Genomic DNA, 57,671 nt, shown 5'->3' with positions numbered 1-57,671 from the left:
CTTCTTGGCCTTCTCATGTCACTTTGTTCGTGGTAAAGTGAAAGAGAAAAGACACACAGTAAGCAGCAGGCAACCGCTGAACGTACAATCGGTGCAAAATCCATCGTGAACTTCACTCCACTAATCCGCTCGTAAAGCATAGTTGCAAGCTCTCTCCCATTCCGTACATGCAAAACCTCAAATGCCCTTTGCAGTTGGTTATTTACCGTACTGACAGCTCTACATTTGAGATTGGCAATCTCTTTCTTCTCATACCCTTGTGCGTACATTCGTGCTGTAATCTCGCATTCGGGGGTGAGTTCTGTAAATACTCTATTCATAATCGTGTGGTTTAAAAGCCTACTTCTCCATGTTGTTGATGATGTACATGGAGTTCGTGTACTTGTTTTTGGAGATAGTATAAGCCGGCTTGCCATTGGGAATAAGCACTCCCTTATCTTTCAGTTCCTTGCTTATCACGTGAGCCTGCTGCCGATAGCCAGTCACATCTACCTCTGATAGCGGGATAATCTTCTGCTTACCCGGCTTTACTTTCAAAATTGTTTCTCTGATTGTTGCCATAAGATTTAAAATTTAATTAATGATTTGTGGAGAAGCCCGGACTCGAACCGGGATCTGTTGCAATCAGTCTTTTCGTTTCAGCTTCCGATTGTACGTGTGTCGGGCGTTAATAGCATGATTACCCAACTCGTGATGCTATCCGTGCATTTTTACTACTGAAACTAAGCGTCTACCAATTCCGCCACTTCTCCAAATAAGAAAGGTGCACTATTCTCACGAACGGTACACCCGGTATAAACACAAAATAAAACACGACAAAACAGTTTCTAAGTTACTATTACTTGCTACTCATTTCTTATCATTCTTAAACTTATGCTCTTGACACCAATTGGATTTACCAACCTTAAAACCACCAATTCCACAACGGAGATTCTTTTCACACTCCCAATAACTTCCTGGCATGAAAGATTGTTCCTTAACTATTTCACTGGTAAAGTGAAGACAATTGCTACAGCATGGGCATTTCTTATGAAAACCCTGCTTTTCTCTGTTTTCTGACTGTTTACTCATAATTCTACTTGTTAAGAGCCTCATGATGGGTGAACATCTATTTAATTGCCGGATTCCTACCGGTCCATCCGTTATTGGCTCGTTTCTATATTGGTTTACGCCTTATTTAATTGGTCTCTTAAATCTGCCATCGCCAAAAATGGAGTATTGCCAAATCCGGCAATTCCAGCCTGTAAATCTTCGCCGTACAAGGCGCACCATTGGTTACCATCTTTGTATGGAACGATTGCCAGTTCTTTCATTAATCGCAATACTAACACTTCAAATTCGTTTTCTTGCGCCCGCCTATCTGCAATATCAGCGTAATGCGTTAGGGTGGATAGATACTGATATTGCTTTTCTTCACTTAATGCTTCAATCATATTTTTGTTCCTTTCTACTTTGTTATACGTTAGATTTAAGTTTCTTAATCACATCATCAACAACCTGTAACGCCTGCGATGACAGTCCATCATATTCCCAAAATGACAATTTTCCTTTTGCAGGAATAGGATTTTTAAATAATATAGGATTAGCCAGTACCCAGTTATACACACCCTTTTCAGCCCAAATGGAAGGATGATTTTGCACACAGTCCACTATTTCAACGCTGCCGATAATAGATCCAAAAGGCATATTGCCGAACATAGTTTCTTTAGCTATCGTAGAAAATGCGGCTTTTGTCTGTTCGTCAGTCAAATCAATGGAGAACTTTCTACCATGAGACCCAGCGGCATGAATGAGAACACGTCCACGGAAATTCGTTTTCCAACTCCGGTTCTCAGTGTCCTTAATACCATGGGCTATTAAGGATGCCCACGGTTGCTTTATTGTTATTGCTTTCATTCGTTACTTTCTTGTTTTGAATATTACCACCAAAATATACCGCCCCAAATTGCGGTAAATATAATCCCTAATATAATCCATAAGATTATCGCCCAATCCCTTGAAGAGCCAAACCAGCCAGGTATATTATCCCTTGTTGCTGCGAATGCGTATGTACATACCAATACCAGTACATACACAATGAAATTCCATGATATTGTTATCATAATCCGTATTTTTCGTTAAACATTGAGTCTGCTTGCTGAAATTCCTTCGTGAAGCAATTTTCTATAATACTGTCTTTTACCGCTATCGATTGTGACAAAGCATTTATATACTCTTTTTGAGCACGGGCAATAAAGAGTAGAGATAAAAGCAAACACAGTGCTATGGCACCTATCAAATCTCTAATTCTTATTTGTATCATTACCTAAATCAGTTTTAAATATTTTGATACTTGTATGAACATTTTATTTCACGATATTTTGGGGTAGATAAAGAGTATCTACACAAACAAGCACAATAGTAAGAGCCTACAAACTTTCCTGCTATATAAGGGCATTTGGTAACAGAAAACTTTCCTCTGTCCCTCTCAGTAACCTCGTAGGGTATAACCTCATATTTTACTTCTTGCTTCATATCTAATTTGTTTTGAACATTATTACTTTTCTTCTTTCAATTCTCCATACGTCACTCTGACGGAAACCAGGGATAGCCCGCAAATCAAAAACATAAAGATGATGCCAGTGAAATACATTGGGCTATCCTTGACGATGGCGCCACACAGCATGACTACCGCGCAAACAAACACGAGTAGTGATAGAGCAAACATGATTACTTTCACGGCAGCACCCCCTCTACTTTATTAAGGGTAATCTTAGAGTTACTTATTGCATCATCAATATGGCGCATAAGGTCATCCATTTCTCTTTTTCTTCGAATTGATAAAGCTGCTAAACAGTCAGTAGCGGCTTCCAAATCCGATATAAGCTCTTTTACTGTATCTTCCAAGAACTTCATATATTCGTCTTTATCCATAAGAATAAGTATTAGTTTGTGCCCCCGATACCTTTTACGGATTCTTTCACGTATCGTGACGTGAGGGGCCATATATTAAAGCAAATGCCTTGATTTGCCGACCAAAGTCTAACTGTTTATTTTTGCAACGATGCTGGTTTGACCTTTACCACAGCATACATCGTTGTCAAGTTATGCCTATTCACGTCGTCCGTTTTCAGCAGAGGATAACTTGCAACCTCTATTTTACCAATACGTCAAAGAGCTAATCAATTGCGCCCGTGTAGAATATTCTCTACGTCTGCACGGGCAAGTCGTGCGTTTATAATCGTGAGTTACCAACACAGGCATGGCATATCTGCCGTTCGCCTGTAATTTGTTTCTCGATCTTCATAAGCCTCAAGTTCTTCGAGTTGGTCTTCGAGGCTGTCAATCTCTTCGATTATTAGCTGGATATATTCTTGCTTTCGATCAACGTTGTACGTCAAGCATACTGCTTCTTCGCTCATGTGCTGCACGCTGTCAAGTTCAGCGTAGAGATCATCCAGTTTCTTCTCTATTTCTTTCATGGCTATGCGATATTTAAAAGGTTAGCTTTCTTGTAGCTTCTAAACTTACCGCGCTCAGTATCATAGTAGCATTGAACAGTGTCGTTCTTCGCTCTCTTATCGGTGCCAGTGATAGCCGGCATTAACTTCTCGTTCAGCGTACCGTATGCTTCGCGTACAGAGCCGTCCACTTTCTTAAAGTAGAACTTCACAATCCGGCTCTTCATTTGAGCCTTCAACTTCATGTTTGCCCAGGCTACTTTCAAGGCTTCGCTCATAGAAAAACCGTTTCTCTTTACGAAAGACCATGCTAAACTCATGACCTCTTTCATCTGATTCTTAAAATTCGTGCTCATAATCGTGTGATTTAATATGTTTATACTATTGTTTATAATCTCAAAAATGACGTTCTTTGCAAAAGTGATTACGTTATCACTGTTTGACGATGCAAATATACTAACTTTTTTAGTACTATACACTTTTACATCCTAAAATATTTAGTATATAACATTGTTTAACGATTACTTTATTTACTCATTATTATATGAGTAGTAAGGCTCAATCATGAGATAGCCAGCACAACAATAAAAATATTCATTATTTCATTTGCGCATAAATACTAATTATATTAGGATAAACAACATACAGTTATGATAAATAGGGAAGAACTAAAAAAAGCAATTACTTCTGTTAGATTAGAGCGACTTAAGAAAGCAATAGCATATTTGATTTCAACAGAAAGAGTCTCCCAGAAATCTACGCAAAAAGATATTGCAGAACAGATGGGATATAACAATCAAGTAACTATAAGTAATGCGCTTAATGGAAATGTCAAATACTTAACAGAGTCTTTTCTTAAAAGATTCTGCAATACGTACAACATTTTTAATATAGAGTGGCTTCTTACTGGAGAAAAGGAAATGCTTGTGGATTTTTCTCCAACACAAAGATGTATCTTATCTCAAGAAGAATCTATTCCTAACGATGTTAATTACAAGCTTGTCCCAGTCATTCATGTTGATAGCGTAGGAGGTGTACATTCAAGAAATGACATAGTAAGTGAACCACAGTTCGTTGAAGGGTATGTTCCATTTGTCAATGCCCAAGATGATGACAGAGCCATATATCAATCAGGAAACAGTATGATACCTACAATTCCGCCCGGAAGTCTGTTGCAAATTCGTGAGGTTTCCAATTGGAAAGAGTATTTCGGGTATGGGAACATATTCGTAATTGAGCTATCTGACGGCCGTAGGATAACAAAAGAGATTAATAAGTATGAAGAGAACCCTAAAGAGTATGTTTGGTGCCACTCTCACAATCCTAATGTAGCAGATGAAGAGCTTCCTAAAAATATGATTGTCTCTGTCTGGAAAGTTATCAAAATACTAACAGACAAAGGTTGGTAATTCTATGAAGTTCGAACAATACACATGGAATTTATATAAGCAACTCCCTGACGGACAAAAAGTCATAAAGGAGTTTGCAGATGCAGCAGAGAATATGTCAGAATATGATTTGTTCGTTAAATACAATTCTGCATTTGCGAAATTTATAAGCGAATCCGATTTTAAAGAAGCTTGTGAAGCTATATTCTGTTATGGAATATCGGAATACAGAAATCCTAATAATGCCCAAGAGGCAAAAGCACTATACAATAACCTTATTACCTTAGGCATCAAAGTCGAAGGAGAGTCTTATATTAATCACGGAGATTATCAGTTAATGCTGCAAGCAAACTCCGTCATTTCCTTTTTGCTATATTATTATGCACCAGAATATTTCTTCCCAAATTTATTTGTATGCAGGCAGTTTGATTTAAACAAGATAGCTGACACATTTGAGATAGAATTACCGTCTATGCCTAAGAAATCTGACTATAGAGCAAGGTGTGTGTATTACTGGCAACTATGTGAAGTATTCTATCAGTTCAGAATAGAAAACAATCTGTCTCCTGCTGAGTTATGCGCTTTCTTATATGACTTTGCGCATAATTACACTTCAAAAGAAATAACAAACATCCCCAAACCTGCACAATCTTGGTTTATAGGTGGGCTTATATCACCAGAAGAGCAGAGTTTAAACAGCTCATTTTGGCAAGCCAATCCAGAAACAAGAAAAGGAGATATTCTCGTTCATTACGAAACATTCCCTATTAGCGCAATTACTTGCATTTGGATAGCGCAAACAGATGGTGTGGTAGACCCATTTTTTCACTATTATAGTAACACCTACATAAGTGGGAAAATAGAAATACCGCATATTACCTTAAAAGAACTTCAGGCTGATGAATATTTTTCTAAGCATCCGCTTATTAGAAAAAAGTTCCAGGGTGTAAACGGATGGCCGATGAGTAGCGAGGATTATTCAGAACTTATTCGCATGATAGAAGATAAAGGATTTGACACAGAAGCCTTGCCCAAATTATATGCTCCTACCCTACCCCAAAACGTAAATATAGAGCTTGAGCATGATGTAGAAAAGCTGTTGTTAGAACCATTGCTAAATGCTATGGGATTGCATGAGAATAAAGATTTCATTCGACAACTTTCTTTAAAAGCAGGAAGAGGGCATAGAATATTCCCTGATTACATTCTTCACTATAACGGGAAAGAAGATGATATAAAAGCAAATGTCTTGATTGAAGCAAAACTCTATATGAAGAACAATCAAGAAATAGAAGAGGCATTTCTACAAGCTCGTTCCTATGCCAGATTACTTGAATCTTCGGTGATTGTCTTATGCGACAAGTTTTATCTTTTTGTATATGAAAAGATGCAAGGATTCGACCGAAGTAGATACAGGAGATATGCTTGGTCAGACATGGAAACCTCCGATTTATTCAACGAGTTAAAGAACAAACTAAATATTTAAGATTATGAAGAAGTTTTTATTTATACTGGTAGCAATTCTGCCAATAATGCTGTTTACAGCTTGCGACAAAGCGGTATCTGAAGGAAGAACAACATATAAAGCCTACTTCAACCATATACTAAAAGACCCTGATTCATTTAAAATATACAGTGAAAAATATACAAAAGATGGGGAATATACTGTAAATTGGGAACTTGATTACGGAGCTAAGAATTCGCTTGGAGGTATGGTGAGAGAGCAAATCTCTTTTGAGACTGTCGGAACGACAATACATATAGATGGAAATTTCTATGAGTTAAAGGATTTGAGGTAATATTCAATAAATAGAAATATCTCAGAGATTAAGAAGAAAATAGGAAGCAGGATATGTCCCAACGCCTAAAATCAGCGAGGGAACAAAACCTATAATGTAAGTTGGGCATCATTCCCCAGCTTTTCCTTCTCAAAATATGAATGCGGACAAAATGCGGACTATTCCAGAAACAAGAAAACCGTAAACATTTGACAAACAAACATCTACGGTTTTACTTTGTGATTCCGTTGCGATTCGAACGCAAGACCCACGCCTTAGAAGGGCGTTGCTCTATCCAGCTGAGCTACGGAACCATCCTTAATTGCGGTGCAAAGGTACGCTTTTTTACGAATACTGCAAATTTTTATATCTAAAATATTTGTTGCTTATAGAGAAAATCCCCTTTACCATTGAGGAAGAATGATTAAGATCCATCTTTTCTATATAAATTTTCCAGAACATTTACAACTGAATACTTGTTTTACTATAAACAATAAAAATAAAGAGTATGAGTAGACGTTCACAATTGGAGCATGAGGTTTCATTAGCTCAGAAACGCATCAAAGAAGCTCCGAAAGATACACCGGAGCAAGTCCGGAAGATTTGGGAAAAAGAGTTGGTCGATCTCGAAGTAGAGCTTAACAACCTGACTGATGATGAAGAAGATAACAACGAATAAATCCAAGAGGCATGAAATGGGATAATCAGTTGATAAAGCATCTGCAGTGGTCGGCCCCGATTACAAACAGAGTAAGCAAGGAACTTGTTGCCCATGAAATGGCACAATTGGCCAAAGAAGGCGATATCATCGGGGCAGGCTCCGGATCTACCGTCTATCTTACTTTATTGGCATTGGCCGAACGGATTCGCAAAGAGGCTCTGCACATAGAAGTCATTCCGGCTTCTACAGAGATTTCCATGACATGCGTACAACTTGGCATACCGCAAACCACCCTTTGGAGCAAGCAGCCGGATTGGACGTTTGACGGAGCCGATGAAGTAGATCCTCAGCACAACCTGATAAAAGGACGCGGAGGAGCAATGTTTAAGGAAAAACTTCTGATTAAAAGCAGTGGCAAAAGCTACATTGTTATCGATAAAAGTAAAATAGTCAACAAATTAGGATGCAATTTCCCCATACCGGTAGAAGTTTTCCCCGGTGCCCTCAATCTTGTAGAAAACGAAATACGCCAATTGGGTGCTTCCGAAATAACCTTGCGCCTTGCCGGTGGAAAAGATGGCCCCATCTTCACAGAGAATGGTAATTTCATTCTTGATGTCCGTTTCAGAGATATCGCTCCCGATTTAGAACGGGAGCTGAAATCAATCACCGGTGTCATTGAAAGCGGCCTTTTTATCGGCTATGATGTTGAAGTAGTAGTGCTATAGTCCCAATGGCAAGCCGCTGATATACCAAAGTACGAACAATGCCGTCCAAGCCAGGAGAATGGCCAGCGAGTACCTCCACGTGTATTTAAGCAGGGAGCCGTACGTGGACTGCTTGTCGTATTGCTGCATATAAGTCAGCACCAGCGGCATGTAGAACATAAAAGGCGTGATGGCATTTGTGGCACTGTCGCCGATACGGAAAGCGCATTGCGCCATATCCGGAGAAATGCCCATACCGGCCAATACCGGCACAAAGATGAAAGCCATAAAAGTCCACTTTGCCGTAGCAGACACCATGATGAGATTGACCAGAGCCGTGAATAAGATGAATAGAATCAATATCCACAGGCTGCCCAAACGAACGGAAGAGAGCAAATCCGCTCCCATAATGGCAATGCATTTATCCAGATGGGAATACTCAAAGCAGGCAAACATCTGCGAAGCAAAGAAAGCTATCACGAAATAAACGCCAAGTAGTTTCATAGGCTGAGTCAGCCCCTCAATCACATCACCGTCCGTACGGTAGCGACCGGAAGCAAATCCATACACCATCCCCATCAGCCCTATACCCAAAGAAATCAGGAACAGGATGCCGACAATGAACGGAGAACGGATCAGACCGCCATTGACACTCCGCAATATTCCCCATGAAGAAAAAGTAGCCCATAATATAATTGCCGCATACAGCAAACCCACAGTGACCGCACTTATCATCGCCCTCCGCTCCTTGCGCGACAATTGCTTGTAGCCATTAAAACAGATATCGCCTTCATACGTGCCCAGCCGCGGCAACAAGCTCTTACGGGTGATATAATAAATAATGAATGCAAGCAGAAAAGCCGAAGCGAACAGAAAATAATAATTGCACAACGGTCCCGTTTGTCCGGGAGCTATATTTACCATATCGGCCGCCTCTTGCGTCGTTGCAGAAAGCATGGCATCCAGGGTACTCAGGAAGATATTGGCGCTATATCCGCAGGACACGGAGATATACGCCGCAATGATGCCTCCTACGGGATGCAGTCCGACGGACTGGAACAGCGTTGCAGCTATAGGCAGCAAGATGATGTACCCTGCATCTCCCACTACATTGGACAACAACCCTAACACAATCACCCAAAGAATAATGCGCCAGGGATCACGTTGCCGCCGCACCCCTCTACGGATGCAGGCATCAATGAAACCCGAATGCTGCGCCACCCCGATGCCGAACATCGCCACAATCACCAATCCCAGCGGAGCAAACCCAGTGAAGTTGGTTATGACATGACGCAACAGCCAGCGGATGCCTTCCGGACTCAGCAAGCTCTGCACGCGTATCTCCTCTCCCGTCTGTGGCAACACCACCTTCAGGCCATAGACATCGAATATCCAGGACAAAAGGATGACTGCCAGCGTCAGCAGGAAGAACATCGTTGCGGGATGTGGCATGCGCCATTTATTCCTCATAGGTCGAATTTAAAATAAAACTTATTCGTCGTCCGGTTCCAGGTTGTCAATGTCCAGGATGCGAAGTTCCAGTGCGCGCACTGCCAGGCGCGTGGCATTCACCCCCACTCGTTCGCTGGGTGGAAAAAGACGCCCTACCAGGTCATTCTGTCGCTTCTCCAACGATTTCACTCCGAACGGCATACCCTTCAGATTGGCAATCATCTCCTTGGTGTACCCCAATGCCAGATGACGCAGGAAACGTTCGTCATATTCGTCGATGTCGTAGCTGATGACAGCTTCCTGGCGTTTGGCATCATTCAAAACCGATTTTTTAAAGCGCTCTACTATCTTCTCCAGGATCGGATAATTGAAAACCAGCTTTTTGCCATCCATCACGGCCTGTACATCCGTCTTGGTAAGCAGCTCACCGGTCTTCAGAATAATGCCGTCTGCTCCGGCTTCGAGTACATCGACCCATAATTTCTCATTCAGAATCTCTCCGGTAAATATCAGTACATGTACTCCCGGATAACGTTTGAAGATATTCCGGCAGATATCTACGCCGATAGTGGTGGAACCTCCCAACCCTAAATCGAGCAGGACGAGATCGGGAACACCCGCCTCAATCAATGTCCAGAACTCTTGTTCGGTCATGGCAGTGCCTATGACTTCTGCATTGGGAATTTCGTGACGGAAGATTTCTTCCGTACCTTTCAGTTCCAACTTAACATCCTCAACGATGATAACTTTAAATTTCTTGTCTTCCATATTCTATTTTTTCGGTAGTGTGAAATACACAGTGAAACCTCCTTCTTTACCCGCTTCGGCATTGATGCGGCATCCCCGGCGTCCGGCGTACTCGTCGTGGTCGCGAATAATCTGCTTGCAAACCAGATACTCCGTACCACGCAACTCGCCCTTCTCGCCGGCCGTCATACGTGCCAGATTGGGATAGAACAATTGGTTCAACTCTTCACGGGTTTTCTCCCTGCGCATATCTGTAAATAAAAAGCGTACAAATTCATCCTCCTCTATTGCCGTCAGATAAAGGTCTCCATCCAAAGGAGCGGAAAGGGCTTCGTCTATTAGGTTCTCCAGTAGGAAACGCAATTGATTCCAATCACCCACCACCCGTTCGTCCTGCACCGCCACATGGAGGTCTATTCGCAATTTGCTCCCCTTGCTTGCTTTACGAAAATACTTCTCGGCAGCAGCCATCAGTTGCGGCACAGCTATCACCGTCCGGCGGAAAGTTACTTCTTCCAGTTGACGGGAAGCGCACGAACTGAGTATCGTAAATATACCTTTATAATACTCTATCAGTTCACTGATGGCAGCCACAGTCTCGCGTTCTTCATCCTCTGTCGGTTGTCCGGAACGAAGTTTCCCTATCAGTTGCTTGATTTTATTCGGATAATAAATCGTTTCATGCTTGATGGTGGAAAGGCAGTTATCCAGCACCATATTCTGCACATGCAGCAGGCTGTCTTCCCACGAAGCGCGTCGGGCTTCATCCTGGGCAGTTTCGATATCCCGGTATTTTGTGGCAAGCTTCACCACTGCATTGAAGATGACAATAGCCACATATCGCGCAATCAATTCCAGCAGCAGATGGTCGGTCTCCTGCTCCGTTCCCTCCCGGCGTTCCAGGCACAGCACACCGATGCAGCGGCAGGCACTCCCGGCATCTACAATGAGCGGCAATGCTTGCATTCCCTTTTCAGTCAGATACGTCTGTTGTTCAAAGCAACGCTTCATGAAAACCTTCCAGGGCATTTCTTCTTCGGCTGTAGTGTCCTCTGCCGGATTGGATGTATATTCCAGGCGATGGGTCGCTTCATTATAAACTGCGATGCTCAGCCGGTCGATGCTCAACAACTCGTTCACGGCATCGAAAGCCGAGTTTACAATCTGCAACGGAATTTCTTTCAGGGTATCTTCTTCGCGTTGCAACATTTCTTCCGTCTCCGTGACGGGCAGCAAGGATGCCTTAAATACCCTTCCATTGATTTCGAGTACCTGCTCCAAATTCCAGCGGTCGACCAGGCGTTTGCGGAAGTTGAGGATGTAATACCCCAGCCACAGCACAAACAGCAGGATAACGGCCAGCAGAATACCCACCATTTTGTTATTGGTGGAGCGTTCCAGTTGCCGGCAATAGTCTTCCAAAGACTGGTCTTCTCCCAACAATTTATACATAGTGGTATAAGCCGCGTTATTGTAACTATAAGCATCCCACTGTTTCAGTGCAAGGAAAGAAACTGCCGCTTCATTCCTTATATCCAATATTACATGGAAGTCGGAGTTGAACATTTCGTTCCACCAGTCCAGTTCCGCTGGTGCGCCTTCGCCCGTCAAGGTCATGTAGCGCTGCGGAGAAGATGCATACTGCTTATAGTGTTCGTTCAGGCAATGCATTGCCGAGTCAACGTACTGCAACGCCATTTCGTACTCTCCGTCCACATTGCAATAATAGGCCTCGTTGGCATAATCGGATGCATGGTCAAGCAACACTTCGTACTCATCCTGTGCAGCCAATACCAAAGAATCCTGCTCCATGCTTTCCGGTGCAGCACTTTCTGCCCTATTCTGGCACGATGATACTCCCAAAGACAGCACAAGAAGCAATACCGACAAAGTCTTGCGGACTCCGGCCGGCAAACGGAAGTAAAACCGGCTCCCCTCTCCCAATGTGCTCTCCACATCGAACAAGCATACTTTGAACAAGTCGTTCGTCTTACGGTATTTTTCGATAATCCCTTTGCAATTCATCAATCCGAAGCCGCTACCCTTATTCTTTCTCAGTTCTTCCTTGTCGGGAGCATCGTTCATGCCGATTGCTTTCGAGTCATACACCTTCTCACCCACAATGCGCGCCACGTCTTCGGCAGATAATCCGCAACCATTGTCCTCTACCGAGATCTCTACATAATTCTCCGCCCGACGCGCATACACTTTCACCGTGCCGCCCTGAGGAGTATATTTGCGGGCATTCTCTGCCAACGTATTTATCATAAACAAGGTGAGAGCCTTGTCAGCCTTTACCCAGGCATCCGTAGGCTGCACTTCCAGACGTTGGTGCTTCATTTCAAAAGCACGGTTTCCTTTCCTTATCAGTTCAAAGAGCTCATTCAGCTCAAAGCCTTCGATATTCAGGCTCAATGTACCTTGCTTCATCTTGATCCACAGGGCCAGAATATCGTTATATTCGTTGATGGTTGTAACTAACTCGTCAATGTACTGGTACTTCTCCCGTTTGATGCGTTCGTCCTCTATGAATCCTTTTTGAGTGAGCTTGTGCACCTCATTAATAATACGGTCTATATAAGGGTGAATGCCATTCACGATGGACATGCATGCCTTCTTTATCAGATTCTGTCGTTTATTTCCGGCTATATGCTGTTCGTAGATGTAACGCTGCTTTTCCAGCCTCCGGCGTTCATCGCCCAGGGAAATGGATGTCATACCATTGTCGAGCGCCCACTGGATGTAGGGAGTTATCACACGCAGCATTGCCTGCTCTTCTTTACCCATCTTATGCGGAAAGATCACTTGGCTGCCTTCAATGCGTATGTCTTTCACTCCGAATAGCTTTTCCAGTTCCGGACAAACGGCGGTCTGAATGGCATCTATGATTTCTTCTTCCGTCTGTGCATCTGTGGGAATGGATGCCGTAATCTTCTGGCAGATATCCAGCATAAGTTGCAAACGCTGAAGATGCAGCTTGCTCCGTGTTTTGGAACGCTTGTTGAAGAACCAGAAGAAAACGAACACCAGGACAAATCCCACGATAACCAGCGAAAGAAGGGCGTTCAATTGCCTCGATTCTTTTTCCAACGCCTGATAGCGGCTTTCCAGTTCCTTATCCTGGCGTGTATCTTCCAGAATATCCAGATAGATATTACGGTTATAGTCAGACTTCTCCTTCATTTCGAGCCCGGCATACGTCACACTCAGCTGCTCGCGGATGCGGGATATCCACTCGGGTACGGTCTTCAGTTTATGTTCTATCCATGCTTTTTCGGCACAGATGGTATCTCTACGGTCGAACGCCTTCAACCAGTCCAGGCTGTCGTGGCAATCATAAAAGCGGCGGTGATGGTCATTCACGCACTCCAGGGCCAGCGTCAATGTATCCAGGGCTTCCGTATATTTACCGTGTGCATTCAGGTATTTGCCGATGGACACGTAGGCTCCTGCTATCTGATACAAGTCGTTGTACTGGCGGAATTTCTGCAAAGCCAGCTGCCCCAACCGCATCGGCAGCAAGGAGTCCACCGGCACCCCGAAGCGTGTCAATGCATGCGAACGGCGGTCTTGGAAAAACTCGTAATTATCTGGCGAGGCCATCAGGTTGGCAAGTCCCTGCACGCCATTCCCTTCAAAGTAAAGATAACCTTTCCGCGATGCCAGGCGCCAGGTAGTATACAGTTCATCAAACTCACGCAGCCGCTGTTCGTCCGGCGTCTCGCCTTCGCACAAAGCGGCAGAACCTTTGATATAATGGTAATACAGCAACTGGTTGGTGTCCGCCAGCAGTTCCTCATTTTCGGGTACTTCATTGATGGACGCCACAGCTTCCGGACGTTGCTGGAGATAATAATAATAGACGGCAGAAACAATATAGAATTCCGAGCGCGCATAATTCAGACGCAACCGCTCGTGTTTGTCTACAAAGAGATTGTTGTCCTCTGCGATTCGCTTCATGCGGCGCAGGGCACTGTTACGATAGTCATAAAACTCCTTGTTCAAGGCAGTCCGCTGATAAATCTTCATCAAACCGATGTCGGCAATCAGAAGTTCCAGCTCGTTTTTGGTCAGGTCGTAAACTTCCAGATGATACTTCTCCGCCTGCTCAAAATCCATGCGCATGAAAGCGCAAAAGCCCAGATTATTGCAAGCTTCCGCCTTGCCTTGCTTGTAAAGGCTCACTTCGCGGTAAGCCCTTGAAGCAGCATGACAAGACGAGTCGAGGTCTTTATAACGATAAGTATAGGCAGCCTGGTTGAGCGAGTCTATAAGGCGTACTTCCTTCGTGGGAGCCGTGCCCACGCACGAAACCATCGCTGTACAAAGATACAACAAACCTGCAAGCATTATCGAAGAAAGTCGTTTCATAGAGCAAAGCTACAAATAAATTCGAGAAAGAAAAATAATTTTTATACAATAACTCTTGTCTTATGTAACGGGAAATTCATACCTTTGCAGGCAAATTAACAAATAGGTAACATCTATTACACAAATGAGCGAAAAAGCACCCTTTATGGTATTCTCCGGAACAAACTCGAGATACCTTGCAGAGAAAATCTGCGCTAGCCTTGACTGCCCTCTGGGAAAGATGAACATCACCCATTTTGCCGACGGTGAGTTTGCAGTTTCCTATGAAGAGTCTATCCGTGGCTCGCATGTATTCCTGGTTCAATCAACCTTCCCTAATTCTGACAATTTGATGGAGCTCCTGCTGATGGTTGATGCTGCAAAAAGAGCATCGGCAAAAAGCATCGTAGCTGTTATTCCCTACTTCGGTTGGGCACGTCAGGACAGAAAGGACAAACCCCGTGTATCCATCGGCGCCAAGTTAGTGGCCGATCTGCTCTCTGTTGCAGGTATCGACCGTCTGATTACGATGGATCTCCACGCAGACCAGATTCAAGGTTTCTTCGATATTCCGGTAGACCACTTGTATGCATCAGCCGTATTCCTTCCTTATATCGAATCGCTGAAGCTGGAAGATCTCGTAATTGCTACTCCGGACGTGGGCGGTTCAAAACGTGCCAGCACATTCTCCAAGTACCTCGGTGTGCCTCTGGTGTTGTGCAACAAGACGCGCGAAAAAGCCAATGTCGTTGCAACCATGCAAATCATCGGTGACGTAAAAGATAAGAATGTAGTATTGATTGACGATATCGTAGATACAGCCGGCACCATCACCAAAGCTGCCAACATCATGATGGAAGGAGGAGCCAAATCCGTTCGTGCCATCGCCAGCCACTGTGTGATGTCCGACCCTGCTTCTTTCCGCGTACAGGAATCATCCCTGACGGAAATGGTCTTCACGGACAGTATCCCCTACTCCAAGAAATGTGCCAAGGTTAAACAACTGAGCATCGCCGATATGTTTGCCGAAACCATCAAGAGAGTGATGAACAACGAATCCATCAGTTCACAATATATCATCTAAAGTAAAAAACGAAGGATGAAAAATGAAAGGCTGCGCAATGTTCGTTTGAACCGCGCAGCCTTTCATTTTTATTTTTTATTCCCAACTTTTTAATTAACTTCCAGTCTCCCCATCTTGTAGGTTCCTTTCCGTATCACTTTTCCGTTTTTGTCCGTCTCCACAAAAGGCCCGTGTTTCTTTCCTTGCTTGAAGAAACCTTCGTAGCGGTTGCCGTTCTTATCTTCCTGCACACCGTTACCTTCTTCCAAGCCATTCACAAAGCCACCTTTGTATTTGGTTCCGTCCGTCAGGATCAGAGTGCCTTGCCCGTTGAATTTATTGTCTTTCCATTCGCCTTCGTAAGAGTCACCTACATTCCATTTGTAAGTACCGCGTCCATCACGTTGGTTGTCTTTCCAATCACCTTCGTAGACAGCACCGTTAGCCCAGGTAAAAGTACCATGTCCTTCTTGTTTGCCATCCTTGAAACTTCCCACATACTTGTTGCCGCTTGCATGGTAGTAAATGCCTTCGCCGGTGCGCTCGCCTTGTACATACGAACCTTCGTAACGGTCGCCGGTATGGAAGAAGTAGATACCCTTGCCATGTTGCATGTCTTCTACCCAATCGCCCACATATTTATCACCGTTGGCATATTCGTAAGTACCTTTGCCGTCGCGGACGTCGTTTTTCCACTGTCCGTCGTACTTTGAACCGTCATTCCAGGTCAGTACGCCTTCACCATCTTTCTTGTCATTTTTCCACGAGCCGACATATTTGGAACCGTTCTTCCAGGTATAAGTTCCCTGGCCTTCGCGCTTGTCGCTCACCCAGTCGCCTTCGTAGGTATCGCCGTTATAATAGTACATCGTACCTTTACCTTGCTGGTAATCCTGAAACCACATACCGTCGTAGCGGTTATTGTTCATGAAGTAATAAATACCTTTTCCGTGTTGCTGATCCTGGAACCATTGTCCTTCGTACTTCTCGCCGTCGGGGAACATATAAGTACCAAATCCTTCACGCTTGCCTTTTACATACTCACCCTCATAGACGTCTCCGTTCTTAAAAACGGTCTTGCCTTTACCGTTCGGTTTGCGTCCTTTCATTTCGCCGGTGTACACAGCTCCGTCTTTAAAGGTGTATGTACCGATTTTAATCTCTGAAGAGAACGTATTCTTCACTTTGTCGAAAAAGCCACCTTTCTTTTCCTGAGCGGTAGCTCCGCCTTGGCACAAGAAGACCAGAATGAGTGCAGTATATAGATATTTCATTGGAATTTAATAGTTTACATTTTAAATTAAAGAATGGCCGGACACCGGCATCATATTTAGAGGTTCACAAAAGCTTCACCCTGATAAAAAGGACGTATTTGGGATGCAAATTGTTACACTTCCCCTTACATCGTATGCACAAAGATACGATTTATCTGCTAAAACCAGGTGGGATGTTACGCTTTTTATGACATTTTTTTGCCGGACACGACTTCTTTTAATGTCTCTTTGCAAAAATGACGTTCCGCAAGTTCACGGATCTCCTGCGGAGTAACGGTCTTCACAGCCTCCATAGCTTCTGCAAAATGCGTGTCCTGCAAGTCGGAAGTCTGCACGAAAATCCATGCATCGGCCGATGAGAAGGCGGATTCGTAACTACGGCACATATCGCCCAGCATATAATTCTTTACCATATAAAGTTCCTCGTCGGAAACCAGGTCATTTTGCAGGCGGTCTATTTCATGGTAGACCTCGGCAATTAAAGGCTCCACAAATTCATTGGCAGTTTCGGCACTGATAACCAGCACTCCCTTTCCCGGATAGGGCATGATACCTGCCGAGATGCCATAAGTATATCCCTTTTCTTCGCGGATATTGGACATCAGGCGACTGCCGAAATACCCGCCGAACAAAGTCACCAACACACGCATCTTCAAATAATCGGGATGATTGCGGTCTAAAGAAAGCATCCCCATGCGCACCGCACTTTGCAACGCATCCGGACGCTCTATGAATATGCGTTTTTCAGAGGAAGAAACAGGTGTATATTCTATCTTCTCCGGCTTACGGAAGTCTGTACCGAAAGGTTCGTTCCCAAAGAGCCTTTCTATCCGGCGCAGGCAGTCATCATTGACTTTGCCCGAAAGATAAATGCTGCAATTTTTGGAATGATAGTAACGGGTATAAAACTCACTCAGCACAGCAGGATTGACACGATAATAATCTTCTTCCTGCACCAACCGGCCGCAAGGATGCTGCTCGCCATACAAGGACTTTACCAGTCCGCGATGTGCCAGGAAATCGACTTTGGAGGAATTGACCTGGAATTGCTGGATATTATTTTCGACAATCACGCCCAGTTCTTTCTCCGGAAATACCGGTTCCTTAATAATGGATTCCAGCACATCCAATGTTTCGGGTAGATATTTATTCAAGGAATACAGCGTGACGTAAGCATACTCCGACGCACTGGACAGTTCCAGCCAGGCTCCGTAATAATCCAGTTTCTCTGCTATCTCGGCAGCCGTATAGCGCCGGGTTCCCTCGCGCAGCATCCGGTTTGTAAACAATGCCTGCAAGACCTGTGTCTGATGCCAGCGTCCGCCTTCCATCAAAAGGTCCACGCGGACTACTTCACTTTCACCGGCATTAAGCACATTCAGAGGGACGCCGTTAGGCAGTACCATCCGTTCGGGCTTTTGTATGGCCAGATGCTCCGGCTCCAGGATTTGGGGTTGATTACTTCGGTCTAACATTGGTTTCTCTTTAAAAACTCTTCTGCCCGTTCCAAATCCTGCGGCGTATCGATGCCGATGGTTTCCACTTCGGTAATGCCGGCCTTTATTGTATATCCATTTTCCAGCCACCGCAACTGTTCCAACGACTCGGCCAGCTCCAAAGAAGATTGGGAAAGAGACGTTATCTCTTTCAGTACCTCTACCCGATAGGCATACAGGCCGATGTGCTTGTAATAGGTATGATTCTTCAGCCACTCCGCTTTCTCCGCATTGCGTTGGTAAGGAATAATGGAACGGCTGAAATAAAGTGCATTCATATTCTTGTTCAATACCACTTTGGGAGAATTCACATTTTCTAATGCTTCAAAACCATTATCGGCAGTGAAAGGCTTTACCAAAGTCGCTATTTGAGTAGTGGGGTCATCAAAACAAGTCTTGACGGTTTGCAACTGTGAAGGTTGGATAAAAGGTTCGTCTCCCTGGATATTCACAACGACGTCAAACTGTCCGCCAATCTTAGTGCATGCCTCATAGCACCGGTCGGTGCCGCTTTTATGATCTACGGAGGTCATCACCACTTTTCCTCCGAAGGCTTTCACTGCAGCTTCAATACGTTCGTCGTCAGTGGCTACATAGGCATCATCCAAGACGCCTGCCACTTGTTCGTATACCCGCTGTATCACTGTCTTTCCGCCCAGCATAGCCAAGGGTTTGGCAGGGAAACGCGTAGATGCGTAACGGGCAGGAATAATTCCTAAAAACTTCATTATAGTTACAAATTACTGATTACAAATTAAGATTGCTTCGATTCCAGTTCCTCCAAACCGCGAAGAATATAGTCTCTTTTCAAATCCTCCGGTTTGTAAACCACCGCATCGCAGGACAATAGATCAATATCCAGCCGGACAATCTCCTGCATTTTCTCTTCGGGCATCCTTCCTGCTTCCTGCTCAATAGCTTTCAGCCGGGAAGTGACTTCTCCCGTCGGACAGTTGGAAGCAAAGCGTGCCACTTGATTGGAAAACAGATTCGGGCGGCGAAAGAACAAAGGTTTCGTCTCCTCTTCCTTCGAAAAACGGATTCCCGGGAAAAGTTCGGCCAAGCGCTTGCGTGCCAGTGCCAGATTATCTTTCTGGTGCTCGTTACTGCCAATGCTGATTGTATAAATCATTCCTTTAATGAACCATTCTCCATTAGTTAAACAATTCATCCAATCCCCCTATCGGTTCTTCGGTGCGTGGCTCTCCTTCTACAGTATCCTTGCAGGGGTCATAACCTTCGGGCAACTGGAATGTCTCATTCTCATCATATCCCAAAGACTTGTCACCAAGCACTTTTACCATATATTTAGTCCAAATGGGCAATGCCATAGAAGCACCCTGCCCATGCAACATCGTATCGAAATGGATGTCACGGTCTTCGCCGCCCACCCAGCAACCGGATACAAGCGACGGAGTGAAGCCCATAAACCAGCCATCGGCATTATAGTTCGTTGTTCCCGTCTTGCCACCCATATCGGCCTTTACACCCAGACGGCGTACACGCCCTCCGGTACCTTCGTTGACAACGGCACGCAGCATAACCAGCATTTTATAGGCACTGGACACGCTGATAACTTCCTGCATTTCCGGTGAGAAGGTTGCCAGTATATTGCCACTGTTATCTTCTATACGCGTCACGAACAGAGGAGCAACCCGGATCCCCTTGTTAGGGAATGCCGTATAAGCACTCACCATCTCGCCGACGGAAATTTCGCACGGTCCCAGACAGAGCGAAACGGAAGGAACAATTTCACGATTGCGCACGCCGAAAGTATGTATCAGGCGCTTGAGGTTATATGGGTTCAGTTTACTCATCAGATAAGCGGTTATCCAGTTATCCGAGTTTGCCAATCCCCACTTCACGGTCAGCATTTCACCATAGCGTTTCTTATTGGCATTACGCGGAGTCCACGGTTTTCCGTTTTCGTCAATCAACGTATATTCCACATGGCGCACTTCGTCGCAGGGCGAGAAGCCGTTCTCCATAGCCAGCGTATATAGGAATGGCTTGATGGTAGAACCTACCTGGCGACGACCTACCATTGCCATGTCGTATTGGAAATAGTGATAATTAGGTCCACCTACATAAGCCTTCACATAACCGCTGCGCGGATCCATGGACATGAAGCCGGCACGAAGGAAGAATTTGTAGTAACGTATGGAGTCCATCGGGGTCATGATGGTATCTTTCTCTCCCTCCCAGCTGAACACGGACATTTCTTCCGGCGTATCGAAAGCCTTCTTTATCTCCGCCTCGGATGCACCGTTTTTCTTCATGATGCGGTAACGGTCGGACAGCCTCATGGCACGTCCTAAAATCTCATCTACTTGCTCCTGGGTCAGTCTGAATGTGTATGGAGCCTTCTTGGCGCCTTTTTTCTCTTTGAAGAAGTAGCCTTGAAGTTCTTTCAGATGTTCGGTCACGGCATCTTCGGCATACTTCTGCATACGCGAGTCGAGGGTTGTATAAATTTTCAATCCGTCGGTATAAAGATTGTATTTGGTACCGTCTTTCTTGGTGTTCTTTTCGCACCAGCCAAACAGCGGATTGTTCTCCCAGTCGAGCGAATCTTCGTAGAATTTCTGCATTTGCCAACCGCGATAATCGGCTTTGTCGGGTTTCTTGGCAGTGAGCACACCGCGCAGGTATTCGCGGAAATAAGTTGCCAATCCCTCTTTATGGTCTACACGGTTGTATTTCAGTTTCAGGGGCAGCGCCTGCAGAGAGTCGCGTTCTGCTTCCGTGATATAACCGGCTTTGCGCATCTGATCGAGCACAACGTTGCGGCGTCCGCGTGAACGCTCATTGTAGCGAACCGGATTATAGAGCGACGGATTCTTGCACATGCCTACCAGCGTAGCGGCTTCTTCTATCTTCAAATCCTTCGGTTCGCAACCGAAATAGGTGAAAGCGGCTGTTTTTACACCTACCGCATTGTTCAGGAAGTCGAACTTATTGAGATACATCGTGAGGATTTCCTCTTTGGTATAGTAGCGTTCCAGCTTCACGGCAATCACCCATTCGATGGGTTTCTGAAAAAGACGTTCCATTATATTGTCGGCACTGGGCGAATAGAGCTGTTTGGAAAGCTGCTGGGTGATGGTACTACCACCACCGGCATTCTTCTGCATCAGGACACCACGCTTCACCAGCGCACGAAACAATGCTATGGCGTCAATGCCCGAATGTTCGGCAAAGCGCACGTCTTCCGTAGCAATCAAAGCATTGATGATGTGGGGCGACAAATCATTATAGCCTACAAAAACACGGTTCTCTTTACTATAAGAATACGTACCGAGTACCTTCCCGTCATCGGAAAGCACTTCTGTGGCAAACTTGTAATTCGGGTTTTCCAGGTCTTCTACCGGGGGCATATAGCCTATCCAGCCTTTAGCAATAGAGAAGAATATAAAGACACACACCAATGCAATCAGTGCAATGAAAATCCAAAGGATTTTGACGATTTTCTTTATCATGTTTGGTTCCTAAAAATCAAAATTAAATAATAGGGCAAAGGTAGGGAAATATAGTAGAAAACTCGCTCTTTTCAAGTGTTTTTTTGCACGTTTTGGGGCATTTTATGTATAGGAAAACGCATATTCACACTTCATCGTCCCAAATACCACACTTCAAACGGCGAAGTGTGGCATTTCAGAAACCGACGTTTTTTCTTGCAAAAAGTTCCCCTGAGATTTCCATAGCCCGTAGATTTTCCGTAACTTTACACTCTCGAAAAGTATAAATGAATTCAACGATATGGAAAACAGAAGTTTAGTCACCATTGCCGAACACAGCAGAGAAAAAATCCTCTACATGCTCGAAATGGCTAAAGAGTTTGAAGCGCATCCCAATCGGCATCTTTTGGACGGGAAAGTAGTCGCCACCCTATTTTTCGAGCCTTCCACCCGTACCCGCCTCAGTTTTGAAACAGCAGCCAACCGCCTCGGAGCTCGCGTCATCGGATTCTCCGATCCCAAAGCCACCAGCTCCTCCAAAGGCGAAACGCTGAAAGACACCATCAAGATGGTGAGCAATTATGCCGACATCATTGTGATGCGCCATCACCTCGAAGGAGCTGCACGGTATGCCAGCGAAGTCACCACCGTCCCCATCGTCAATGCCGGAGACGGAGCCAACCAGCATCCCTCGCAGACGATGCTCGACCTCTACTCCATCTACAAGACCCAAGGCACACTGGAAAACCTGAATATCTTCCTGGTGGGTGACCTGAAATACGGACGTACCGTCCACTCCCTGCTGATGGCCATGCGCCACTTCAACCCCACTTTCCACTTCATCGCCCCCGATGAACTGAAAATGCCCGAAGAGTATAAAATATACTGCCGCGAGCATAACATCAAGTACGTGGAGCACACTGACTTCACCGAAGAAACCATTGCCGATGCAGATATCCTCTACATGACCCGTGTACAACGCGAACGCTTCACCGACCTCATGGAGTACGAGCGGGTGAAGAACGTGTATATCCTGCGCAACAAAATGCTGGAGCACACCCGCCCCAACCTGCGCATCCTGCACCCCCTGCCCCGCGTCAACGAAATAGCCTACGATGTGGACGACAGTCCCAAGGCATATTACTTCCAGCAGGCACAAAACGGACTGTATGCCCGCGAGGCCATTCTTTGCGATGTACTGGGCATCACGCTGGAGGAAGTGAAGAAATTTACAATTTGACAATGTACAAGGTACAATTTGCCATGCGGTATATAAGGAGATTGTACATTGTAAGTTGCTAAATTGTGAATGTAATAAATTGCACATTGTAAATTGCTAAATTGTAAATGTCAAAGATGAACGAAAAGAAACAAGAACTGCAAGTGGCCGCTTTAGAAAACGGCACTGTCATCGACCATATCCCTTCCGAGAAGCTATTTACGGTAGTTTCCCTGCTCAGCCTGGAGCACATGAATAACAATATCACCATCGGTTTCAACCTCAAAAGCAAGAAGCTGGGAACGAAAGGCATTATCAAAATCGCCGATAAGTTCTTCTGCGATGACGAGATAAACCGTATAGCCGTAGTGGCTCCCAATGTAAAGCTGAACATTATCCGCGATTACGAAGTAGTGGAAAAGCGCGAAGTCAGTCTGCCCGAAGAGCTGCGCGGTATCGTGAAATGTGCCAATCCGAAGTGCATCACGAACAACGAACCGATGCCGACGCTATTCCACGTGGTAGATAAGGAGCATTGCGTAATCAGATGCCATTATTGCGAGAAGGAACAAAAAAGGGACGAAATAGAAATAATCTGAAGTGAAAGAAGACTGGAAACCCGGAACGATGATCTATCCGCTGCCTGCCGTATTGGTGAGCTGCGGAAGCACTCCGGAAGAATATAACATACTGACAATAGCATGGACGGGAACGATTTGCACGAACCCGCCCATGTGCTATATATCCGTACGCCCCGAACGGCACTCCTACGATATCATCAAGCGGAACATGGAGTTCGTCATCAACCTGACCACGAAAGACATGGCGCGTGCCACGGACTGGTGTGGCGTACGTTCCGGCAAGGATTACAATAAATTCGAGGAGATGCACCTCACTCCCGGCAAAAGCACCATTGTCAGCGCACCGCTTATTGAAGAGTCACCGCTCTGTATCGAGTGTCGGGTAAAAGAGATAGTGGCACTTGGCTCGCACGATATGTTCATTGCCGACGTAGTGAACGTACGCGCCGATACCCGCAACCTGAATCAGGAGACCGGCAAACTGGAACTGGCAGAAAGCAATCCGTTGGTATATGTACACGGCGGATACTATGAACTGGGCGAGAAGATAGGCAAGTTCGGATGGTCGGTAGAGAAAAAGGGAAATAAGTAACCAGTGAAGTATTTGAAAAAGATGAAACCGAAAATATTCTTTATCTGTTTATGCCTGCAGGCTCTCTCCGCAACGATGTGGGGACAGACTCCCGTTGTGCCCGGCACGGCCGATGAAGAACCACCCAAGCGCACCAACGAACATCCGGTGAACTTCGGTGTAAAAATAGGTTTCACCTCTTCCCTCTTCCTCGTTTCCCAGTTCAGCGTCAATGATGTGGCTATTGACCAGGTGCAGAACAATTATAAAATCGGTTATTTCGGTTCTCTCTTTATGCGGATAAATTTTGACCGTCATTTCCTTCAACCGGAGATTTCGTACAACATTAACCGCTGCAACATCACCTTCGAAAAGCCACTGCCCGATGATGTTCCTGCCGGAACCATCCCCGAAGAAGCCTCCATCACATCTTCCATTCATAGTATTGATATTCCGGTAATCTACGGATATAATTTCATAAAAGAAGGCCCCTACAGCCTTGCAGTTTTCGGTGGTCCCAAGGTGCGCTATATATGGGACAAAAAAAGTGAAGTTAATTTTGAAAACTTTGACCAATGGGGCATTCGGGAAAGACTACGCCCCTTAAACCTTAGTTTCACGGCAGGAGTCGCAGTCACCATTTCACGCGTATTCTTCGATTTCCGCTACGACATAGGGCTGCACAACATCTCCAAGAGCGTAACCTACGAAATCCCCGCAAGCAACGATGCTGCGGAAGAAACCGCCAACGAAATCCGTTTCCACCGCAAAGACAACGTACTCAGTTTTTCTTTCGGAATACTTTTTTGACAGTAAATTTCTGTCTTTTCCTTCAATTTATTCATTTATTTCACGTAAATTTGTACGCTTAATAAGAGAATATAGATTTATCAAACTTATCCAAATAAGCAGAATGAAAAGAGACGATTTAATTTTCGACATCATCGAAAAAGAACATCAACGTCAGCTCAAAGGTATTGAACTGATTGCATCAGAGAACTTTGTAAGTGACCAAGTTATGCAGGCTATGGGTTCCTGCCTCACCAACAAGTATGCTGAAGGATATCCCGGCAAGCGTTACTATGGTGGTTGCGAGGTAGTAGACCAAAGCGAACAAATCGCTATCGACCGTCTGAAACAGATTTTCGGCGCAGAATGGGCCAACGTACAGCCGCACTCCGGTGCACAGGCCAACGCTGCCGTATTCCTTGCCGTTCTGAATGCAGGCGACAAATTCATGGGACTGAACCTTGCTCACGGCGGTCACCTTTCTCATGGCTCTTTGGTCAACACTTCCGGCATCCTTTATACTCCTTGCGAATACAATCTGAATCAGGAAACCGGACGCGTGGACTACGACCAAATGGAAGAAGTTGCTTTGCGTGAAAAGCCGAAAATGATTATCGGCGGCGGTTCTGCTTATTCCCGCGAATGGGACTACAAGCGCATGCGCGAAATTGCAGACAAGGTAGGCGCTATCCTGATGATAGACATGGCTCATCCCGCCGGACTGATTGCTGCCGGCGAACTGGATAACCCCGTGAAATATGCTCACATCGTGACTTCTACTACGCACAAGACGTTGCGCGGTCCTCGCGGTGGTGTCATCATGATGGGTAAGGACTTCCCCAACCCGTGGGGCAAGAAAACTCCGAAGGGCGAAATCAAGATGATGTCTCAGTTGCTCGACTCTGCCGTATTCCCCGGTGTTCAAGGCGGTCCGCTGGAGCATGTCATTGCAGCCAAAGCAGTTGCTTTCGGTGAGATTCTGCAACCCGAATGGAAAGAATATGCCAAGCAAGTAAAGAAGAATGCAGCCGTACTGGCACAAGCATTGGTAGACCGTGGTTTCACCATCGTTTCCGGTGGTACGGACAATCACTCCATGCTGGTAGACCTGCGCAGCAAATATCCCGACTTGACGGGTAAAGTTGCCGAAAAGGCATTGGTTTCTGCCGACATCACCGTAAACAAAAACATGGTTCCGTTCGACAGCCGTTCTGCTTTCCAGACTTCCGGTATCCGTCTGGGTACTCCCGCCATCACTACCCGTGGTGCCAAGGAAGACCTGATGCTGGAAATCGCTGAAATGATTGAAACAGTGCTCTCCAACGTTGAAAACGAACAAGTAATTGCTGACGTCCGCGCACGCGTGAATGAGACAATGAAGAAGTATCCATTGTTTGCATACTAAAAAAACAGACCATCTGTTCAGCTGAAACAGATGGTCTATATGATACTGACAGATGGTCTGTTTACCTCAAACAGACCATCTGTTTTTCTATATATCAACTCAAACCTTCGATGTTGCCATCTACAATATCAATATGCTCGGCCTGCGGTTGCTTCGGCAAGCCCGGCATACGGAGGATCTCACCGGCAATGGCTACAATCATTTCCGCACCGTTGTTGACAACAATGTCCTTGATATGGAACTCAAAGTTATTGACGGCACCGTATATCTTCGGATCGGCAGAGAAAGAATACTGCGTTTTGGCGATGCACACGGGGTAATGGCTGATTCCCATTTTCTCAATCAGCTTTATTACTTTGCGCGAATGAAGACTATACGTCACCACACTTGCCCCATACAGGTTGCAAGCTATCTTTTCAATCTTCCGTTCTACGCTGTCATCTTCATTGTATGTATAGTTCAGAGGAGCCGACGGCTTGTTTTCAATGGTATCTACCACCAGGTTGGCAAGGTCTACCGCTCCCTCTCCTCCTTCCATAAAAGCATTATTGATAGCAAATCCTATGCCCAGCTTTTCTTCACAATGCCGGCGGATAGCTTCTACCTCTTCATCCGTGTCACTGGCAAAACGATTGAACGCAACAATTACTTCCTGACCAAATGAACGCAGATTCCGTATATGCTTGTCAAGATTGCCAAAGCCTTCTTTCAATCCTTCCATATTAGGTTCTTTGATACGGTCGAGACTGACACCTCCATGCATTTTCAACCCTTGTGCAGTAGCTACGATAACAGTCAATTTAGGTTGCAAACCGCTTTTACGGCATTTGATGTTGTAGAACTTCTCTGCACCCAAGTCGGCACCGAAACCGGCCTCCGTCACTACATAGTCGCCGAATGTCATCGCCATCTTCGTGGCAAGAATCGAGTTGCAACCATGTGCAATGTTTGCGAACGGCCCTCCATGAACAAAAGCCGCAGTGCCTTCGGTAGTCTGCACAAGGTTCGGATGAATGGCATCTTTCAGCAAAACAGTAATGGCTCCTGCTACTCCTAACTCCTTCACTGTAAAAGGAGTACCATCAAAACGGAAACCAAGAATTATATTCTCGATACGGCGGCGGAGGTCTTCAAGGTCTTTTGCCAGGCAAAGAATGGCCATTATTTCGGAAGCCGGAGTAATATCGAAACCAGACTCTTCGGTAACACCGTTTGTACTCGGCCCCAAGCCGGTGACAATGCTGCGCAAGGAACGGTCGTTCACGTCGAGCACGCGGCGCCAGATGATTTCTTTCAATCCGAAACCGTCCGCCTGATGTTGGTAGAGATAATTGTCGAGCAAGGCGGAAATCATATTATGTGCCGAAGTTATGGCGTGGAAATCTCCCGTAAAGTGCAGGTTGATTTTTTCCATCGGGAGTACCTGGGCATATCCTCCTCCGGCCGCACCGCCTTTCATTCCGAAGCACGGCCCCAGCGACGGTTCACGCAAAGCAACGATTGCCTTCTTGCCTATCTTGTTCAGTCCCAATGCCAGGCCAATGGACACGGTAGTCTTTCCGATGCCCGCCTTGGTGGCAGTAATGGCAGTTACAAGTATCAGATTGCTCTTCTTTACTTTTTCTTCATCAATCAGGTGTGTGGGGATTTTCGCAATATAGCGTCCGTAGTTCTCTACTTCCTCACGCGGGATGCCTACACTCTCGGCCACCTGCTTTATCTTCTTCAGCTCTATGCTGCGGGCTATTTCAATATCCGATTTCATACAGAGTCTTTTTTCTTTAAATAACAACTTTACCTTTTTGAAAGTTGCAAAAGTACAAAATTACTCTGAATACTTATACATCCTGCCCGCATTAAGATATAATCTCTGAACTGTCGTACTATACCGTATCGTCACCCGCCTTCGCAAATTTAATGCGCACCGTCTTATGAAAAGGGATAAAACGGGACACGACGGCAATCACTATCGCTATGACAAACAGATATCCCAGGATTTCTTTCAGCGCCAATAACAAACTCTGTTGTTGCAACGTAGAGTACAGGCTCATGGTGGCCATCTGTGCCCCCTCAGCATATCCATGCCCTTTTGCCAGGTTGCTGCTCAATGCCGTGGCATACTTGGAAGCTGCCAATGGATCGACCAGTGTGAAATTCTCTGCCAGGGAGTGCATATACTTCTGCTGCAAGTTGTAGAGCAGGTTACTATAAAAGGAAGTTGCCATGACGGGTGCCAATACCGAACGGAAGATGATCAGAAAAAAGGCGTTAGATAAGAAAGCCTTCGGCTGCAGGTTTTCCACCGCAAACAATGCAAAGGCTATAATCAGCACCAACATGCCGAAGCCTCGCAGAAATATCGGGAAGAACAGCATCTCGTACGTACTGTCCGGCGAAACGGTGAAATAAAGGATGCCGAAGAAGACTGCAAAGCAAGCCATCCCTCCGGCTATCAGGAAACGGAAACGCCAATGCTGCCAGCGAAACCACCAGAAACAGACGAATGCCCCCAATACATACCCCGGCAGCAGATAAATATAGATAGAATACGTGCGCGTGGAATCTACATGCAGAATGGTGGACATATAGTTGGTCATCAGCGTAGTGGACGTACTGAAAAACATAACCAGTATCATATAGAAATAGCCCAAAAGCGTCTTGAAATGATAGAGTGGCGCCAATGTGACATACGGTGTCTTGGAGTGATATTGTATCCATACGAAGAGGGCTATCAGCATAGGAGCCACCACAATGTACAAGCAGATACGGGGCGACGACATCCAGTCGAGCACCTTCCCGTAATTGATGACATACATCAGCATCAGCAATCCTGCGGAGATAACCATCATCTCGCGCAGATGCAACTCACTTACCGATATCTTCTTCAACGAACGGTCGTGGCGGAAACAGATAATCACTGCCAGGATAGCCAGCAGGATAAGCAGCATCATGAAGTAATACATGTACTTCCAGTTGTAGTAATAAGCCAGCTCTGCCGTGATTATCATGGACAACTGCCCTCCCCCGTACACCAGCGGATAGAAATAGGAATAGAACTCACTGCGCACATTGTCCCGGCTGAATATCTTTTGTGCCCGGCGAATGAACCACAGCATCAGGAAACCTTTCAGGAAGCCGATGAAGAAACTGCTCACAATCAGTATATCCACCTGCTGGGAGTGGGCACATATCCAGCTCAGAAAGAACTGGATCAGCATATTCTGCAGCAGCAGGAACTTGGAAGAGAATGCCCCCAGTATCTTGGGAGCGATGGGATAGGCTATCGCCATACCTGCCGAAGCGGCATAATATCCCATTGTGATGTCCTCTTTGTTTGTGCCCAGTGTGCTCGATACTTCCAGCATACTGCCGGTATAAGAGCCGTTCAGCATGGTCACCGGGAGGATGATGAGAAAAAGACATACCAACCCCAGCCAATCCGGCACCCAGTTACGGACGGGTAGTTCCAACTCCGCCATTGTTCTCATGGGCGCAATGCTTCGGTTTCAACCATCATACCTGCACGGAGGTTCTGCATATCCTGGGAAGAGACTTCCTCCAAGTCGATACGCACGGGGATGCGCTGTTGCACTTTCACGAAGTTTCCTGCCGAATTGTCTGTTGGGACCAAGGAGTATTTAGAGCCGGTAGCTTCTGAAATGGCAGTTACTTTGCCTTTGAAGGTCTTGCCGGGCAAAGCATCTACCTTTATGAACACTTCCTGACCGATGAAGATATGCGCTATCTGTGTTTCCTTATAGTTGGCGGTAATCCATTTGCCTTGATCGCGGGTCAGGTACGAAATGGTTTGTCCGGCTTGTACAAACTGTCCCGGTTCCAGAGTGCGACGACCCATGTAGCCGTCATAAGGAGCTGTCAGTACGGTATACGAGAGATTAAGGTTTGCCAGGTCCAGATCGGCTTCGCGGCGAAGGATGTTCGCTTGGGCTACAGTGGTCTTTTTGCTGGCTTCGGTGTATTGCGACATGGCGGCGTTTTTCTGCCCTACCAATGCCCGATAGCGTGCTTCCGCTGCTTCGTAGGCAGCCTTTGCCTGCTCGTATTGCTGCTCGGACACCGACTCTTCTTTCAGCAGGCGCTCAAAACGGTGGTAGTCCTGTTCCAGCTGCCAGAGCTTCGCTTTTGCCTCTACGATATTGGCATCCTGCACAGTGACATTCATTTGGGAAGTCTGTATGCCGGAGTGAATCACGTCTTTCGAACCGACTGCATCCATCAAGGCAGCTTCCGCTTCTTTTACTTTGATCTGATACTCGCGGTTATCCAGTATCAGCAGCGTATCTCCTTGGTGCACATATTGGTGTTCCATGAAACGCACATCCTGGATATAACCCGAGACACGGATGTTCAACGGGGCGACGTACTGGTCGACAAAAGCATCGTTCGTAATTTCATAGTTGATATAACGCCAGAAGTAATTGGCGGTGAACCAAAGTCCCGACCCTGCCAGGATGATGCAAGTTGCGTTCAGAATGATATTACGCAACCGGTGTTGCCGCAGTTTCTTTTGTTTCGCTTTCCATTCACTCATAATGATAAACTGTATTTAATCAGAGACGGCCGCATGCCTTCTGAAGTTGATAATAAGTATAAATAACACGTGTACGGGCTGTTGTCAGTTGCAGTTCTACATTCAACCGCACGGAGTTGGCGTCCAGCAAATCGGTCAGTATGACCAACTGGCTGAGGTAACGGTTCTGCATGATGCGGTAGTTCTCCTCCGCCTGGCGGACGGAGAGTTTCAAGGCTTCCACTTGCCGCAATGCTTCCTGATGGCGCAAGTATGCCGTACGCACATTCACGCGGATGGTCTGCATTTTTTGCTCTTCCGCATTCCGGCGGAGGGTAACAGCCAGTTTACTTTCTTTCAGTTTGTGGTTGTTCTTATAGAAAGAAGACAAGGGGACGGAAACGGCCATGCCGACATTCCAGTTATTGTTGTACATATCTTCCAAGGTACGCGAAAGAGGGCGCGCCAGGGTATTCGATGCATACAGCGACACGCTGGGCAGGGAAACGGCACGGGTCAGCCGGACATCGTTCTGTGCAAGTTCGGTTTGCTTGCGCAGCTGCTTCAGGCCCGGTGCGTTGGCAAAGGCTTCAGTCACATAATCCTCGTAAGTTTCGAGGGCTACGGATCGAAATAACAAGGCCGTGTCCGGTATCAGCAGCAGATTTTCTTCTTGTCCCAAAAGGATGTTCAGATGCTGGGATACTAATGCAATGCTGTTCTCCGTCTCTTGCAACGACAAGCGGTCGTTGGTCAGCTGCATTTCGCTGCGCAACACGTCGTTGTTGGTAATCAGTCCTTCCTGCTTCATCCGGATAATGTCGTGCAAACGGCGTTCCGATTCCTCAATGTTCCGCGTCAGGACTTCATATTTGCGGTACAGGCTGAATAGATTCAGATATTGTTCCATCAGTCCCAGTTTGACTTCCGCCTGGTCGGTCTGTGTCTGCAAGGAGGCGAGTTCTTGTTCCAGGTCTGCTTTCCGGATGCCGGAATGTATCTTCCCTCCCTGATACAGGGGTTGTGCAAAGTCGATGGCATAGTTCTGTGACCAGTCGGGCACATCAGGATGGACAGCATCCGTCAAGCCATGTTGGAAAACGGTCGGTTGGCCCACGTATCCGCCTTTCAATCCTACCTGCAAATCCGGGAGTTGTGCCGAGCGGGCGGTCTGTGTCCGTTCTCCGGCAGCTTTCTCTTTCAAGGCATCTGCTTGCAGCAGCAAGCTGTTGCGCACCCCGCGGTCAAACAGTTGGTCTACCGTCAGGAAGAGAGAATCGGCTTGTGTCGTTTGTGCCTGCATCGAAGACACACAAAACAAGGCCCCCAGCAATCCAAGTGCCGAGGGCTTATAAACTTTCCAATACATCGTGTACATTTTTTAATCCTGATAACATCGTCTCGATGTTATCCAATCCGATAATATGCCCTACTTGTGTATAGACTTCATCTAATACCGGGAGCAGGTCTTTCCAGAACTGTTCTCCTTCGGGAGTAAGAAACACAAGTTTGCTACGACGGTCTTGCGAACCTTCTTTCCGGCAGACGTATCCCTTCTTTTCCAGATTTCCCATCAGGTTGGTCAAGCAAGCTTTGTCTTTTGCCGTGCGTTCGGCAAGCACTTGTTGCGTAATGCCTTGCTCACGCCATAAGCAACTCAGCACTTGCAACATTTCAAACGTGATACCCGCCTCCTTCTTCTTCAACGTACGCTGCATACAACGACGAAACGCCATACGCGTACGGAATATTTGCAGTTGTAGTTCTCTAAACTCTGCACCTTCTTTTTGCATAAATCTTCTTTTTACCTTAAAAACGGGCGCAAAGGTAAAAGAAATTCTTTAATTAGTCAAATGTTTGACTAATATAGTTTAACCTCGATCGTTTTATTGTTCAACTGCGGTACCTTTCCGTCAGTATGCACCCGTCCATCATCCGGACGATTCGCCCTGCTTCGCGGGCATTCTCTTCCGAGTGAGTAACCATTACAACAGTAGTGCCATCCTGATTCAATTCTTTCAGCAAAGACATTACTTCGTTACCGTTTGTCGAATCCAGATTACCTGTAGGTTCATCGGCAAGGATAATGCGGGGATTGGTGACGATGGCACGGGCAATGGCGACACGCTGCTGCTGACCACCCGAAAGTTGCTGCGGATAATGCTCCGTGCGATGAGCAATCTGCATCCGTTCTAAAGCCCGATTCACACGTTCCACACGTTCGCGAGTGGAGACACCGGCATACAATAAAGGAAGCTCTACGTTTTCAAAAACGGTCAGTTCATCTATCAGGTTGAAACTTTGAAAGACGAAACCAATATTGCCGTTACGCAAGTCCGTCCGGTTGTTTTCAGAATAACGGGAAACTTCCTGATCCAGGAACCAAAGTTCGCCGGAGGTAGGATTGTCGAGCAGTCCCAACATATTCAGTAATGTGGACTTTCCGCAACCGGAAGGTCCCATGATAGCTACAAACTCTCCTTCGTTGATTTCAAGGCTTACTTCGTTCAAGGCGGTGGTTTGCACGCTTTCGGTGCGGAATATTTTGCTTAGGCTGATTGTCTTTATCATGTCTGTTACTATTTTAAGGATGATTATTATTCAAATCTTAATGACTTCACCGGGTTCTGCGATGCTTTCCTCCACGTCTGTCCGATAACCGTCAGCAAGGTGATACCTGCAATAATAATTCCGGCCAGCAGGAACAGCCACCAGCTGATGCCCGTCTGATAGGCAAACTCACTCAGCCAACGGCTCATGAGCAAATATCCCATAGGGCAGGCTATGACGAAAGCAATCCCTACCCACTTTAGGTATTCGCGGCAGAACATCCGTACAATACGGTCGGAATGCGCACCGTTCACTTTGCGGATGCCGATTTCCTTGGTCCGCTGCTCCGTAGAGAGGGCAACCAAACCAAATACTCCCATCATGGCAATGACAATAGCAAGTATAGTGAAAAACAATAACATGCGACTTTGTTGTTGCTCTTTGGCGTAATTTTTATTCAAGGCATCGGAGAAGAATTGATAACGGAACCCTTTGACGATAAGGTCATCACGGGCAGCCATTTCTTCATATTTATCCTGTATGAACTTCAGTGTTTCCTGCCGATGTTCGGGAGCTATCTTAATGTGCAGATACTGCAAGCTCTCTGGTGTATAGTATAGCACTGCAGGTTTAATTTCCTCGCGTAAAGACTGAAAATTGAAATTATTCACAACTCCCACTATACGCAATTTGGCCCAGTAGAATATCTGCAACTCCATCCCGATAGGATCAGCTACTTTCATAGCTTTCCAGGCAGCCTCATTGATGATGACAGAAGGGGTGGTATTCCCCCAATAGTGATCAAAATCAGCATCCATCAATTCGCCTTTCAACAAGTTCAGATTGAAGGTTTTCACAAAATCGGCATCTGCATAAAGCACGACTATCTTCAGGGAGTCTTCCCTACCGTCTACATCCGTCCAACGAGCCAACGTACCATTTCTGTTCTCTGTGTTTTCTTCAAAACTTTCAATCGGTGCTCCCATTGAAACACTCCTCACACTCGGATTCCTTAATAATTCCTGCTTAAACTCCGCAACATTGTACCATAGATTAGTATAGACCGATACTACGTTTTCTTTATCAAGTCCCAGATCCTTGTTCTGCATATAATGAAGTTGCTTGAATACAATAGAAGTCATTAACATCAGCACAAGGGCTATGATAAACTGTACACATACCAGTCCCTTGATAAGCCCTCCTTTCCGACCTGTCTTCTGTCCGCCTTTGAAAGCAAGCAGTGGATTAATGGAAGAAAGATAGAACGCCGGATAACTGCCCGCCAAGCATCCCACTCCGACAATACCGAACAAGATATAAAATATAACACTCCAATGCAGACTTAGAGATATGTCAACACCCATAAACCGGTTGAACAGCGGTAGCATCAGTTCCGTCAACGCCAGAGCTAATACCAAGGAAATGAATGCTTGTACCAGACTTTCTAAAAGGAACTGCCTGATCAGTGTTTTCCTTTTAGCTCCCGTCACCTTCCGCACTCCTATTTCTTTGTAGCGCAAAGATGCACGTGCCGTAGAAAGTGTTGTAAAGTTAAAGGCACCCATGAAAATAACCAATAAGGCCAGAGCTATAAACAGATAAATAGTTGCCATATTGCCATGGTTCTTTACATTCGGATCGGGGAAAGTAGTATGCAGATAGATATCACTGACCGGCTGGAAACGCAGCAAGGCATGTTTCTCTCCGAAATAACGAAGAGCGCGGCTCATGTTTTCCTGTTCTTGTCGATACATTTTGCCATTATCACCCGATTTCATTTTTAAATATACATGTAATCCATCACGGCAAGGGGCATCCCAACTCCAACCGTGCGCTCCATACATATAGCCATCAATAGGGACAGCTACATCAAAGCGAATATGGCTCTTTGTCGGAATCTTCACAACGGCCACAACCGTATATACTGTTTTGAAATCTTTAAACATAGATTCGGAAAGCTTCTTTCCCACAGCCGAGGCATTGCCAAAAAGCTTCCGTGCTACCGGCTCTGCCAGGACGATATTGTTCATATTGTCGCTGATACAAGCAAGATCACCTTCTATTACGGGAAATGAAAACACTTGGAAAAAAGTAGTATCTACATAGGCCTTATCTACGTTTACTTTTTTATCGTTTTCTGCTTCCATGAAGTAGTTTCCTGCATACAAGATAGAAGTGGCATCTTCTACTTGTGGAAAATCTTTTTTCAGAACCTTTGCAAGCGAACGTATAGATGCCGGAGCTTCTTTTATTTCTCCGCTCGCTTCCTTCCTCACTTCAATAGCCCGATAAATGCGGTCTACATCAGAGAAACAGTCATCATAGGTCAGTTCGTGCACCACCCACAGATAAATAAGGAGTGCCGCCGCCATACCGAATACAAACCCCAGCATATTGATGGAAGAGAAAAGTATACTCCGCTTAATAAGACGAAGCGCCACTTTGATGTAATGCTTTATCATAGTATCTATTTTTAGTCATTCTACGAAAGTTTCGCAAGAACCATACCAAAACTTTATTCCATTATTTATCAATGTTTTAAATCAAATAAAGCTACACAAAAATGCACGGTATCGTACACCAAATGCACGCTTCCGTACACTTTCCTTTCAAAAACTTTCCTTATCTTTGCCCATGTCAGGAACCGAAAAACTTATAAATGCCCTGATACCGAAAATTATGAAACGAGGCAGAATACTGATTGTAGATGACAACGAAGATATCCTCTTCACCCTGAAAATGCTGTTGCGCTCATTGGCAGAAAGCATCACGGTCCTTTCTGATCCGCGGGAACTGTTACCCCTTATCTCCCGCAACCATTTCGATGTGATTCTGCTGGATATGAACTTCCGACGCGATGCAGTCAGCGGAAAGGAAGGCTTTCATTGGCTGGAAGAGATTCTGAAGTTGGATGCAAAAGCAGTGGTTATCTTCATCACCGCCTATGCCGATACAGAAAAGGCGGTGCAAGCCATCAAACAAGGAGCTACGGACTTTATACCGAAACCGTGGCAGAATGAGAAGTTACTGGCTACCGTATCATCCGCCATACAACTCAGTTTCAGCCGTGCGGAAGTGGAAAACCTGAAGATGCAGAAGGATAAACTGAAGAAACAACAAGAGACATTGAAAGAACAAGCCGAAACACTCTCCGCACCTGCCGAACCGACAAAGGTTATCGGAGAATCGGCAGCTATGCAGGCCATCTTCAGTACGATACGAAAGTTCTCCGAAACGGATGCCAACCTCCTGCTATTGGGAGAAAACGGAACTGGAAAAGACCTGATAGCCCGGTACGTTTATGAACAATCTCCCCGAAAGAAGGAAGTATATGTGCCGATTGACTTGGGCAGCATCCCCGAAACTCTATTCGAGAGCGAGCTTTTCGGCTACGAGAAAGGAGCTTTCACCGATGCGCATAGAAGTAAACCGGGACGGGTTGAAGTAGCTTCGGGAGGCACTCTGTTTCTGAACGAAATAGGCAACTTAAACTTGCCGCTACAAGCTAAGTTACTTTCTGTCATTGAGCAGCGAAGAAGTTCCCGGCTGGGTTCTACAACTTCTTACCCGGTAGATGTACGATTGATCTGCGCTACGAATACAGATTTATATGCTGCTATTGACAACGGACAATTCCGCCAGGATTTGTTATACCGCATCAACACGATTGAGATCCGCATTCCTCCCCTGCGCGAACGGGGGAACGATTTGTTCCTGCTTGCCGATTTCTTTCTGCAACGCTACAAAAAGAAATATAAGAAAGACCTACGCAGCATATCGAAAGAGGCGCGAAAGCAGATGCAGCTTTATCGTTGGCCGGGCAATGTGCGGGAGTTGGAGCATGCCATCGAACGTGCCGTCATTCTCTCTAACGGCACACTGCTGGCAGCAGAAGATTTCAACTTACAGAACCGACAGCCGCAAGGTGTGGTTTCCGAGAAAGAGAGATATAACCTGGAACGGGTGGAACGGGAGAACATCAACGAAGTACTCCGCATCTGTGGTGGTAATATCACGTTAGCAGCAGAAATGTTGGGAATAACGAGAACATCACTTTATAGAAGGATTGAGAAGTTTAAATTATAAATAAGGCTTTGTATGAAAAAACAAACCTGGCTAAAAGCCCCTTTTTGGCTAACTATCGCCCTGCTATCGTGTTGCTTCGCCACTGCCTGGCTTGCCCTGCACGGTTTCTACATCAATCTATGCGTCGCTATCTTCCTGACGCTGACCGTTGCCTGTTCCATCTACCGCTATATTCTCCGTTCCGCCCGTGCCATGGCACAATTCATCTGGGCCGTACACTATTCCGAATTCCTCTCCTCCCCAATACAAGGAAAAGAAAACCACCACTCCCTCCCACCGGAACTACTAACAGAAATGCAAGATGCCCTGGACCACTATCGCAGCAACCTGCAAAAGAAAGAAAGCCGTCTGCAATACTTCCAGGCTCTTGCCAATCATATCGACATCTCAATCCTCGTCTATACTCCCGACGGAGCCATCGAGTGGATGAACGAAGCAGCAAAGCGACTAATCAGTTCCCATACAGAAGACATTGCCCTCAAAGCCCCCAGGCACATCGAAGACCTCCGCCTCTTCCACTCCGAACTGCCCGAAAGACTGTACAAACTGAAAGCCGGCGACCTCTCCGTACTCCAAATAGACCGTGCAGAAGAGGCCATTCAGCTGGCTCTCTCCGGCATGGAGTTCGCCATCGAAGGCCGACGACTCATCATAGCCAGCATGAAGAACATCCACTCCGCCCTTGACAGTCAGGAAACGGAAGCGTGGCAGAAGCTCATCCGCGTACTGACCCACGAGATTATGAATTCCATCACCCCCGTCATCTCCCTTACCGAACTACTGTCCAAGCAAATCGAAGAACTGGAAGGCAATGAAGAAACCAAAAATGAAATGCGTCAGATGCTCCAAACCATCAGTCGCCGCGGCAACGGACTGGTACATTTCGTCGGCAACTATCGCGAAGTATCCCATCTGCCCCAGCCCATCCTAAAGCTGCACACTGCCCAAGACATCCTGCAAGATGTCCTGCAATTCATGCAGAACGAGCAGAACGACCTGCACCTCTCGCTCCCCAAAGCCTCCCTGCGTATCATTGCAGACAAGANCCAAGACATCCTGCAAGATGTCCTGCAATTCATGCAGAACGAGCAGAACGACCTGCACCTCTCGCTCCCCAAAGCCTCCCTGCGTATCATTGCAGACAAGAGCCAGATTGAGCAAATCCTTATCAACCTCATAAAGAATGCCCGCGAAAACGAGGCGAAATATATCACTCTTTCCGCAGGCATTACTCCTGCCAACCACCCTTACTTGCGGGTTGCGGACGATGGAACTGGAATCGAACCGGATGTACTGGAACGTATCTTCGTCCCCTTTTTCACCACCAAGCCCTCCGGTTCGGGCATCGGGCTCACAATATCCCGGCAAATCATGCACCAACATAGCGGCAATATCACTGTCAGTTCGCAACCCGGAACAGGAAGTATGTTTACACTACTGTTTCCGTCTATTTAAGCCATAAGGTTATCTTACTTCACCAAGAAATCATAAAACGGCTTGTACAGACGGTTATTAACCTCCAAATAAAGATATCCGTTTTTGAAATCATACGTCTGATTAAAGCGTTGCAGCAGGTTATTTCCCATTACCCCATCCATTTCCATGCTGGCTTGTGCTCCTTCCTTAATAGTAGAAAGAGCTCCGGGAATGCGTGGCAACGTAATGCAACCTAAAGAAACAAAATCAAAGAATACATTCTCAAGCACTCCATTATCATCCATAGTACCCGTAATACGCGAAATAGCAAAGGGCTTTTGCTTGCCACGCAAGTGATGCTGCTCTACGAAAGGAGTGTTCAAATCGAGTGCACGATCCGATCCGGTATCTACCTCCAATTGTACTTGATACGATGTCCCATTCACATTGACCTCCACAAGCACAGTAGGAACATCCAGCCGATAGGTTATAGGCAGACGGACGGCATGAACCGGGGGAATATATCCTTCCGGACGGTAAAGGTAAATACACCGGCTTCCATAATCAATCCGCACGATGAACGAACGAAAGAAACTGAGCCCCAGCACTCCATCCCAAGCCTCAGGCGGATAAGGAATAGATACCAGCATAAGATGGGAAACGGTACTCCTTCCTAATCGAACAGTCTGTGTAGTATCAGTCACTTGCAACATTTCAACGGAATTGGCACTGTAGTTCTCTACCTGGTTTGAAAAAACAACCAATGAATCTACCCGTGGGGAATTTGAATTAATAACCACATCGGTAGCTCCGGTATCGAACAAGAAGCGCAGAGGTGTAGAACGCTCATTGACAAAGCAGGTTACATAGATACGATTGTCTGCACCGATCTCAAAAGGAATGGTGTCAAGAGGCAATGTTTGCGACCATACAAACGGCATACAATATACTAACACCGCCCAAAAAACCAGAATATTTTTTCTCATACTATTTATCTTATTTAAACCGCGACGTATCCACCGCCTCCCGTTGTTTCTCCTTATACCCGCCGAACTTATACGTCAGCGATACACCGAACTCACGGAAGCAAGAGTAATGGTTCGTCACATTCTGCGTCTTGAAGCGGATGCGCGGAGAGATCTGTCCCGTCTCGAAGATATCGTTGCAATAGAGGTTGAGGATGGCTTTGTTTTTGGCGAAACCGTAGCGCAAAGCAACGTTTACATTACCCGATGTAGGCAGGTCGTAGATGCCCTGAATGGCTTTGCTATGTACAAAACCGGTAAGCGTCAGCTTCAAATCGGGCTTTGTAGAGAGAGTAAAAGTATTGTTCATCTGGGCGATGCCGTAGCACTGCTTGCGGTCGAAAGGAATGTCCCAGAAGTCTTTGTCTTTCTCGTGATGCCACAGACCGATAAGGGTCAGACGGGAGTTCAACCAATTCTTCACTTTAAATGGAATAGATGCTTGTATTCCTGCTTGTTGCTTATAATCAAAATTCAGTTCCTTGTATATCTCTACAAGCCGCTCCGAAGACTGGTAAAGGGTCTGTACCGAGTAATCTTTGGTATGATTGAACCAGGCACTGAAGATGTATTTACTCTTCAAAATATAGGTCAACTGAAGCTGGTAGTCTTGTGCCGGTTTCAGGAATGGATTGCCATGCAGTTCGGAATATTCTCCGCCGATATAAGAGATAGCGTCTTGCACAGCCCAATAATCGGGATAATCCTTGTCGCTGCTCAAGGCCAGTTGCAGCATGTGGCCGGGTGCAGGGTTGTAATTCAAGTTGATGGTAGGATACCAGTCCCACTGATTCCATACCACCGTCTTGTAATGCTCCACGGCCAGAGAAGCATCCAGCGACAGCTTGTCGCCGAAGCTCTTGTTGAAGCCGGCGTAGAAGTTCAACGTCTGTTCGCGGCGACGAGACTTCATATTGCTGATGGAACCGGAAGATTCGAGCTGTCCGCCAGTTGCGGGATCATAGTAGTATTGGTAGCTATTATCGACGCTGGTGGTATAGATGGCACCGTAGTTCAGTCCCCAGCCCTGCCCCAAGTCGTGTTCCTGGGCGAGGAAGAACTTCCAGCGGTTGATGCGTTGGCAATCTTCGGTATAGAAGTCCAGTTCTTTGTCCTGCAGGTGGCTGTGCAGCAACTGGTCGGAGGGAGAACGGTAATAGGTCAACTCGGCACCGGCTTTCAGCCCGAAAGGCGTGCGGTAATCCAGGCGACCGTTATGCAGCCAGTCGGTGCTGTTGCTGCGGGTGGTGGAAACTTGCGTGCCGGCAATACTCGTGTTGTTATGAGAAGTGACGTACTTGCCGTTATAAACAAAGCTCAACTGATGGTCTTTGGCAATGTTATAATCTGCTCCCACACGGAAGTTATGGGTATGGGAGCGGCCTTGGTGCACCTCATCTATAGTCATGGGGTGCACCGAGCCGTCTGCCAGAGAGTGCAGAGCCTCTTTGTCGGTGGTAGAGTACCCCCGGCCGTGGCTGTGCGAGTAAAGAAAATCAGTAGAGAATTTATTTTTGCTGTACACCAAGCTGGCGCGTTCCTCAAAGCCCTCGTTGTGGCTTTGGCGATACTTGCCGTAGACTTCGCCCTGCAGGGTGCTTGGGCCGCCTATCGATTGTTTCAGCGTGATATTGATGAGCGCACCGCGCACCTGATAGCGTGCCGGGGCGTTGTACATCACTTCCGCATTCTCAATGCGACTGGCGGGAATGCTTCGGAGCAGGGCATTAAGCTGGTCGGCGCTGAGCGTAGTCACCTTGCCGTCTAGAATGACGGTGACGCTTTGTCCTGCCAGTTGCAGATTACCGTCCATTTCTATCACGCCGGGGAGTTCTTTCACGGCATCGTAGGCATTGTCTACGGGAAGGTTCTGAATAAGCCGGGGCAGGTCGTACACCAGTTTGCCTTGTGCGGCTTTCACGATGGGGCGTTCTCCGGTAACCATTACCTCCGGCAAAGTTTGGTAGAGGCTGTCCAGGCGGGCATCTGCCGTGATAAGACTGTCGGCACTGAGGATGCGGTCATCGTCAGAAGAAGTTGTACTGCCGGTTTTCTCTTGTGCCGACAGAGCCACGCTCAGAGCACAACAAGCAATAGATAGTAGTAAAATTCGTTTCATATTTCTTTTCTTATTTATGTGTTATACTTGCTTTTCAGATTCAAGAACTATCTTCGTCTGCAAAGTACGGCAGAATCGGCGAGACCTTGTGTTATCACCGGCTTACCGAGTGTTATCCAGTGTTATCGGAAGTGTTATTTAGTCTTACCGCATGATGATGCTCACAATATAAGTCTTATCTTTGCCCTAACGAAATACTCCCTGAAACAACTATGAAACTGCCGTTTAAATATATTGCCATACTTGTCATCGTCTCCCTGGCCGGCATCTTTGCCTACCAAGCCTACTGGATCACGGGACTTTACCGCACCATGCACGACGAGATGGTGCGGAGCATCAACGAAGCTCTGCGCATGAGCGACTATAACGAAATGATGATGCGCATCGAGAAAATGCGGAAAGAACATGCAGAGCATGGAGAAGTAAGCGTATCAGCCGGATATGATGATGACGGAAAATCGTTTGTACGCAGCAGCACCACCGTCAACTACGAAGATTCCCTGGGACACTCTACCCTGCAAAGCAAGCTGATGCCCAAGCCCGACAGCGTCTCCATAAGTTATCCCAACGACTCTACCCGCGTAGAGGTCAGCGTCCGGAAGAGCGCCCGACAGAGTATGGAAGAAGCCGTAACTGATACCCCAAGGGCTGCATTGACTGCACAAGGAGGCCTGGAAGTGATTCTGCGCAACCAGAACAACATGCTGGAACTTGCCACCTACCTCCAACGCGGACTGCATTCCGGTCTGGACATCCTTACCGACCCCGATGTAGCCCTTTACGACAGTCTGCTGACCGTGCTGCTGCAAGAACGCGGCATCACCCTGCCCCACCGATTGATACATCTGCACAAAGGCAGCAGCCCGGACTCTACATTTGTGTTTTTAGATACGCTGGAAGTGATAACTACCCCCGGATACATCCCCGGTCCCAAAGCCATAGCATACAATTACTCTTTCGACCTCAACACCAATCAGAGTTACCGCCTGTTGATGGATCCCGTAGACTCGCTGGTGTTACGGCAAATGTCGGGCATCCTTGCCACGTCGTTCGTCATACTGATTATACTCTCCTTCTCCTTCTGGTTCCTGATCCGTACCATCCTGAAGCAGAAGACGCTGGAGGAGATGAAGAGCGACTTTACCAATAACATCACCCACGAGCTAAAAACCCCCATCGCCGTGGCATACGCCGCCAACGACGCCCTGCTCAACTTTGACCAGGCCGAAGAGAAAGCGCAACGGGATAAGTACCTGGGCATCTGCCAGGAGCAGCTTCAGCGCCTTAGCGGACTGGTGGAACAGATTCTCTCCATGAGCATGGAGCGTCGCAAGACGTTCCGCCTACACCCGGAGGAGTTGTCAGTACAAGAAGTCCTGGAGCCGCTCATCGAGCAACACAAGCTGAAAGCCGAGAAGCCCGTGCACGTCACGGTAGACATCGAACCGGAAGACCTGACCGTACTTGCCGACCGCACGCACTTCAGCAATATCATCAGCAACCTGATGGATAATGCCATCAAATACTCGCACAGGGAAGCGGAAGTAAGCATCCGCTGCCGCACCGTCAGTACCGGGCAGGACGTGCAGACCGAAGTCTCCGTCAGCGACCACGGCATCGGCATCGCCCCGGAGAAGCAGAAGCATATCTTCGACAAGTTCTATCGCGTACCTACAGGCAATCTGCACGACGTGAAAGGGTATGGACTGGGATTGTTCTACGTGAAGACGATGACGGAGAAGCACGGAGGCAGCGTCAGCGTGAAGAGCGAACCGGGGAAAGGAAGTACATTTATAATAAGGATATAAATGGGAATTTAAAACAATATACAGCTAATGGAAAAGATAACCGTTCTACTGGTCGAGGACGAAGAAACCCTCGCCATGATTATCAAAGATACGCTGGAAGGTCGGGACTTCATCATCCACACCGCCTCCGACGGCGAAGAAGGCCTGCGCCTGTTCTTCGACCTCCGCCCCGACGTGCTGGTGGCCGACGTGATGATGCCCCGCATGGACGGCTTCGAGATGGTGCGCCGCATCCGTCAGACAGACAAGCGCACCCCGGTCTTGTTCCTCACTGCTCGTTCTGCCATCAACGACGTAGTGGAAGGCTTTGAACTGGGCGCTAACGACTACCTGAAAAAGCCCTTCGGCATGCAGGAACTCATGATCCGCATCAAGGCACTCGTGGGCCGTGCTTTCTCCTTTACGAGCGAGGCGCCACGGGAAGTCACCAGCTTCGAGATAGGCGACTACCGTTTCAACTCCGTCACGCAACGGCTCACCTTCATCGGCACCATCACCTCGCCGCACGTCGACACCGAAATGGAGCTCTCCCACCGCGAGTCGGAAATACTGAAACGCCTCTGCGAAAACCGTAACCAGGTAGTCAATACCCAAAATGTACTGCTCGACCTCTGGGGAGACGACAGCTTCTTCAACTCCCGCAGCCTACACGTCTTCATCACCAAGCTGCGGCACAAACTCTCTCAGGACGACCGCATCCGCATCGTCAACGTACGCGGAATAGGCTATAAACTGATAGTAAACTAAAAACAAACTAAACTACTATTTATGAGAACATTATTATTATCTGTATTCATTCTTTCTTCGCTCTGCGCCTATGCCCAGAACGAGCTTCCGGCAGACACGATAAAGAACCGTCTTCCGGTGAAGCAAGAGCAAGTTCCTGCCTTCCCCAAGCAGCACACACCGCCCAAGCGGACGGGAGGAGCTTCCGAAATTCAACCGGAACAGGGGATGCAAACGCATCAGCAGGACAGCGTAAAGTTTCATTTCACTCCGGAGGAATACATCGAGCCTCTTCCCTGGACTGACATGGAGAAGATTCATTTCAAAAGTGATCTGTTTGATGCGGACTTCCAGCGCTATGCCGACTTTCTGCTCTCGCCCGGGGTCATACTGACAATGTACGGCGACCACTCCACCTATCCTGCAATGGGTTCCATGATGCAAGCCGGAGCGGGAATCACCTATTACAGTCCCGATGAGCATTGGGAACTGAGCGGAGGGGTATATGCCGCCAATTACTCGATGGCTACGCCTTCTTCCATATCAGGGGCCCGGTATGCCAAGCTTGATGCTCCAAGGGGCACTCAATGGGATTTAGGGCTGAATGCTTCGCTTGCCTACCGCATCAACGACCATTTGCGCGTGCGTGCCTTCGGGCAATACTCGGGTTATGGTAAAAGCAATTCCTTCCACGGATATATGAACCCGATGTATCCTCAGAGCAATTACGGCATAGTGATGGAGTATAAAATAAACAACCACATCGAGATACATGGCGGCATGGAGCGTGTATACGACCCTACGAAGATGAAATGGACCACAGTGCCACTACTTTATCCGGTCATCCGCCTCGGCAAATAAGTATCTATATTGGTAAGTAAATAGAAATAATGCAAAGAAATTTCACGGAATAGAGGGAAAAAAGTATCTTTGTTCAACTTAAATAAGAACAAGGTATGAAACGAATCTTCTTCTGTATCATTGCTTTGCTTGCAGGCATTTCCACCGTCGGTGCCCAAAATGAGGTACCTACCGATAGCGTACGGGCAACGTCTGTACCCGGAGGTGTAACTCCCGAAGGCATTCCCCTGTCGGAAGGAAGTCCTTTGCCGGACGTGAAAAACTACGATGGCTTTCTGCTCGATATGGGGCTGATGAATCTGTCTGCTCCCACTCTGCCCCGGTTCACTTTGGAGATACCCGATGCCAGCAAAGATTACAACCGCATCTTCCAGTTGAATCCGAATGTCACTTATTCGCAAGGGCTCTCCAATATATTCTCTCTCAACAATTCGCGGTACTTCAGTTCGGATCCTTTCGGTCTGAACAGTTTCTGGGGCTCTACCGATAACTTGCAGATGGGGAGCTTTACGCTGAAGAACGGTATGCGGATTAATACATACGGAGAGTACGACAAGGATGGATGGAAAGTGCCCAATCCTTCGGCCCTGCCTTGGGAGAAGAATAATTTCAAAGGAGCATTCGAGATGAAATCGGCAAACGGTGCGTTCGGCATACGGATTGAGGTGCAGCAAGGAAGAGGAACGCCAAACTGGTAAACAAACGAAATACATTATGAGAAAGAAAATACTAATCATAGGCGCCAACGGTTTCACCGGCCGCCGCATCCTCGACGATCTCTCCCGCAACCTGTCCTATCAGGTTACGGGCTGTTCCCTGCACGATGACATTTGTCCCCATTCGGGAGATTACCGCTTCATCCGTACGGATATTTGCGACAGTGCTGCATTGGAAGAGCTATTCAAAGAAGTATGTCCCGACGTTGTTATCAACACCTCCGCTCTCTCCGTTCCCGATTATTGCGAAACGCATCACGACGAGGCAGACGCCATCAACATCACTGCCGTAGAGCACTTGGCAAACTGCTGCAAAGCGCACAACAGCCGCCTTATCCATCTTTCCACAGACTTCGTGTTCAGTGGCGACACCGACCGGCCATACACGGAAGAAGACGTTCCTGCTCCCGTCAATTATTACGGCTATACCAAGCTAGAAGGTGAAAAGCGTATCGCTGCCATTTGCCGGGATTATGCCATTGTGCGCGTAGTGGTGGTCTACGGCGCCGCCCTTCCGGGACAACATGGCAACGTTCTCCAATTAGTAGCCAACCGGTTGAGGAATAACGAAGAAATCTTCGTCGTCTCCGACCAGTGGCGCACCCCTACCTTTGTCGGAGATATCTCTCAAGGAGTAGAAAAGCTGATAAACCATCCGCACAACGGCATCTACCACCTCTGCGGAAGCGATTGCCTGACGATTGCTGATATAGCCTACCGCGTAGCGGACGTATTAGGTCTGAACCGTTCTCTTATCCGCCCCGTCACTACTCAGGAAATGGGAGAAAAAACTCCGCGTCCCCGTTTCAGCGGGCTGAGTATCGAGAAGGCAAAGAAGGAGTTAGGATATCGGCCGCATACGTTGGACGAAGGAATAAGACTGATGTTTGAACTCTAAAAGAAGCATTTACTTCTTCCGTCATGCAGAGCGAAGCGAAGCATCCCTTCTCTACGCGTAAAGAGAATATTAATATCGTGTCGTGCAACAAATTAACTTCGTGTAGTACAAAAAACAAATATCGTGTCTGCACGAAGTTAATTTCCTGCAAACACGATATTTGTTTTATCTTACTATGCCTTCAGGCTACAATAATTCCGGCTCCGCCAGCCCCTTCTCTTTCCGATAGCTGCGTACCATTTCCAGAATCACGTCTCCATACTTCTCCGCCCCTTTCTTACCGAAATACGGAATGCGCACCAGCATCGCCTTGTCCGAAGGCAACAGATTACTGATGCCCAAAATCGCTTTCTGCTGAATGACCGTATACACAGGCAATCCCAACTGCGAAGCTTCCGCATTGCGCCACGCCACCAGCCGGTTGTATAGTTCCGGATGCAAGACGTCCGATGGCACCTCGAAGGCAGACGCCTTTCTTTCACGCGTATTCTTTCCTGCACCATCTTCTGCTCCTTCCTGCCGTGCTTTCTTCTGCGATGTTTCCTTTCCGGTAGCAGTTTTCTCCTTCCCCTTCCCTTTCTGAAACACCGAATTATCAATAGACAGAATTGCCTTCTGCTTCAAATACTCCGTCACATGAAATCCACACTGACAGACGTAATTCAACAGTTCGGACTTCAGATCGAAGATATCTATCAGCTCCTCCATCGTCTCCCGCAACTTCTTCTTCAACTCTTTGTTATCCGAAGCCACCGTATTCCCCATCATTGCATCCAGCGGTTGCAACTCATCCTGAAAATAAACCGCCCCGGCATGAATACGCTTCTGCAACGTCTCATCCGTTGCATAATCCTCCGAAGCATCAACCAAGCGGGTATATTGCAGGCTGAACTTCTGCGCCACCTTCGTCACTTTCTCGTGGAAACGTTCCACTTCCTCTTTATACGCCGCCAGTTGCTTGGGGAAGAGCTTGTACAGATGCTCGTCCACCAATCGTACATACCGCCTTAGCGCCTGCTCCAGCGGTTGAAAATCGAACAAGCCCGACAATAGTTCCAGGAAATAAGTCTGCTGTAACGAACGAAACCGCTTCTCATCCGGCTCACTCTTCCGCGCCTCCATCGTAAACGTATCTACCGCACTGTCACTGATTACCGCCCTAGCCGAAAGCGGTGCACTGAGCACCACTCCTTCCAATGTCTTGCAACGGCTCAGTGCAACGTACGTCTGCCCGTGTGCAAACGAGGCGCTGGCATCTATAATGGCACGCTCAAACGTGAGCCCCTGGCTCTTATGGATCGTAATAGCCCAAGCCAGTTTCAACGGGTACTGGCGGAAAGTTCCCTCGATATCTTCCGTAATTTCTTTCGTTTCCTCGTCCAATACATATTTTGCATTCGTCCATTCCTCCTCCTGCAGGGCAAACCGGACATCACTTCCCTTACTGCGCACTTCGATGCCACTTGCCGAGACATCCGTCACCTCTCCGATCATACCGTTGTAGTAGCGATGTTCTCCCGAAGTATCATTCTTAACGAACATCACCTGGGCACCCCGTTTCAATTCCAGCACCTCGTCCGTAGGATAAGAATATTCGGGAAACTTCCCGCCAAGCGTAGCACGGAAGGCGTACGAACGTCCCGGAAGCTGTTCCAACTCATGGTCATTGATGCGTTGCGCCTGGTAGTTATGGGTTACCAGACGGATGTAACCTTCTTCTTTTTCAGGCTCAAAATTAGGGATATAACGGCGGTTCAATGCCTCCATCACTTGCGCGTCACAACGGTTTTCGCGGATGCGGTTCAGCAGTTCAAGGAAAGCCCCGTCACTCTGCCGGTACACTTTCTTCAGTTCTATAGTGCAGTATTCCGTCTGCTTCAGTGCCTGGCTTGAAAAGAAATAAGGAGTATCGTAATACTTGCTCAGCATCTGCCAGTCATCGTCCTTTGCTATGGGAGAAAGTTGCTGAAGGTCTCCAATCATCAGCAGTTGCACGCCGCCGAAGGGCTTGCTCCGGTCACGGAAACGTCTCAGCACAGCATCTACGGCATCCAGCAAATCAGCGCGTACCATACTGATTTCATCAATCACCAGCAAGTCCATGCTGCGTATAATATTGATCTTCTCCTTCCCGTACCGGAACCGGTAACTTGCCTTGCCGTCCGTGCTGAACGAACTCTCCGGTACATAAGGGGCAAAGGGTAGTTGAAAGAATGAATGAATTGTTATTCCGCCCGCATTGATTGCTGCTATGCCCGTCGGTGCAAGCACAATCATCCGCTTGGGACTCTCTGATTTCAGTTTTCGCAGGAAAGTTGTTTTTCCGGTACCTGCCTTACCGGTCAAGAATAGATGTGTGCCTGTGTTTTCAACAAATTGCCATGCAAGCGCCAATTCAGTGTTTTGTTCCATATTATATACGATAATAGGACAAAGATAACGCTTATTTCGTTATCCTTGTCCTATAATTATACTTATTTGCAAATAACTACTTCAAGCTACCGCCGATAATGTCCAGCAACTCATTTGTAATTGCCTGCTGACGGCTCTTGTTGTACTGCTTCGTCAAGTCCTGAATCAGTTCATTGGCATTGTCCGTTGCGGTCTGCATGGCAAGCATGCGGGCGGCATGTTCCGAGGTATTGGAGTCGAGGAGCACTGTAAATATCTTCTGACTCAGCACCTTGGGTAGCAACTCCGCTATCAGTTCCCCTACCGACGGTTCCACAATATAATCATTGTTGAAACTCCGTGCAGCTTCCCCTGCTTCAGTTCCTTCCGCCGCCTCTTCCGCCACATGCGCCAAATCGATAGGAAGATAATTCTCGCGAAGCAACACTTGCGAACCCATTGACTTGAAATGATGATAAATCAGTTCCACATGGTCAACACGTTTCTCCACAAACTCCTTCATCAACTCCCCTGCCAGCGCATACGCATCGACATACGAAGGTTTGTCCGCCATCGTCTGATAACTGCCTTGCGGCTCATATCCCAACTTCTTGACGGCTTCCTCCACTTTCCTGCCCACGGGATAAATCAGTATATTCTCCTTACCCAGCGACCGGTAATCCTCCAACACCCGTTCCAGCATCTTCGCCACGTTCGAGTTGAAGGCACCGCACAGCGAACTGTTGGACGAGAACACCACAATCGCCACCCTCGCCACCGTCCGCGTCTCCGTATAGGGAGACTCGAACGAAGCATCCGTACGCAGGAAGTTCGTCAATATCTCATTCAGCTTCCGTTGATAAGGCAGCATATTTTCAATCCGCCCCTGCGCCTTGTGCAGTTTGACAGATGCCACCATCTTCATCGCCGATGTAATCTGACGCGTACTCTTGACGGAGCTAATTCTATTTTTTACCTCTTTCAGTGAAGCCATATCCTGCTATTTACATAAACTGTCTTGCAACTACCTCTGCCGTCTCCTCAATCTTCTTGCAGACATCATCGTTGATAACGCCCGACTTCAATACATCGAGCACCTCCATCCGATAATTCATTTCAAGAGATTCAAGGAAACTACGTTCAAAATCCCTGACCTTGTCCAAAGGCACATTCTTCAGCAACCCGTGTGTGCCGCAATAAAGGATAGCAACCTGCTTCTCTACCGGCATCGGGCTGTATTGCGGCTGTACCAGCAGACGCGTGTTCTTCTGTCCCTTGTCAATGGTCAGTGCCGTCACGGGGTCCATATCACCGCTGAACTTGGTAAACGCTTCCAGTTCACGATACTGCGCCTGGTCTATCTTCAGCGTACCTGCCACCTTCTTCATGGCCTTGATCTGTGCGTTACCACCTACACGGCTCACGGAGATACCTACGTCGATGGCCGGGCGGTTACCCTGATTAAAGAGATTCGTATCAAGGAATATCTGTCCGTCCGTAATAGAAATCACGTTCGTAGGGATATACGCCGATACGTCTCCGGCCTGCGTCTCGATAAGCGGCAATGCCGTCAGCGAACCGCCGCCTTTCACCTTGCCTTTCAGACTCTCGGGCAAGTCGTTCATCTCGCGCGCCACTTCTTCCTGGCTGATGATCTTTGCCGCACGCTCCAGCAGACGGGAGTGCAGGTAGAAGATATCACCCGGATATGCCTCACGTCCCGACGGACGACGAAGAATCAGCGACACTTCACGATAGGCCACCGCCTGCTTCGACAAGTCATCGTACACCACCAGCGCATGTCGGCCGGTATCACGGAAATACTCTCCGATGGCAGCCCCCGCAAACGGTGCGTAATACTGCAATGCAGCCGGGTCGCCTGCCGTGGCAGCCACCACGATGGTATAATCCATAGCGCCGTACTGACGCAGCGTATTTACGATGGAAGCAACCGTAGAACCTTTCTGGCCGATAGCCACATAGATACAATACACCGGATCGCCTGCCTCGAAATTGGCACGCTGGTTGATGATGGTATCGATGGCAATGGCAGTCTTTCCCGTCTGGCGGTCACCGATAATCAGCTCACGCTGTCCGCGGCCGATAGGTATCATGGCGTCCACGGCTTTCAGTCCCGTCTGCAACGGCTGGTTCACCGGCTGACGGTAGATAACTCCCGGTGCCTTGCGTTCCAGCGGCATTTCGCAGAGTTCGCCGCCTATCAGTCCTTTGCCGTCCAGGGGCTCGCCCAGCGGGTCGATGACACGTCCCAGCATACCCTCGCCCACCATGATGGAAGCGATGCGCTTGGTACGTTTCACGATGAAGCCTTCCTTGATTTTGTCCGTAGGTCCCAGCAACACGGCACCCACATTGTCCTCTTCCAGGTTCATCACGATGGCTTTGATACCGTTGTCGAACTCCAGCAACTCATTTGCTTCGGCATTGCGCAGTCCGTAGATACGTGCCACGCCGTCGCTGACTTGCAGCACCGTGCCTATTTCATCAAACTGCACCCGTGCGTCAATACCTTCGAGCTGCCTGCGGAGTACATCGGAAACTTCGCTTACTTTTATATTTTCAGACAACATAACTTATTCGTTTTATACAATTCTTCTATTCTTATCAATGAACTGCTGTTTCACCTTCTTGAGTTGTGTAGCGATGCTGGCATCCAGCCTGAAGTCGTTGATGTCGAAGATGAAGCCACCTTCGATGGAAGGATCTACTTCGGTCTGCAACTCCATGCCGGCATGTAGCAAAGTAGCGGCACTGTCGCGGATACGTTCCCACACTTCCCTGCTCACCGGTACGGCTGTAATCAGCTTTCCTACACCGATGTGCTTGTCTTTCCGGTACAAGTCCAGAAAGCTCAGGCAGATATACTGGAGGAAATTCTCCCGCCGGTTTTTCAGCACCAGGGTGATGAAGCGGGTGAACTCGCGTCCGGCAGGGGTGTCGCCCACGGCAGCGGTACAGATCAGTGTAAACTTCTCACGTATCGTCAGGATGGGATTCGCCAATGCTGCACGCAGATCGGGATACTTATTGATGTTACGTGCCAGCATACGAAACTCCCGATACAAAGTCTCCTCTGTATTCGTGCTCTTGGCATACTCCATCAGTGCCTTCGCATAGCGCATTGAAACAATTCCTATATCCATATTCTAAATTCTAAGTTAAAAATTAAAGGCAGAAGCCCGGTTTGCCGCTTCCGCTTTAATTATTCCTACTTGCTGCCAGCACTTCATCCAGCATCCGGTCAATCATTGCCATCTGCTCCTGCTTCCCGTCCAGGTTCTTGCGGATTACCTTCTCGGCAATATCTACCGACAAGACTGCTACCTGGCGACGAATGTCGCGGATGGCTTCTTCTTTCTCTTGCTGTATCTGTCTCTTCACATCGTCCAGCTCTTTCTGCGCGGCGGCTTCCGCCTGCTTGCGTGCCTCGACGATAATCTTGTCACGCTCGTGCATCGCCTCCCGCAGGATGCGTCCTTGCTCCTTGTTGGCAGCATTAATCAGTGCTTCGCCTTCCTCTTTCAGTTTGGCGAGCTGGATGTTTGCCTCTCTTGCCACTTCCATGGACTGGTCGATGTAGGTCTTACGGCCTTCCACCATCTTCGTGATGACGGGAAAGCCGTACTTGGCCAGCACTACAAACACCACGCCGAATGAAAGGAGCATCCAGAACAGCAGACCACTATCGGGTAATAACAATGACATAATTTTAATTATAAATTACAACTTACAGGAAGAAAACTAACAGACAGACAACGACTGCCAACAAAGCAACGCCTTCAATCAGGGCGGCAGCGATAATCATGTTCATACGGATATCTCCCGAAGCTTCCGGCTGGCGGGCAATGGCTTCCATGGCAGAACCACCGATTTTTCCAATACCTACACCGGCACCAATAACGGCCAGACCAGCACCTATGGCTGCTCCTAACTTACTAACTCCCACACCTGCCGCAGCAGCTTGCAATAATACAGATAGTAACATAACTTTCAGTTTTTAAATGGTTATTTTTTTATTAATATATTGTCAACAATCCTATCACTCTATCACCCTATCACTTCACCACCTTCCCCTTATGCTCTTCCTGCGCCAGACCGATAAACACTGCCGACAGCATGGTGAATACATACGCCTGGATAAAGGCAACCAGCAGTTCCAGTGCATTCATAAAGATGTTGAACAGCACCGAAGCCACGGTCAGCGTTCCGTTCAGGGCGGGGCCCATGCTTGCCGAGATAAAGATCAGGCACGTCAGCACCAGCATCGCCATGTGTCCTGCCAGCATATTGGCAAAAAGACGGATCATCAGCGCGAACGGTTTCGTAAAGATACCGAAGAACTCGATAAACGGCATCATCGGCACCGGCACTTTCAGCCACCAGGGCACGTCCGGCCAGAAGATGTCCTTCCAATAGGTCTTCGTACCGAAGAGGTTGACAGCCACGAACGTACACAGAGCCAGCACCATGGTGATAGCGATGTTTCCCGTCACGTTGGCACCACCCGGAAAGAACGGAACCAGCCCCATCAGGTTGTTGATGAAGATAAAGAAGAACGCCGTCAGCAGATAGGGAGCAAACTTGCGGTATTTGGGTCCCACACAGCTCTTTATGATATCATCGTTCACCATCATGATGAACATTTCCATGAATCCCACGAAGCCGCCGGGTGCCGCACTGTCCTGCGGATGCTTGCGATACCAATGTGCCACGCTCAACACAATGACAAGCAGCAGCAGGCTGTTGATGAGCAGGGCCAGCGTCACCTTTGTGATGGAGATATCCAACGGGCGTACTTCATTGCCCGCTGCATCATGTTCCACCAGTTTGCCCTCGTACTTGCTGCCTTCGGGAGCGATGGAGAAGCCTTCGTAACTTCCGCCGTTCTCTTCCAGGCGCGAGGACAGAAATACATGCCAGCCGGTAGCAGAACTGTGGACGATGATGGGCAGCGGAATGGTAATCGGCGTATTGCCCCAGGTAGTGATATGCCACTCATAAGAGTCGCCGATGTGCCCGAATACAATCTCCTTTACGTCCACCGTATTCTCCTTCTGCTCGGCAGGAGTCACATTGTCGGGGATGACATCGGCTTGCGCGGTGGCAGGCAGCAACACTCCCAGTGCCATCAGGGTTCCTATCAGTATGTTACGCAATTGTTTCATTTTCTTTTTTCTTTTTCAGTTTCCGGTTTGCTTCAAAGGTGAAGAAGAACCAGGAATCATAAATCAAGTATATCAGATAATTGGCTATAAACGTCAGCAGAAACAACTTGGCTTCCTGGCGCACGGCCACACAATATGTCAGCATTACAATCATCGACACCAGCATCCTCATCACGCGCATCAGCAGATAAATCTGCAACATCCGTCCCGGCATCCGCCGGCGGCAACTCTCGACCATACTTATCATGAATGCGCCGAATATAAAGAAGAAAAGCGGAATCAGCGGATAGCCGCCGAAATAGTGGTGCGGATTAATCGAATAATACACCCAGCCACCTACTCCTCCTACCAGCAAAGTCAAGATTGCTGTTTGCAACAAGTAATTTCGCTTGGTTATGGTCACGATGATAATTAAAAATTAAAAGTTAACAATTTAAACGGGGGGATCAGTCTACGCAGACAGATACGCTGTTGCTGTTCATTTCGATGAAACCGCCATGTATCTCGTGCGTATGTTCCTCACCGCCTTCGGTCACATAAGTCACCACGCCTGCTTGCAACGATGCCACGATGGGCGCATGCTGCGGCAGAATGGTGAACGAGCCTATCACACCGGGTAGCGTCACACTCTCCACTTCTCCGTCAAAAAGCTCCTTCTCGGGCGATACAAGATTTAATCGTAATCCCTTCATTTCTTTTATTTTTCAATTCATTCAATGTTTATTTCTTCGCTTGTTCCAGCAATGCCTTTCCTTTCTCTATCGCCTCTTCAATCGTCCCCACATTCAGGAAAGCCGGTTCGGGCAGATAATCCACCTCGCCGTCCAGAATCATCTTGAATCCTTTGATGGTGTCTTCTATGGAAACCATCGTACCGGGAACGCCCGTAAACTGCTCGGCAACAGCAAACGGCTGCGACAGGAAGCGCTGCACGCGTCGGGCGCGGTTCACCAGTGTACGGTCGGCATCCGAGAGTTCCTCCATACCGAGGATGGAGATGATATCTTGCAATTCCTTGTTGCGTTGCAGAATCTGCTTCACGCGCTGCGCCACTTCGTAGTGCTCCTCGCCCACAATGTGCGGGTCCAGAATGCGCGAAGTCGATTCCAGCGGATCTACCGCCGGATAGATGCCCAGCTCCGTAATCTTACGGCTCAGCACCGTGGTGGCATCCAAGTGTGTAAAGGTAGTGGCGGGTGCAGGGTCCGTCAAGTCATCGGCAGGCACGTACACAGCCTGCACGGAGGTGATGGAACCGTTTCTTGTGGAGGTAATACGTTCCTGCATGGCACCCATCTCCGTGGCCAGCGTCGGCTGATAACCTACGGCGGACGGCATACGTCCCAGCAGCGCCGAAACCTCGGAACCTGCCTGGGTGAAGCGGAAGATATTGTCGATAAAGAACAGGATGTCGCGCGATCCGCCCGTTTCCGAACCCATATCGCGGAACGACTCTGCCACAGTCAGTCCGGACAGCGCCACCGACTGACGTGCACCGGGAGGCTCGTTCATCTGGCCGAATATCAGAGATACCTGAGACTTGGCCACTTCGTCATAGTCTATCTTGGAAAGGTCCCAATGTCCCTCCTCCATGCTCTTTCTGAATTCCTCGCCGTAGCGGATAACGCCGGATTCAATCATTTCCCTCAGCAGGTCGTTACCTTCGCGGGTACGCTCTCCTACTCCGGCAAACACAGAGAAGCCATGCTGCTTCTTGGCGATGTTGTTGATAAGTTCCTGGATGAGCACCGTCTTTCCTACACCGGCGCCGCCAAACAGACCAATCTTACCGCCCTTGCTGTATGGTTCCAGCAAGTCGATAACCTTGATACCCGTAAAGAGCACCTCTTGTACGGTCGTTAAATCTTCAAACTTCGGGGGGTCGCGGTGTATGGGGTAAGCACCGGTACGGTCCAGTTCCTTCATGCCGTCGATGGAGTCGCCTACTACGTTCATCAGGCGGCCTTTGATCTGTTCGCCCACCGGCATGGTGATAGGTCCACCCAGGGGATATACTTTCATTCCTCTTTGCAGGCCGTCCGTGCTATCCATGGCAACGGTTCGCACAGTGTTTTCACCGATATGCTGCTGTACTTCTACAATCAGCCTCTTTCCGTTCGGCCTCTTTATTTCCAGTGCGTCGTGAATACTGGGCAACATTAATTCTGCGTCCGTACCTTCGAAATAGACGTCTACGACAGGTCCGATTACCTGTGAGATATGTCCAATGATTTGTGACATAAGCAATCTTTTTTATTCTGTTTTCCTTAATTATTTCAAATTGTATATCGTAAGTCGCGTATAAGTGATCGTACTTATTAACGTTTGTCAGCGATGGTTTGTTCATCCCAATAGTTACATAGACAACTTTGCAAATGTATAAACAAAATCGCTCTGGTTGTTCTCTTGTATAGCTTTTTTTGCCAAAAAAAGACTATTTTGAACGATTAATACTACAAATGGAACAATTTGTCGCGGGTATGATAACGTTGGTTAACAATTGACAGAAGAAGAAGTGCTTTTTGTGAGAAAAAAAGACTATCTAAAGTTCCGCATTTGAATCTTTTTCATAACTTTGCATAGGTCGTATTTATAAATATATAGGAGATTGAATTATGACATCCTTACAATTAGAAGCAGATAAAGCCCGCTTGGCACATGCTATACTGAGCATCGACAATACCTCGTTACTGGAAGAGGTGAAAAAGCATCTCAACGGATTATTGAATCTGAATACAGCAACTACTCCAACCACCTCCCGACGCACCCGTAAAATCTCAAAAGAGGTACGGGACATGGTAATCGGAGAGCTGCCTGCGGATATAGATGTAGAGAAAGAAACAGATAAGATGTGGTAAAATTCAGTTTTTTTGCGCCACTCCTGCGCCACCCTTTGCGCCACTCATACACGTTGAATGCCAACAGCATGCAAGCGTCTTGCGCCAGGCTTTGCGCCACTTGGCGGACACAACATAATTA

54 protein-coding genes and 1 tRNA gene (1 of these 55 running past the window's edge) are annotated in these 57,671 nt (G+C 47.3%); 19 read left to right on the top strand and 36 right to left on the bottom strand.

The features are described 5' to 3' along the window. The 8 genes from AAE250_RS20600 to AAE250_RS20565 form a co-directional block, all read right to left on the bottom strand. Positions 1-320, bottom strand: the 5' portion of a protein-coding gene (locus tag AAE250_RS20600; protein ID WP_294600021.1) for a DNA-binding response regulator. 43 nt of this gene lie to the left of the window's left edge; only the first 320 of its 363 coding nucleotides appear in the window; its start codon is at positions 318-320; the stop codon falls past the left edge of the window. 19 nt (positions 321-339) lie between these two features. Continuing rightward, the gene (locus tag AAE250_RS20595) at positions 340-561 is read right to left on the bottom strand and encodes a hypothetical protein (protein ID WP_294600023.1); all 222 of its coding nucleotides are present in this window, start codon (positions 559-561) and stop codon (positions 340-342) included. Between the two features lie 605 nt (positions 562-1,166). Then, a complete protein-coding gene (locus tag AAE250_RS20590; protein WP_294600027.1) occupies positions 1,167-1,433 on the bottom strand; it encodes a hypothetical protein in 267 nt (88 codons plus the stop codon). A 22-nt stretch (positions 1,434-1,455) separates the two neighbouring features. Next, positions 1,456-1,896 (bottom strand): ASCH domain-containing protein, encoded by a 441-nt coding sequence (locus AAE250_RS20585; protein ID WP_294600030.1) that lies wholly within the window; start codon positions 1,894-1,896, stop codon positions 1,456-1,458. Positions 1,897-2,098: 202 nt separating this feature from the next. Then, the gene (locus AAE250_RS20580) at positions 2,099-2,302 is read right to left on the bottom strand and encodes a hypothetical protein (RefSeq protein ID WP_294600032.1); all 204 of its coding nucleotides are present in this window, start codon (positions 2,300-2,302) and stop codon (positions 2,099-2,101) included. Between the two features lie 413 nt (positions 2,303-2,715). After that, entirely contained in the window at positions 2,716-2,913 is a 198-nt protein-coding gene (locus AAE250_RS20575) for a hypothetical protein (protein ID WP_294600034.1), read from the bottom strand. A gap of 314 nt (positions 2,914-3,227) precedes the next feature. Further along, positions 3,228-3,461, bottom strand: coding sequence for a hypothetical protein (locus AAE250_RS20570; RefSeq protein WP_294600037.1), 234 nt, complete (start codon positions 3,459-3,461; stop codon positions 3,228-3,230). 2 nt (positions 3,462-3,463) lie between these two features. After that, positions 3,464-3,796 carry an SH3 beta-barrel fold-containing protein gene (locus AAE250_RS20565; protein ID WP_294600040.1) on the bottom strand — a complete coding sequence of 111 codons (333 nt, stop codon included), beginning with the start codon at positions 3,794-3,796 and terminating at the stop codon, positions 3,464-3,466. A gap of 294 nt (positions 3,797-4,090) precedes the next feature. Here AAE250_RS20565 and AAE250_RS20560 point away from each other — a divergent pair, with 294 nt between their 5' ends. The 3 genes from AAE250_RS20560 to AAE250_RS20550 are packed head-to-tail and all read left to right on the top strand — an operon-like array spanning position 4,091 to position 6,627. Continuing rightward, a complete protein-coding gene (locus AAE250_RS20560; protein WP_294600042.1) occupies positions 4,091-4,849 on the top strand; it encodes a LexA family transcriptional regulator in 759 nt (252 codons plus the stop codon). A gap of 4 nt (positions 4,850-4,853) precedes the next feature. Further along, positions 4,854-6,314 carry a type I restriction endonuclease subunit R gene (locus AAE250_RS20555; RefSeq protein ID WP_294600045.1) on the top strand — a complete coding sequence of 487 codons (1,461 nt, stop codon included), beginning with the start codon at positions 4,854-4,856 and terminating at the stop codon, positions 6,312-6,314. A gap of 4 nt (positions 6,315-6,318) precedes the next feature. Beyond that, complete coding sequence (locus AAE250_RS20550) at positions 6,319-6,627, top strand: hypothetical protein (protein WP_294600048.1); 309 nt, start codon at positions 6,319-6,321, stop codon at positions 6,625-6,627. A 219-nt stretch (positions 6,628-6,846) separates the two neighbouring features. On the opposite strand, the gene AAE250_RS20545 is transcribed toward AAE250_RS20550, so the two are convergent. Then, positions 6,847-6,920, bottom strand: a tRNA-Arg gene (locus AAE250_RS20545). A 194-nt stretch (positions 6,921-7,114) separates the two neighbouring features. Here AAE250_RS20545 and AAE250_RS20540 point away from each other — a divergent pair. Then, a complete protein-coding gene (locus AAE250_RS20540) occupies positions 7,115-7,285 on the top strand; it encodes a hypothetical protein (RefSeq protein WP_294600050.1) in 171 nt (56 codons plus the stop codon). 11 nt (positions 7,286-7,296) lie between these two features. Next, a complete protein-coding gene (gene rpiA, locus AAE250_RS20535; RefSeq protein WP_294600052.1) occupies positions 7,297-7,995 on the top strand; it encodes a ribose 5-phosphate isomerase A in 699 nt (232 codons plus the stop codon). Here rpiA and AAE250_RS20530 read toward each other — a convergent pair. The 3 genes from AAE250_RS20530 to AAE250_RS20520 are packed head-to-tail and all read right to left on the bottom strand — an operon-like array spanning position 7,990 to position 14,544. After that, a complete protein-coding gene (locus AAE250_RS20530) occupies positions 7,990-9,444 on the bottom strand; it encodes an AbgT family transporter (protein WP_294600054.1) in 1,455 nt (484 codons plus the stop codon). The genes rpiA and AAE250_RS20530 overlap by 6 nt on opposite strands. Before the next feature lie 21 nt (positions 9,445-9,465). After that, a complete protein-coding gene (locus tag AAE250_RS20525) occupies positions 9,466-10,194 on the bottom strand; it encodes a DUF5932 domain-containing protein (protein ID WP_294600057.1) in 729 nt (242 codons plus the stop codon). A gap of 3 nt (positions 10,195-10,197) precedes the next feature. After that, positions 10,198-14,544, bottom strand: coding sequence for a DUF5113 domain-containing protein (locus AAE250_RS20520; protein ID WP_294600060.1), 4,347 nt, complete (start codon positions 14,542-14,544; stop codon positions 10,198-10,200). Positions 14,545-14,668: 124 nt separating this feature from the next. Here AAE250_RS20520 and AAE250_RS20515 point away from each other — a divergent pair, with 124 nt between their 5' ends. Then, complete coding sequence (locus AAE250_RS20515; RefSeq protein WP_294600063.1) at positions 14,669-15,607, top strand: ribose-phosphate pyrophosphokinase; 939 nt, start codon at positions 14,669-14,671, stop codon at positions 15,605-15,607. Positions 15,608-15,696: 89 nt separating this feature from the next. On the opposite strand, the gene AAE250_RS20510 is transcribed toward AAE250_RS20515, so the two are convergent. The 5 genes from AAE250_RS20510 to AAE250_RS20490 all read right to left on the bottom strand — a co-directional run bounded on the left by AAE250_RS20510 (position 15,697) and on the right by AAE250_RS20490 (position 21,835). Beyond that, a complete protein-coding gene (locus tag AAE250_RS20510) occupies positions 15,697-16,860 on the bottom strand; it encodes a phosphatidylinositol-4-phosphate 5-kinase (protein WP_294600066.1) in 1,164 nt (387 codons plus the stop codon). A gap of 185 nt (positions 16,861-17,045) precedes the next feature. Further along, positions 17,046-18,335 carry a M16 family metallopeptidase gene (locus tag AAE250_RS20505; protein ID WP_294600068.1) on the bottom strand — a complete coding sequence of 430 codons (1,290 nt, stop codon included), beginning with the start codon at positions 18,333-18,335 and terminating at the stop codon, positions 17,046-17,048. Further along, positions 18,329-19,084, bottom strand: a complete 756-nt coding sequence (gene kdsB, locus AAE250_RS20500; RefSeq protein WP_294600071.1) for a 3-deoxy-manno-octulosonate cytidylyltransferase — start codon at positions 19,082-19,084, stop codon at positions 18,329-18,331. The genes AAE250_RS20505 and kdsB overlap by 7 nt, the downstream gene beginning before the upstream one ends. Before the next feature lie 26 nt (positions 19,085-19,110). Further along, the gene (locus AAE250_RS20495; RefSeq protein WP_294600206.1) at positions 19,111-19,488 is read right to left on the bottom strand and encodes a 2-amino-4-hydroxy-6-hydroxymethyldihydropteridine diphosphokinase; all 378 of its coding nucleotides are present in this window, start codon (positions 19,486-19,488) and stop codon (positions 19,111-19,113) included. A gap of 22 nt (positions 19,489-19,510) precedes the next feature. Then, the gene (locus AAE250_RS20490; RefSeq protein WP_294600074.1) at positions 19,511-21,835 is read right to left on the bottom strand and encodes a transglycosylase domain-containing protein; all 2,325 of its coding nucleotides are present in this window, start codon (positions 21,833-21,835) and stop codon (positions 19,511-19,513) included. Between the two features lie 280 nt (positions 21,836-22,115). Here AAE250_RS20490 and pyrB point away from each other — a divergent pair, with 280 nt between their 5' ends. From pyrB to glyA, 5 genes are all read left to right on the top strand, one after another. Then, positions 22,116-23,054, top strand: a complete 939-nt coding sequence (gene pyrB, locus AAE250_RS20485; RefSeq protein ID WP_294600077.1) for an aspartate carbamoyltransferase — start codon at positions 22,116-22,118, stop codon at positions 23,052-23,054. 116 nt (positions 23,055-23,170) lie between these two features. Then, positions 23,171-23,632 (top strand): aspartate carbamoyltransferase regulatory subunit, encoded by a 462-nt coding sequence (gene pyrI, locus AAE250_RS20480; RefSeq protein ID WP_294600080.1) that lies wholly within the window; start codon positions 23,171-23,173, stop codon positions 23,630-23,632. Between the two features lies 1 nt (position 23,633). Continuing rightward, positions 23,634-24,206: a flavin reductase family protein gene (locus AAE250_RS20475; protein ID WP_294600083.1), complete on the top strand. Its 573-nt coding sequence runs from the start codon at positions 23,634-23,636 to the stop codon at positions 24,204-24,206. A gap of 21 nt (positions 24,207-24,227) precedes the next feature. Further along, positions 24,228-24,995, top strand: a complete 768-nt coding sequence (locus AAE250_RS20470; protein WP_294600086.1) for a porin family protein — start codon at positions 24,228-24,230, stop codon at positions 24,993-24,995. A gap of 103 nt (positions 24,996-25,098) precedes the next feature. Then, complete coding sequence (gene glyA / locus AAE250_RS20465) at positions 25,099-26,379, top strand: serine hydroxymethyltransferase (protein ID WP_294600089.1); 1,281 nt, start codon at positions 25,099-25,101, stop codon at positions 26,377-26,379. A gap of 94 nt (positions 26,380-26,473) precedes the next feature. Here glyA and AAE250_RS20460 read toward each other — a convergent pair whose 3' ends face one another. From AAE250_RS20460 to AAE250_RS20430, 7 genes are all read right to left on the bottom strand, one after another. Continuing rightward, entirely contained in the window at positions 26,474-28,144 is a 1,671-nt protein-coding gene (locus AAE250_RS20460; RefSeq protein ID WP_294600092.1) for a formate--tetrahydrofolate ligase, read from the bottom strand. A gap of 118 nt (positions 28,145-28,262) precedes the next feature. Then, positions 28,263-29,867, bottom strand: coding sequence for an MFS transporter (locus AAE250_RS20455; protein WP_294600095.1), 1,605 nt, complete (start codon positions 29,865-29,867; stop codon positions 28,263-28,265). Then, the gene (locus AAE250_RS20450; protein ID WP_446715779.1) at positions 29,864-30,931 is read right to left on the bottom strand and encodes an HlyD family secretion protein; all 1,068 of its coding nucleotides are present in this window, start codon (positions 30,929-30,931) and stop codon (positions 29,864-29,866) included. Before AAE250_RS20450 ends, AAE250_RS20455 begins: the two co-directional genes overlap by 4 nt. 19 nt (positions 30,932-30,950) lie before the next feature. Further along, positions 30,951-32,279, bottom strand: coding sequence for a TolC family protein (locus tag AAE250_RS20445; protein ID WP_294600098.1), 1,329 nt, complete (start codon positions 32,277-32,279; stop codon positions 30,951-30,953). Continuing rightward, on the bottom strand, positions 32,260-32,703 hold the full coding sequence (locus tag AAE250_RS20440; RefSeq protein ID WP_294600100.1) for a MarR family winged helix-turn-helix transcriptional regulator: 444 nt from the start codon (positions 32,701-32,703) through the stop codon (positions 32,260-32,262). The genes AAE250_RS20445 and AAE250_RS20440 overlap by 20 nt, the downstream gene beginning before the upstream one ends. 100 nt (positions 32,704-32,803) lie before the next feature. Beyond that, complete coding sequence (locus AAE250_RS20435) at positions 32,804-33,481, bottom strand: ABC transporter ATP-binding protein (protein ID WP_294600102.1); 678 nt, start codon at positions 33,479-33,481, stop codon at positions 32,804-32,806. Positions 33,482-33,507: 26 nt separating this feature from the next. Continuing rightward, positions 33,508-35,922 (bottom strand): ABC transporter permease, encoded by a 2,415-nt coding sequence (locus AAE250_RS20430; protein WP_294600105.1) that lies wholly within the window; start codon positions 35,920-35,922, stop codon positions 33,508-33,510. A gap of 217 nt (positions 35,923-36,139) precedes the next feature. Between AAE250_RS20430 and AAE250_RS20425 the strand changes: the two genes are divergently transcribed. After that, a complete protein-coding gene (locus AAE250_RS20425; RefSeq protein ID WP_294600108.1) occupies positions 36,140-37,546 on the top strand; it encodes a sigma-54-dependent transcriptional regulator in 1,407 nt (468 codons plus the stop codon). Positions 37,547-37,558: 12 nt separating this feature from the next. Then, on the top strand, positions 37,559-39,001 hold the full coding sequence (locus AAE250_RS20420) for a sensor histidine kinase (protein WP_342289421.1): 1,443 nt from the start codon (positions 37,559-37,561) through the stop codon (positions 38,999-39,001). Positions 39,002-39,015: 14 nt separating this feature from the next. Here the strand turns inward: AAE250_RS20420 and AAE250_RS20415 are convergent, their stop codons facing one another. After that, positions 39,016-39,948 carry a retropepsin-like aspartic protease gene (locus AAE250_RS20415; RefSeq protein ID WP_294600114.1) on the bottom strand — a complete coding sequence of 311 codons (933 nt, stop codon included), beginning with the start codon at positions 39,946-39,948 and terminating at the stop codon, positions 39,016-39,018. Positions 39,949-39,958: 10 nt separating this feature from the next. After that, positions 39,959-42,106: an outer membrane beta-barrel protein gene (locus AAE250_RS20410; protein ID WP_294600117.1), complete on the bottom strand. Its 2,148-nt coding sequence runs from the start codon at positions 42,104-42,106 to the stop codon at positions 39,959-39,961. A 212-nt stretch (positions 42,107-42,318) separates the two neighbouring features. On the opposite strand from AAE250_RS20410, the gene AAE250_RS20405 reads away from it, so the two are divergent. The 5 genes from AAE250_RS20405 to AAE250_RS20385 all read left to right on the top strand — a co-directional run bounded on the left by AAE250_RS20405 (position 42,319) and on the right by AAE250_RS20385 (position 47,115). Beyond that, entirely contained in the window at positions 42,319-43,914 is a 1,596-nt protein-coding gene (locus AAE250_RS20405; protein ID WP_294600120.1) for a sensor histidine kinase, read from the top strand. A 27-nt stretch (positions 43,915-43,941) separates the two neighbouring features. Beyond that, positions 43,942-44,661 carry a response regulator transcription factor gene (locus tag AAE250_RS20400; RefSeq protein ID WP_294600123.1) on the top strand — a complete coding sequence of 240 codons (720 nt, stop codon included), beginning with the start codon at positions 43,942-43,944 and terminating at the stop codon, positions 44,659-44,661. Positions 44,662-44,682: 21 nt separating this feature from the next. Then, positions 44,683-45,501 carry a hypothetical protein gene (locus AAE250_RS20395; RefSeq protein ID WP_294600126.1) on the top strand — a complete coding sequence of 273 codons (819 nt, stop codon included), beginning with the start codon at positions 44,683-44,685 and terminating at the stop codon, positions 45,499-45,501. A gap of 95 nt (positions 45,502-45,596) precedes the next feature. Further along, positions 45,597-46,199 carry an occludin gene (locus AAE250_RS20390; protein ID WP_294600129.1) on the top strand — a complete coding sequence of 201 codons (603 nt, stop codon included), beginning with the start codon at positions 45,597-45,599 and terminating at the stop codon, positions 46,197-46,199. 16 nt (positions 46,200-46,215) lie between these two features. Beyond that, positions 46,216-47,115: an SDR family oxidoreductase gene (locus AAE250_RS20385; protein ID WP_294600132.1), complete on the top strand. Its 900-nt coding sequence runs from the start codon at positions 46,216-46,218 to the stop codon at positions 47,113-47,115. Between the two features lie 186 nt (positions 47,116-47,301). Here the strand turns inward: AAE250_RS20385 and AAE250_RS20380 are convergent, their stop codons facing one another. The 10 genes from AAE250_RS20380 to atpD form a co-directional block, all read right to left on the bottom strand. Beyond that, complete coding sequence (locus tag AAE250_RS20380) at positions 47,302-49,527, bottom strand: AAA family ATPase (protein ID WP_294600135.1); 2,226 nt, start codon at positions 49,525-49,527, stop codon at positions 47,302-47,304. Positions 49,528-49,603: 76 nt separating this feature from the next. Beyond that, positions 49,604-50,500 (bottom strand): F0F1 ATP synthase subunit gamma, encoded by an 897-nt coding sequence (locus AAE250_RS20375; RefSeq protein WP_294600138.1) that lies wholly within the window; start codon positions 50,498-50,500, stop codon positions 49,604-49,606. Positions 50,501-50,510: 10 nt separating this feature from the next. Beyond that, positions 50,511-52,094 carry a F0F1 ATP synthase subunit alpha gene (gene atpA / locus AAE250_RS20370; protein ID WP_294600212.1) on the bottom strand — a complete coding sequence of 528 codons (1,584 nt, stop codon included), beginning with the start codon at positions 52,092-52,094 and terminating at the stop codon, positions 50,511-50,513. 15 nt (positions 52,095-52,109) lie between these two features. After that, entirely contained in the window at positions 52,110-52,670 is a 561-nt protein-coding gene (locus tag AAE250_RS20365; RefSeq protein WP_294600142.1) for a F0F1 ATP synthase subunit delta, read from the bottom strand. A gap of 55 nt (positions 52,671-52,725) precedes the next feature. Further along, complete coding sequence (gene atpF, locus AAE250_RS20360) at positions 52,726-53,232, bottom strand: F0F1 ATP synthase subunit B (RefSeq protein ID WP_294600145.1); 507 nt, start codon at positions 53,230-53,232, stop codon at positions 52,726-52,728. Positions 53,233-53,254: 22 nt separating this feature from the next. Then, positions 53,255-53,512, bottom strand: coding sequence for an ATP synthase F0 subunit C (gene atpE / locus AAE250_RS20355; RefSeq protein WP_005829122.1), 258 nt, complete (start codon positions 53,510-53,512; stop codon positions 53,255-53,257). 70 nt (positions 53,513-53,582) lie between these two features. Next, positions 53,583-54,692, bottom strand: a complete 1,110-nt coding sequence (atpB, locus tag AAE250_RS20350) for a F0F1 ATP synthase subunit A (protein ID WP_294600177.1) — start codon at positions 54,690-54,692, stop codon at positions 53,583-53,585. Beyond that, positions 54,676-55,095: a hypothetical protein gene (locus AAE250_RS20345; protein WP_294600181.1), complete on the bottom strand. Its 420-nt coding sequence runs from the start codon at positions 55,093-55,095 to the stop codon at positions 54,676-54,678. The genes atpB and AAE250_RS20345 overlap by 17 nt, the downstream gene beginning before the upstream one ends. A 43-nt stretch (positions 55,096-55,138) precedes the next feature. Continuing rightward, on the bottom strand, positions 55,139-55,384 hold the full coding sequence (gene atpC / locus AAE250_RS20340) for an ATP synthase F1 subunit epsilon (protein ID WP_294600184.1): 246 nt from the start codon (positions 55,382-55,384) through the stop codon (positions 55,139-55,141). A 28-nt stretch (positions 55,385-55,412) separates the two neighbouring features. Then, the gene (gene atpD, locus AAE250_RS20335) at positions 55,413-56,933 is read right to left on the bottom strand and encodes a F0F1 ATP synthase subunit beta (protein ID WP_294600187.1); all 1,521 of its coding nucleotides are present in this window, start codon (positions 56,931-56,933) and stop codon (positions 55,413-55,415) included. A gap of 374 nt (positions 56,934-57,307) precedes the next feature. On the opposite strand from atpD, the gene AAE250_RS20330 reads away from it, so the two are divergent. Then, the gene (locus AAE250_RS20330; protein ID WP_294600190.1) at positions 57,308-57,550 is read left to right on the top strand and encodes a hypothetical protein; all 243 of its coding nucleotides are present in this window, start codon (positions 57,308-57,310) and stop codon (positions 57,548-57,550) included. The last annotated feature ends 121 nt before the right edge of the window (positions 57,551-57,671 follow it).

The sequence above is a fragment of the Bacteroides sp. GD17 genome (assembly GCF_038448625.1).
GTDB lineage: Bacteria > Bacteroidota > Bacteroidia > Bacteroidales > Bacteroidaceae > Bacteroides.
The sequence above is the reverse complement of the archived record's forward strand: the minus strand, read 5'-3'. Positions and strand labels throughout refer to the sequence as shown.

Coding starts and splice junctions, on each gene's coding strand:
- AAE250_RS20595 (WP_294600023.1), bottom strand. CDS start 561: ATGGCAACAATCAGAGAAACAATTTTGAAAGTAAAGCCGGGTAAGCAG.
- AAE250_RS20590 (WP_294600027.1), bottom strand. CDS start 1,433: ATGATTGAAGCATTAAGTGAAGAAAAGCAATATCAGTATCTATCCACC.
- AAE250_RS20585 (WP_294600030.1), bottom strand. CDS start 1,896: ATGAAAGCAATAACAATAAAGCAACCGTGGGCATCCTTAATAGCCCAT.
- AAE250_RS20580 (WP_294600032.1), bottom strand. CDS start 2,302: ATGATACAAATAAGAATTAGAGATTTGATAGGTGCCATAGCACTGTGT.
- AAE250_RS20575 (WP_294600034.1), bottom strand. CDS start 2,913: ATGGATAAAGACGAATATATGAAGTTCTTGGAAGATACAGTAAAAGAG.
- AAE250_RS20570 (WP_294600037.1), bottom strand. CDS start 3,461: ATGAAAGAAATAGAGAAGAAACTGGATGATCTCTACGCTGAACTTGAC.
- AAE250_RS20565 (WP_294600040.1), bottom strand. CDS start 3,796: ATGAGCACGAATTTTAAGAATCAGATGAAAGAGGTCATGAGTTTAGCA.
- AAE250_RS20560 (WP_294600042.1), top strand. CDS start 4,091: ATGATAAATAGGGAAGAACTAAAAAAAGCAATTACTTCTGTTAGATTA.
- AAE250_RS20555 (WP_294600045.1), top strand. CDS start 4,854: ATGAAGTTCGAACAATACACATGGAATTTATATAAGCAACTCCCTGAC.
- AAE250_RS20550 (WP_294600048.1), top strand. CDS start 6,319: ATGAAGAAGTTTTTATTTATACTGGTAGCAATTCTGCCAATAATGCTG.
- AAE250_RS20540 (WP_294600050.1), top strand. CDS start 7,115: ATGAGTAGACGTTCACAATTGGAGCATGAGGTTTCATTAGCTCAGAAA.
- rpiA (WP_294600052.1), top strand. CDS start 7,297: ATGAAATGGGATAATCAGTTGATAAAGCATCTGCAGTGGTCGGCCCCG.
- AAE250_RS20530 (WP_294600054.1), bottom strand. CDS start 9,444: ATGAGGAATAAATGGCGCATGCCACATCCCGCAACGATGTTCTTCCTG.
- AAE250_RS20525 (WP_294600057.1), bottom strand. CDS start 10,194: ATGGAAGACAAGAAATTTAAAGTTATCATCGTTGAGGATGTTAAGTTG.
- AAE250_RS20520 (WP_294600060.1), bottom strand. CDS start 14,544: ATGAAACGACTTTCTTCGATAATGCTTGCAGGTTTGTTGTATCTTTGT.
- AAE250_RS20515 (WP_294600063.1), top strand. CDS start 14,669: ATGAGCGAAAAAGCACCCTTTATGGTATTCTCCGGAACAAACTCGAGA.
- AAE250_RS20510 (WP_294600066.1), bottom strand. CDS start 16,860: ATGAAATATCTATATACTGCACTCATTCTGGTCTTCTTGTGCCAAGGC.
- AAE250_RS20505 (WP_294600068.1), bottom strand. CDS start 18,335: ATGTTAGACCGAAGTAATCAACCCCAAATCCTGGAGCCGGAGCATCTG.
- kdsB (WP_294600071.1), bottom strand. CDS start 19,084: ATGAAGTTTTTAGGAATTATTCCTGCCCGTTACGCATCTACGCGTTTC.
- AAE250_RS20495 (WP_294600206.1), bottom strand. CDS start 19,488: ATGATTTATACAATCAGCATTGGCAGTAACGAGCACCAGAAAGATAAT.
- AAE250_RS20490 (WP_294600074.1), bottom strand. CDS start 21,835: ATGATAAAGAAAATCGTCAAAATCCTTTGGATTTTCATTGCACTGATT.
- pyrB (WP_294600077.1), top strand. CDS start 22,116: ATGGAAAACAGAAGTTTAGTCACCATTGCCGAACACAGCAGAGAAAAA.
- pyrI (WP_294600080.1), top strand. CDS start 23,171: ATGAACGAAAAGAAACAAGAACTGCAAGTGGCCGCTTTAGAAAACGGC.
- AAE250_RS20470 (WP_294600086.1), top strand. CDS start 24,228: ATGAAACCGAAAATATTCTTTATCTGTTTATGCCTGCAGGCTCTCTCC.
- glyA (WP_294600089.1), top strand. CDS start 25,099: ATGAAAAGAGACGATTTAATTTTCGACATCATCGAAAAAGAACATCAA.
- AAE250_RS20460 (WP_294600092.1), bottom strand. CDS start 28,144: ATGAAATCGGATATTGAAATAGCCCGCAGCATAGAGCTGAAGAAGATA.
- AAE250_RS20455 (WP_294600095.1), bottom strand. CDS start 29,867: ATGAGAACAATGGCGGAGTTGGAACTACCCGTCCGTAACTGGGTGCCG.
- AAE250_RS20450 (WP_446715779.1), bottom strand. CDS start 30,931: ATGAGTGAATGGAAAGCGAAACAAAAGAAACTGCGGCAACACCGGTTG.
- AAE250_RS20445 (WP_294600098.1), bottom strand. CDS start 32,279: ATGTATTGGAAAGTTTATAAGCCCTCGGCACTTGGATTGCTGGGGGCC.
- AAE250_RS20440 (WP_294600100.1), bottom strand. CDS start 32,703: ATGCAAAAAGAAGGTGCAGAGTTTAGAGAACTACAACTGCAAATATTC.
- AAE250_RS20435 (WP_294600102.1), bottom strand. CDS start 33,481: ATGATAAAGACAATCAGCCTAAGCAAAATATTCCGCACCGAAAGCGTG.
- AAE250_RS20430 (WP_294600105.1), bottom strand. CDS start 35,922: ATGATAAAGCATTACATCAAAGTGGCGCTTCGTCTTATTAAGCGGAGT.
- AAE250_RS20425 (WP_294600108.1), top strand. CDS start 36,140: ATGAAACGAGGCAGAATACTGATTGTAGATGACAACGAAGATATCCTC.
- AAE250_RS20415 (WP_294600114.1), bottom strand. CDS start 39,948: ATGAGAAAAAATATTCTGGTTTTTTGGGCGGTGTTAGTATATTGTATG.
- AAE250_RS20410 (WP_294600117.1), bottom strand. CDS start 42,106: ATGAAACGAATTTTACTACTATCTATTGCTTGTTGTGCTCTGAGCGTG.
- AAE250_RS20405 (WP_294600120.1), top strand. CDS start 42,319: ATGAAACTGCCGTTTAAATATATTGCCATACTTGTCATCGTCTCCCTG.
- AAE250_RS20400 (WP_294600123.1), top strand. CDS start 43,942: ATGGAAAAGATAACCGTTCTACTGGTCGAGGACGAAGAAACCCTCGCC.
- AAE250_RS20395 (WP_294600126.1), top strand. CDS start 44,683: ATGAGAACATTATTATTATCTGTATTCATTCTTTCTTCGCTCTGCGCC.
- AAE250_RS20390 (WP_294600129.1), top strand. CDS start 45,597: ATGAAACGAATCTTCTTCTGTATCATTGCTTTGCTTGCAGGCATTTCC.
- AAE250_RS20385 (WP_294600132.1), top strand. CDS start 46,216: ATGAGAAAGAAAATACTAATCATAGGCGCCAACGGTTTCACCGGCCGC.
- AAE250_RS20380 (WP_294600135.1), bottom strand. CDS start 49,527: ATGGAACAAAACACTGAATTGGCGCTTGCATGGCAATTTGTTGAAAAC.
- AAE250_RS20375 (WP_294600138.1), bottom strand. CDS start 50,500: ATGGCTTCACTGAAAGAGGTAAAAAATAGAATTAGCTCCGTCAAGAGT.
- AAE250_RS20365 (WP_294600142.1), bottom strand. CDS start 52,670: ATGGATATAGGAATTGTTTCAATGCGCTATGCGAAGGCACTGATGGAG.
- atpF (WP_294600145.1), bottom strand. CDS start 53,232: ATGTCATTGTTATTACCCGATAGTGGTCTGCTGTTCTGGATGCTCCTT.
- atpE (WP_005829122.1), bottom strand. CDS start 53,512: ATGTTACTATCTGTATTATTGCAAGCTGCTGCGGCAGGTGTGGGAGTT.
- atpB (WP_294600177.1), bottom strand. CDS start 54,692: ATGAAACAATTGCGTAACATACTGATAGGAACCCTGATGGCACTGGGA.
- atpC (WP_294600184.1), bottom strand. CDS start 55,384: ATGAAGGGATTACGATTAAATCTTGTATCGCCCGAGAAGGAGCTTTTT.
- atpD (WP_294600187.1), bottom strand. CDS start 56,933: ATGTCACAAATCATTGGACATATCTCACAGGTAATCGGACCTGTCGTA.
- AAE250_RS20330 (WP_294600190.1), top strand. CDS start 57,308: ATGACATCCTTACAATTAGAAGCAGATAAAGCCCGCTTGGCACATGCT.